General features: G+C 66.5%; 50 protein-coding genes, 3 tRNA genes and 1 pseudogene (2 of these 54 cut by a window edge). 3 read left to right on the top strand and 51 right to left on the bottom strand.

What is annotated here, in order from left to right:
• The 16 genes from lpxB to BOQ54_RS09265 form a co-directional block, all read right to left on the bottom strand.
• Positions 1 to 642, bottom strand: partial view of a lipid-A-disaccharide synthase gene (gene lpxB / locus BOQ54_RS09340; protein WP_071923765.1) — the 5' portion only. The gene continues 522 nt to the left of window position 1, outside the view; 642 of the gene's 1,164 nt are visible here — the first part of the coding sequence; the start codon lies at positions 640 to 642; its stop codon lies beyond the left edge, outside the window.
• Complete coding sequence (locus BOQ54_RS09335) at positions 642 to 1,499, bottom strand: LpxI family protein (protein WP_071923764.1); 858 nt, start codon at positions 1,497 to 1,499, stop codon at positions 642 to 644. Before BOQ54_RS09335 ends, lpxB begins: the two co-directional genes overlap by 1 nt.
• A 2-nt stretch (positions 1,500 to 1,501) precedes the next feature.
• On the bottom strand, positions 1,502 to 2,302 hold the full coding sequence (gene lpxA / locus BOQ54_RS09330; RefSeq protein ID WP_055458316.1) for an acyl-ACP--UDP-N-acetylglucosamine O-acyltransferase: 801 nt from the start codon (positions 2,300 to 2,302) through the stop codon (positions 1,502 to 1,504).
• A 4-nt stretch (positions 2,303 to 2,306) separates the two neighbouring features.
• Entirely contained in the window at positions 2,307 to 2,771 is a 465-nt protein-coding gene (gene fabZ, locus BOQ54_RS09325) for a 3-hydroxyacyl-ACP dehydratase FabZ (RefSeq protein WP_055458317.1), read from the bottom strand.
• Between the two features lie 51 nt (positions 2,772 to 2,822).
• Positions 2,823 to 3,875 carry a UDP-3-O-(3-hydroxymyristoyl)glucosamine N-acyltransferase gene (gene lpxD, locus BOQ54_RS09320; RefSeq protein ID WP_071923763.1) on the bottom strand — a complete coding sequence of 351 codons (1,053 nt, stop codon included), beginning with the start codon at positions 3,873 to 3,875 and terminating at the stop codon, positions 2,823 to 2,825.
• Positions 3,876 to 3,936: 61 nt separating this feature from the next.
• Positions 3,937 to 6,270 (bottom strand): outer membrane protein assembly factor BamA, encoded by a 2,334-nt coding sequence (bamA, locus tag BOQ54_RS09315; protein ID WP_055458319.1) that lies wholly within the window; start codon positions 6,268 to 6,270, stop codon positions 3,937 to 3,939.
• Between the two features lie 148 nt (positions 6,271 to 6,418).
• Entirely contained in the window at positions 6,419 to 7,582 is a 1,164-nt protein-coding gene (gene rseP, locus BOQ54_RS09310; RefSeq protein WP_071923762.1) for an RIP metalloprotease RseP, read from the bottom strand.
• Positions 7,583 to 7,615: 33 nt separating this feature from the next.
• Entirely contained in the window at positions 7,616 to 8,776 is a 1,161-nt protein-coding gene (dxr, locus tag BOQ54_RS09305; RefSeq protein WP_071923761.1) for a 1-deoxy-D-xylulose-5-phosphate reductoisomerase, read from the bottom strand.
• A 9-nt stretch (positions 8,777 to 8,785) separates the two neighbouring features.
• A complete protein-coding gene (locus BOQ54_RS09300; protein WP_071923760.1) occupies positions 8,786 to 9,661 on the bottom strand; it encodes a phosphatidate cytidylyltransferase in 876 nt (291 codons plus the stop codon).
• A gap of 5 nt (positions 9,662 to 9,666) precedes the next feature.
• The gene (locus tag BOQ54_RS09295; RefSeq protein ID WP_425349087.1) at positions 9,667 to 10,437 is read right to left on the bottom strand and encodes an isoprenyl transferase; all 771 of its coding nucleotides are present in this window, start codon (positions 10,435 to 10,437) and stop codon (positions 9,667 to 9,669) included.
• 64 nt (positions 10,438 to 10,501) lie between these two features.
• Positions 10,502 to 11,062 carry a ribosome recycling factor gene (gene frr / locus BOQ54_RS09290; protein WP_055458324.1) on the bottom strand — a complete coding sequence of 187 codons (561 nt, stop codon included), beginning with the start codon at positions 11,060 to 11,062 and terminating at the stop codon, positions 10,502 to 10,504.
• A gap of 103 nt (positions 11,063 to 11,165) precedes the next feature.
• Positions 11,166 to 11,879 carry a UMP kinase gene (gene pyrH / locus BOQ54_RS09285; protein WP_096335194.1) on the bottom strand — a complete coding sequence of 238 codons (714 nt, stop codon included), beginning with the start codon at positions 11,877 to 11,879 and terminating at the stop codon, positions 11,166 to 11,168.
• Between the two features lie 181 nt (positions 11,880 to 12,060).
• Entirely contained in the window at positions 12,061 to 12,978 is a 918-nt protein-coding gene (gene tsf / locus BOQ54_RS09280; protein ID WP_055458325.1) for a translation elongation factor Ts, read from the bottom strand.
• Between the two features lie 107 nt (positions 12,979 to 13,085).
• Positions 13,086 to 14,090 carry a 30S ribosomal protein S2 gene (locus BOQ54_RS09275; protein ID WP_055458326.1) on the bottom strand — a complete coding sequence of 335 codons (1,005 nt, stop codon included), beginning with the start codon at positions 14,088 to 14,090 and terminating at the stop codon, positions 13,086 to 13,088.
• Between the two features lie 467 nt (positions 14,091 to 14,557).
• A complete protein-coding gene (gene dnaE, locus BOQ54_RS09270; RefSeq protein ID WP_071923759.1) occupies positions 14,558 to 18,028 on the bottom strand; it encodes a DNA polymerase III subunit alpha in 3,471 nt (1,156 codons plus the stop codon).
• Between the two features lie 523 nt (positions 18,029 to 18,551).
• Positions 18,552 to 19,250: a CBS domain-containing protein gene (locus BOQ54_RS09265; protein ID WP_083585947.1), complete on the bottom strand. Its 699-nt coding sequence runs from the start codon at positions 19,248 to 19,250 to the stop codon at positions 18,552 to 18,554.
• A 250-nt stretch (positions 19,251 to 19,500) separates the two neighbouring features.
• Here BOQ54_RS09265 and BOQ54_RS09260 point away from each other — a divergent pair, with 250 nt between their 5' ends.
• On the top strand, positions 19,501 to 19,947 hold the full coding sequence (locus BOQ54_RS09260) for a host attachment protein (RefSeq protein WP_071923758.1): 447 nt from the start codon (positions 19,501 to 19,503) through the stop codon (positions 19,945 to 19,947).
• A 69-nt stretch (positions 19,948 to 20,016) separates the two neighbouring features.
• Here BOQ54_RS09260 and BOQ54_RS20235 read toward each other — a convergent pair whose 3' ends face one another.
• Both BOQ54_RS20235 and BOQ54_RS09255 read right to left on the bottom strand, forming a co-directional pair.
• The gene (locus tag BOQ54_RS20235; protein ID WP_245282570.1) at positions 20,017 to 20,205 is read right to left on the bottom strand and encodes a hypothetical protein; all 189 of its coding nucleotides are present in this window, start codon (positions 20,203 to 20,205) and stop codon (positions 20,017 to 20,019) included.
• Positions 20,206 to 20,274: 69 nt separating this feature from the next.
• Positions 20,275 to 21,591: pseudogene (locus BOQ54_RS09255) on the bottom strand (nicotinate phosphoribosyltransferase); the annotation flags it as partial.
• 181 nt (positions 21,592 to 21,772) lie between these two features.
• On the opposite strand from BOQ54_RS09255, the gene BOQ54_RS09250 reads away from it, so the two are divergent.
• Positions 21,773 to 22,882: a hypothetical protein gene (locus tag BOQ54_RS09250; protein WP_063186293.1), complete on the top strand. Its 1,110-nt coding sequence runs from the start codon at positions 21,773 to 21,775 to the stop codon at positions 22,880 to 22,882.
• On the opposite strand, the gene BOQ54_RS09245 is transcribed toward BOQ54_RS09250, so the two are convergent.
• From BOQ54_RS09245 to BOQ54_RS09085, 33 genes are all read right to left on the bottom strand, one after another.
• Positions 22,818 to 23,846, bottom strand: a complete 1,029-nt coding sequence (locus BOQ54_RS09245) for a ribose-phosphate diphosphokinase (protein WP_063186292.1) — start codon at positions 23,844 to 23,846, stop codon at positions 22,818 to 22,820. The genes BOQ54_RS09250 and BOQ54_RS09245 overlap by 65 nt on opposite strands.
• Before the next feature lie 10 nt (positions 23,847 to 23,856).
• Complete coding sequence (locus tag BOQ54_RS09240; RefSeq protein ID WP_063186291.1) at positions 23,857 to 24,072, bottom strand: ChaB family protein; 216 nt, start codon at positions 24,070 to 24,072, stop codon at positions 23,857 to 23,859.
• Positions 24,073 to 24,098: 26 nt separating this feature from the next.
• A complete protein-coding gene (locus BOQ54_RS09235) occupies positions 24,099 to 24,518 on the bottom strand; it encodes a DUF3775 domain-containing protein (protein WP_055458333.1) in 420 nt (139 codons plus the stop codon).
• A gap of 112 nt (positions 24,519 to 24,630) precedes the next feature.
• Positions 24,631 to 25,323, bottom strand: coding sequence for an ABC transporter ATP-binding protein (locus BOQ54_RS09230; protein ID WP_019403679.1), 693 nt, complete (start codon positions 25,321 to 25,323; stop codon positions 24,631 to 24,633).
• 6 nt (positions 25,324 to 25,329) lie between these two features.
• Entirely contained in the window at positions 25,330 to 26,610 is a 1,281-nt protein-coding gene (locus BOQ54_RS09225; RefSeq protein ID WP_071923757.1) for a lipoprotein-releasing ABC transporter permease subunit, read from the bottom strand.
• A gap of 25 nt (positions 26,611 to 26,635) precedes the next feature.
• On the bottom strand, positions 26,636 to 27,958 hold the full coding sequence (proS, locus tag BOQ54_RS09220; RefSeq protein ID WP_063186288.1) for a proline--tRNA ligase: 1,323 nt from the start codon (positions 27,956 to 27,958) through the stop codon (positions 26,636 to 26,638).
• Between the two features lie 428 nt (positions 27,959 to 28,386).
• Positions 28,387 to 28,617, bottom strand: a complete 231-nt coding sequence (locus BOQ54_RS09215) for a DUF1467 family protein (RefSeq protein ID WP_055458337.1) — start codon at positions 28,615 to 28,617, stop codon at positions 28,387 to 28,389.
• A gap of 94 nt (positions 28,618 to 28,711) precedes the next feature.
• Positions 28,712 to 29,116: a methylmalonyl-CoA epimerase gene (gene mce, locus BOQ54_RS09210; protein ID WP_063186286.1), complete on the bottom strand. Its 405-nt coding sequence runs from the start codon at positions 29,114 to 29,116 to the stop codon at positions 28,712 to 28,714.
• Positions 29,117 to 29,146: 30 nt separating this feature from the next.
• Positions 29,147 to 30,820 carry a ribonuclease J gene (locus BOQ54_RS09205; protein WP_063186284.1) on the bottom strand — a complete coding sequence of 558 codons (1,674 nt, stop codon included), beginning with the start codon at positions 30,818 to 30,820 and terminating at the stop codon, positions 29,147 to 29,149.
• A gap of 17 nt (positions 30,821 to 30,837) precedes the next feature.
• The gene (locus tag BOQ54_RS09200) at positions 30,838 to 31,635 is read right to left on the bottom strand and encodes a biotin--[acetyl-CoA-carboxylase] ligase (protein WP_245316178.1); all 798 of its coding nucleotides are present in this window, start codon (positions 31,633 to 31,635) and stop codon (positions 30,838 to 30,840) included.
• A 19-nt stretch (positions 31,636 to 31,654) separates the two neighbouring features.
• Entirely contained in the window at positions 31,655 to 33,100 is a 1,446-nt protein-coding gene (gene nuoN / locus BOQ54_RS09195) for an NADH-quinone oxidoreductase subunit NuoN (protein ID WP_071923756.1), read from the bottom strand.
• Positions 33,101 to 33,110: 10 nt separating this feature from the next.
• Positions 33,111 to 34,622 carry an NADH-quinone oxidoreductase subunit M gene (locus BOQ54_RS09190; protein ID WP_071923755.1) on the bottom strand — a complete coding sequence of 504 codons (1,512 nt, stop codon included), beginning with the start codon at positions 34,620 to 34,622 and terminating at the stop codon, positions 33,111 to 33,113.
• Positions 34,622 to 36,580, bottom strand: a complete 1,959-nt coding sequence (gene nuoL, locus BOQ54_RS09185; protein WP_055458342.1) for an NADH-quinone oxidoreductase subunit L — start codon at positions 36,578 to 36,580, stop codon at positions 34,622 to 34,624. Before nuoL ends, BOQ54_RS09190 begins: the two co-directional genes overlap by 1 nt.
• A 10-nt stretch (positions 36,581 to 36,590) precedes the next feature.
• Entirely contained in the window at positions 36,591 to 36,899 is a 309-nt protein-coding gene (gene nuoK / locus BOQ54_RS09180; RefSeq protein WP_055458343.1) for an NADH-quinone oxidoreductase subunit NuoK, read from the bottom strand.
• Positions 36,900 to 36,919: 20 nt separating this feature from the next.
• Positions 36,920 to 37,534: an NADH-quinone oxidoreductase subunit J gene (locus BOQ54_RS09175; RefSeq protein WP_055458344.1), complete on the bottom strand. Its 615-nt coding sequence runs from the start codon at positions 37,532 to 37,534 to the stop codon at positions 36,920 to 36,922.
• Between the two features lie 93 nt (positions 37,535 to 37,627).
• A complete protein-coding gene (nuoI, locus tag BOQ54_RS09170; protein ID WP_055458345.1) occupies positions 37,628 to 38,116 on the bottom strand; it encodes an NADH-quinone oxidoreductase subunit NuoI in 489 nt (162 codons plus the stop codon).
• Between the two features lie 31 nt (positions 38,117 to 38,147).
• The gene (nuoH, locus tag BOQ54_RS09165; protein ID WP_055458346.1) at positions 38,148 to 39,191 is read right to left on the bottom strand and encodes an NADH-quinone oxidoreductase subunit NuoH; all 1,044 of its coding nucleotides are present in this window, start codon (positions 39,189 to 39,191) and stop codon (positions 38,148 to 38,150) included.
• Positions 39,192 to 39,203: 12 nt separating this feature from the next.
• Positions 39,204 to 41,282 carry an NADH-quinone oxidoreductase subunit NuoG gene (gene nuoG, locus BOQ54_RS09160; RefSeq protein ID WP_063186277.1) on the bottom strand — a complete coding sequence of 693 codons (2,079 nt, stop codon included), beginning with the start codon at positions 41,280 to 41,282 and terminating at the stop codon, positions 39,204 to 39,206.
• A gap of 50 nt (positions 41,283 to 41,332) precedes the next feature.
• Positions 41,333 to 42,634, bottom strand: a complete 1,302-nt coding sequence (gene nuoF, locus BOQ54_RS09155) for an NADH-quinone oxidoreductase subunit NuoF (protein ID WP_055458348.1) — start codon at positions 42,632 to 42,634, stop codon at positions 41,333 to 41,335.
• Positions 42,635 to 42,640: 6 nt separating this feature from the next.
• Entirely contained in the window at positions 42,641 to 43,771 is a 1,131-nt protein-coding gene (nuoE, locus tag BOQ54_RS09150; RefSeq protein WP_071923754.1) for an NADH-quinone oxidoreductase subunit NuoE, read from the bottom strand.
• Positions 43,771 to 44,703: a hypothetical protein gene (locus BOQ54_RS09145; protein ID WP_245316177.1), complete on the bottom strand. Its 933-nt coding sequence runs from the start codon at positions 44,701 to 44,703 to the stop codon at positions 43,771 to 43,773. Before BOQ54_RS09145 ends, nuoE begins: the two co-directional genes overlap by 1 nt.
• A complete protein-coding gene (locus tag BOQ54_RS09140; protein WP_071923752.1) occupies positions 44,703 to 45,893 on the bottom strand; it encodes an NADH-quinone oxidoreductase subunit D in 1,191 nt (396 codons plus the stop codon). Before BOQ54_RS09140 ends, BOQ54_RS09145 begins: the two co-directional genes overlap by 1 nt.
• 15 nt (positions 45,894 to 45,908) lie before the next feature.
• Complete coding sequence (locus BOQ54_RS09135; protein WP_055458352.1) at positions 45,909 to 46,514, bottom strand: NADH-quinone oxidoreductase subunit C; 606 nt, start codon at positions 46,512 to 46,514, stop codon at positions 45,909 to 45,911.
• A gap of 12 nt (positions 46,515 to 46,526) precedes the next feature.
• Complete coding sequence (locus tag BOQ54_RS09130) at positions 46,527 to 47,111, bottom strand: NuoB/complex I 20 kDa subunit family protein (protein ID WP_055458353.1); 585 nt, start codon at positions 47,109 to 47,111, stop codon at positions 46,527 to 46,529.
• Positions 47,102 to 47,467 carry an NADH-quinone oxidoreductase subunit A gene (locus BOQ54_RS09125; RefSeq protein WP_055458354.1) on the bottom strand — a complete coding sequence of 122 codons (366 nt, stop codon included), beginning with the start codon at positions 47,465 to 47,467 and terminating at the stop codon, positions 47,102 to 47,104. Before BOQ54_RS09125 ends, BOQ54_RS09130 begins: the two co-directional genes overlap by 10 nt.
• 450 nt (positions 47,468 to 47,917) lie before the next feature.
• Positions 47,918 to 47,994 (bottom strand) — tRNA-Asp (locus tag BOQ54_RS09120).
• A gap of 839 nt (positions 47,995 to 48,833) precedes the next feature.
• A tRNA-Val gene (locus BOQ54_RS09115) sits at positions 48,834 to 48,909 on the bottom strand.
• Between the two features lie 108 nt (positions 48,910 to 49,017).
• Entirely contained in the window at positions 49,018 to 49,296 is a 279-nt protein-coding gene (locus BOQ54_RS09110) for an HU family DNA-binding protein (RefSeq protein WP_019403281.1), read from the bottom strand.
• A 302-nt stretch (positions 49,297 to 49,598) separates the two neighbouring features.
• The gene (gene lon, locus BOQ54_RS09105; RefSeq protein WP_055458355.1) at positions 49,599 to 52,028 is read right to left on the bottom strand and encodes an endopeptidase La; all 2,430 of its coding nucleotides are present in this window, start codon (positions 52,026 to 52,028) and stop codon (positions 49,599 to 49,601) included.
• Positions 52,029 to 52,276: 248 nt separating this feature from the next.
• Positions 52,277 to 53,542 (bottom strand): ATP-dependent Clp protease ATP-binding subunit ClpX, encoded by a 1,266-nt coding sequence (clpX, locus tag BOQ54_RS09100; RefSeq protein ID WP_055458356.1) that lies wholly within the window; start codon positions 53,540 to 53,542, stop codon positions 52,277 to 52,279.
• Positions 53,543 to 53,778: 236 nt separating this feature from the next.
• Positions 53,779 to 54,402: an ATP-dependent Clp protease proteolytic subunit gene (locus BOQ54_RS09095; RefSeq protein ID WP_019403284.1), complete on the bottom strand. Its 624-nt coding sequence runs from the start codon at positions 54,400 to 54,402 to the stop codon at positions 53,779 to 53,781.
• Between the two features lie 85 nt (positions 54,403 to 54,487).
• A complete protein-coding gene (gene tig, locus BOQ54_RS09090; protein WP_071923751.1) occupies positions 54,488 to 55,891 on the bottom strand; it encodes a trigger factor in 1,404 nt (467 codons plus the stop codon).
• Between the two features lie 74 nt (positions 55,892 to 55,965).
• Positions 55,966 to 56,051: transfer RNA gene (locus tag BOQ54_RS09085), tRNA-Leu, on the bottom strand.
• 212 nt (positions 56,052 to 56,263) lie between these two features.
• Between BOQ54_RS09085 and BOQ54_RS09075 the strand changes: the two genes are divergently transcribed.
• Positions 56,264 to 56,831, top strand: the 5' portion of a protein-coding gene (locus tag BOQ54_RS09075; protein WP_186437971.1) for a multicopper oxidase family protein. It continues 848 nt past the right edge of the window; only the first 568 of its 1,416 coding nucleotides appear in the window; the start codon lies at positions 56,264 to 56,266; the stop codon falls past the right edge of the window.

Here is a 56,831-nt window from a genome sequence, read left to right as displayed (position 1 = left end):
GAAGACCGGCATGAGCCGGGACACCTCGGAGCGGCGGCTGCCAGGCAGCACCAGAACCGTCGCGGGCGCCCCTTCGGCAAGGGCCGGCCGCTCCCCGCTTGCCGGGCGCAACTCGGCCAGCCGCTCGATGAGCGGATGGCCGACATAGCTGCATTGAGGGCCGCCGAGACGCGCGTGGGCCGCCGGCTCGAAGGGCAGCAGCGCCAATACGTGGTCGACATAGGCGCGCATCTTGCGGGCGCGGCCGGGGCGCCAGGCCCAGACGCTCGGGCTGACATAGTCGACCACCGGCAGGTCGGGCAGGCGCTTGCGCACCCTCTTCGCCACCGCATGGGTGAAATCGGGGCTGTCGATGATGACGAGGATATCCGGCCGGGCCGCCACGGCGGCATCGACCGTGCGATGCACCCGGTCGATGATCGTTCTGAGACGGCCGATGACGGCGGTGAAACCCATGACGGCGATGTCGTCGAGCGGGAAGAGACTCATCAGCCCTTCGCCGGTCATGGCGTGGCCTCCAACGCCCGAAAAACGGATGTCCGGATGCCGGGCCCGCAGCGAGCGCATGAGCTTGAAGCCAAGCTGGTCGCCCGATTCCTCCCCGGCGACGATGAAAACGTGCAATCCCGCCTGCTGCTGCATCAGCTCTTGATCCTGTCGTGCCGTCGCTCGATGCCGAGGAGGAAGAGGCCGCGCCGGTCCGCCTCGGCGATCGTGCCGGGCCCGTCGACGATCAGCGTTGCACCGGCGCCGATGGCGATGCCGGCAAGGCCGGCCCGCGCCGCGCAGGCGACGGTGCGCGGCCCGATGGTCGGCAGGTCGACGCGCAGGTCCTGTCCGACCTTCGCCATCTTGACCATCACCCCGCCGTGGACGGCGCGCAGGCGAGGGCTGCGCCGCAGGCGGCGCGCGCGCGCCAGCATCGCGTCGGTGCCCTCCGGTCCCTCGATGGCAACGACACGCCGCGCGGCAACGACCACCGCCTGTCCGACGTCGAACGGTGACAGTGCCTCGAGCACCCCCTGCCCGGCCGCCGCGGCCGCAAGGCTCGGCTCGTCGGGCATCACCGCGCCGAGAACGCCTGCGCCGGCAAGCAGCTCCGGCGCCAGCCGATCAATGCCGCCCACGGTAAGACCGCGTTCCTCGAGGAGACGGATAACGCCGGCGAGCAAGCCGTCATCCCCAGCCCCGAGGATCGCGGCGATCTCGTCGCGGTTCCGGAATGCCGCAAGCGCTCCAGCGAAGGCCGTGGGCTTCGGCCGATGCACTGTGCCGACGAGCACCACCTCGGCCGGCGCCCAAGCCTCGAGCTGTGCGAAGATACGCTTGTAATCAAGGATGTCGACGACAACGTCCGCTTCGCGGACAAGCCCGCGCTCGGCAAAGCCGCGCAGGGCAAGGACCCGAACGCTCCGATCGCGCCGCAACAGGGCTGCGCGAAGCAGGCCCGGCAGGGCCCCGCCGCCGGCAAGCAGGGCGACCGGTGCGCCAGCGGCCATGGTCAGTTCTCGTCGGAAGCCCGCGGAGTGCAGATGGAGCGCTTGCCGCCCTCGCGGATGAAATCGAGGATCTCATGCACGACGGCGTGGTTCTGGAACTCCGCCGCCACGTCCTCCACGCGCTCGCGCAGGCTGCCCTCGTCCGCGAAAAGCAGGCGGTAGGCGCGCCGGACAGTGTGGATATCATCGCGCGAGAAGCCGCGACGTTGCATCCCGACGATGTTGAGGCCCGACAGATAGGCACGGTTGCCCATCGCCATGCCATAGGGGATGAGGTCGTTCTCCAGGCCCGACATGCCGCCCACGAACGCATGCGCGCCAACACGCGCGAACTGGATGACCGCTGCCCCGCCGCCGATGATGACGTAGTTGCCAACGGTTACGTGGCCCGCCAGCATGACGTTGTTCGATAGGATGACATTGCTGCCGACGTGGCAGTCGTGCCCAACGTGCGAATTGGCAAGGAAGGCGCAGCGGTCGCCGATGACCGTCTTCATGCCCCCACCTTCGGTGCCGGGATTGAGCGTGACGCCCTCACGGATGATGCAGTCGCTGCCAATCTCGAGCGTCGAGGGTTCGCCGCGATACTTCAGGTCCTGCGGCTGATGGCCGATGGAGGCGAAGGGAAAGATCCGCGTGCGGGGCCCGATGCGGGTACGGCCCGCGACAACCGCGTGGCTGACGAGTTCGCAACCGTCTCCCAGCGACACCTGCGGGCCGACATGGCAATAGGGCCCGATGCGCACGCCCTCGCCGAGGCGCGCACCCTCCTCGACAATCGCCGTCGGATGAATCTGCGACATCAGCTCACTCTACGACCAGCATGGCGCTGACTTCAGCCTCGCAGACGAGCACGCCATTGACCTTCGCCTCACCACGATACCACCACATGTTGCGGCGATTGGCGAGCTTGGTCATGTGATACTCCACCGTGTCGCCGGGCACGACCGGCTTGCGGAACTTGGCCTTGTCGATGGTCATGAAATAGACCTCCTTCGGTCGCGCCTTCTGGGCGAGCTTGGAGGCCACGCACATGGCTCCGGCGGTCTGGGCCATGCCCTCGATCATGAACACTCCGGGGAACAGCGGACGGCTGGGGAAGTGCCCCATGAACTGCGGCTCGTTGTAGGTGACGTTCTTGATGCCGATGCAGCTCTCGTCGCCCTTCATCTCGATGATGCGATCGATGAGCAGGAAGGGATAACGGTGCGGCAGATAGCTCAGGATCTGCACGATATCGGCAGCCTCGAGGCCCGTGGTCGCATCGTTCATGTATCGTCGTCTCCCCGCACAACGCAGACGCCGGGCGCCCGCAGTGGTTCCTTATCCTTCACCGGCGTCGCCGCGCCGGGCTGCCAGGTTCTTCAAGGTCATCAGTTCCCGCAGCCAGACCCGCATGGGCTTGGCGGGCGAGCCGCCCCACCTGACGCCCGCAGGCACGTCGGTCGCGACATTGCTCGTCGCCGCGATCTGTGCGCCCATGCCGATGCGAACGTGGCCGACGACACCGACCTGACCGCCGAGGACGACGAAATCCTCCAAGGTGGCGCTGCCGGCGATACCGACCTGCGAGACGATGACGCAATGGCGGCCGATGACGACGTTATGACCAATCTGCACCAGGTTGTCGATCTTGGTCCCTTCGCCGATCACCGTGTCGCGGCTGGCGCCCCTGTCGACCGTGGTGTTGGCGCCGATCTCGACATCGTCCTGGATGATGACGCGCCCGATCTGCGGCACCTTGAGATGACCTTCGGCGCTCATGGCGAAGCCGAATCCGTCCTGCCCGATCTTGGCGCCCGCCTGCAGAATGACGCGGTTGCCTATCAGCGCGTGCTGCAGTACCACACCCGGCCCGATGGAGCTGTTGCGGCCGATGCGCACGCCGGGACCGACCACGGCATTCGACGCGATGACCGTTCCGGAGCCGATCTCGGCTCCCGGTCCCACGCTTGCCCCCGGATCAACGATGACGCCCGCCTCCAGCCGCGCCTGGGGATGCACATAGGCGCCGGGCGAGATGCCGTCGGCAGCGAACTGCGAGCCAGGCCGCACTGCCGCCGGATACATTGCCGTGAGCACCTTGGCGAAGGCACGGTAAGGCTCGGCGACCACGAGCGCGACGCAGCCGGCGGGCACCCGCGCGGCAAAACGCTTCGAGACGAAACAGGCACTTGCCTGCGTGACGTCGAGCGCAGCCGCATAGCGCGGATTGTCCATATAGGCGAGATCGCCCTGCGCCGCGCTTTCGAGCGGCGAAACTCCGCTCAACACCATCTGCGGGTCGGCGCCCGCAGGCAGCGTCACTCCGGTAAGAGACGCCACCTCGGCGAGCGTCGGGCGCACGGCCTGAACGAAGAACACCGGATCCGACATCGCCAGAAATGTCTTTCGCCTGAAACGGAAGCGGCCCTTGCGGGCCGCTTCGAGGAGAGCATCAGAAACTCGTGCCGCCCGAGAAGCGGAAGGCCTGGGTCTGATCCCCTGTCGCCTTCGACAGCACGAAGGCGTAATCGAAACGCAACGGGCCGAGCGGCGACTGCCAGAGCAGGCTCACGCCGACCGAGGAGCGGATCTTCTTGTCATCCCGGACGTTGAGGCATTCCGGCTCCTGGCTGAGCGGATTGGTGCCTGCCGCCGGGCAATAGATCGAGCCGTCGCCGTTGAGATCGAAGAACCTGTTGCCCTCGTAACCGAAGAGCGAACCTGCATCGGCGAAGACAGCGCCCCGCAGACCGAACTCGCGCGGCAGGCCGAAGATCGGGAACTGCACCTCGAGCGTGCCGCCGAAATAGGTCGTGCCGCCGAGCGCGTTGGCGCGGTAGTCACCGGTCATGTCGCGTGGCCCGATGCCGGACGGGGCGAAGCCGCGCACCAGCGAGGGGCCGAGGAAGAAGTTGTCGACAATGCGCAGGTCATTGCCGCCGAAGGCACGGATGTGACCGCCCTGCACCTTGATCATGCCGACAACGTCGTCGAACAGCTCGTGATAGTAGCGCGCCTCGGCCGTGGCGCGAATGAACCGCGAATCGCCACCAAGGCCAGCGATCTCCGGCTTCACCTCAGCATAGAAGCCGGAACGCGGATCGCGGATGTTGTCGAGCGTATTGTAGGACAAAGTGGCGCCGACCAGTGACGTCCAGGTTGTCCCGACCGCTTCCTTGACCGCGATCGACGCTTCGCCGTTCCACGTGCAATTCGGGTAGGTCGCCGTGCCGTTGGGATTGACCGGCGTCAGCCCCGGCAGCGGAATGGAGCAGTCGTTATACGGCTTCGAGTAGGTATTCGGGATCTTGAGCTCGGACTGATACAGGGAGTAGCGCAGCGTCAGCGTGACCTCTTCGGTGATCGGCAGGCCGAGACGCAGCTGCCCGCCGGTCACGCGGTTCTCGTAGCGCGAATAGTTGGTGTTGTCGGTGTACTTCGAGAACAGGTCGACGCCGAAGGCCATGCGCTGGCCGAGGAAGTAAGGCTCCGTGAAGGAGAACTCCACGCCCTGCGTGCGCTGACCCCAGGTGCCGGCGAGGCGGACATACTGACCACGCCCGAGGAAGTTCGACTCGGAAACCGCGACCTCGCCGATGAAGCCGTCGGAGGTCGAATAACCGCCCGACACCGAGAACTGGCCGGTGGACTGATCCTCGACATCCACATTGACCACCACGCGATCCGGCGTCGAGCCGGGCTCGTTGGTGATGCGGACAGTCTTGAAATAGCCGAGATTGTTGAGGCGCCGAACGGCACGGTCGATCAGCACCTGATTGTAGGCGTCACCTTCGCCAATGTCGAACTCGCGGCGGATGACATAATCGCGTGAGCGCGTGTTGCCGCGCACATTGATGCGCTCGATATAAACGCGCGGCCCCTCTTCCACCACGTAATCAAGGGCGATCGTGTGGGAGGCCGGATCGCGCGTGCCGCGCGGGCGCACAACCAGGAAGGGGTACCCCCGGCGACCGAGCTCAGCCGTCATGTTGGTGAGGGTCTTCTCGACGGCCTCAGCATTGTACACGTCGCCCGAGGACAGGCGCGTCAGCCGCTGCAGCTCCGCAGCCTGCACTTCCGGTACGGTTGAATCGACCGTGACACCGCTGACGCGATACTGCTGACCCTCGTCGACAGTGATGGTGACGATGTAGCCCTCGCGAGCCGCGTCGAACACCGCATCCGCCGAGACAACGCGGAAATCGGCATATCCGTTCTTCAGGTAATAGCGACGGATCAGCTCGAGGTCGGCAGAAATGCGATCAGGATCGTAGACGTCGGTATTTTTGAGGAACGACAGGAAATTCATTTCCGTCGTCGTCATCAGGTTGCGCAGCCTCGACGACGAGAAGGCATTGTTGCCGACGAAGTTGATTTCCTTGACGCCGGTCTTGTCGCCCTCGTCGATGGTGAAGACGACATCGACCCGATCGTTCGACAGCGGCACCACGCGGGCATCGACCTTGGCGAGGCTGCGGCCGCCGCGGCGATAGATCTCGCGGATGCGCTCAATATCACCGTCGACCACCGACTGGCTGAGGGGCGTGCGCGCCTGGGTCTGCATCTCGGGGCCGAGCTGCTCGGACTTCAGCTTCTTGTTGCCCTGAAACACGACGCGATTGATGAGCGGAGCGCCGACAGTCGCCGTCTGCGCACCCGCACGCGCGCCACGTGCCGACTGGGCGGTGGCAACCTGGGCGCTCGCAACGATGGCCACGCTGGCAAGGAGCACGCCCGTCAGGCGGCGCGCCACTCTGGCCCGGCGGTTGTTCACATTCCGCGTCATCAGGTGCCTACCCTCTTTATTCTTTCCCGAACGAACCGTCTCGATTGCCCGGAGTATGGGTCGAAGACGCTTCTACAGAGTTTACGCCGGTCTGCAAACGGGCCGAAGGCGCCATGCGCGCATTTTTCGAGCAAGCGTTGCCCGTCGGTCACGTCGCTCCGAGACCGAAAGCGGCGCCCAGATGCTGCAGATCGTTCCACGTCACGAAGAGCATGAGCATGAGCACCAAGGCAAGCCCGATTCTGAAGCCGATCTCCTGCGCCTGCTCGCTGAGCGGGCGTCCGCGCACGGCCTCGATGGCGTAGAATAGCAGATGGCCACCATCGAGCATCGGTACCGGAACGAGATTTATCAAGCCAATAGAGACAGATAGGATCGCCGCCAGATTGATGAGGCCGGCAAGCCCGCCCATCGAGGCGACCTCCCCGGAAACCTGTGCGATGCGGATCGGGCCCGAGAGCTGATCGGTCGATTCCCGGCCCGTCAGGAGCTTTCCGACATAATCGCCGGTGCGCTCCACGATGTACCAAGTATCCGTTAACCCTATCCGCAGAGAATCGACGATGCCGTATTGCTTCACGGTCCAGTCGCCGGGGTCGCGGGAGGCGCGCAGGCCGAGCAGGCCGATGCGCTGCTTGCCGAATGGTGTCGTTATCTCGCGCAGGTCCGGTGTCGCCGTGAGCATCACCTCGCTGCCATCCCGTTCGACGGTGACGGCCAGCGCCTCGCCCGGGCGGGCGCTGATGATGCGCTGCATGTCGGCGAAGCTTTCCACGGGGCGCCCGTCGATGGAAAGCACGAGATCGCCCGGACGGATGCCGGCGCGCTCGGCGGCGCTGCCCGCCTCCACGGCGTCGACCCGCGGCAGGAGAATGGCCCGGCCGCCCAAATAGACACTCGCGGTGAAGATGGCGATGGCGAGCAGGAAGTTGGCGATGGGACCGGCGGCCACAATCGCCGCGCGGGCGCCGACACCCTTGTGGTAGAAGCTACCGCGCCGTTCGGCCTCGGACATGGTGTCGAGCGCGTCGCGGTCCGGCATGCTGGCGCTGTTGGCATCGCCGGCGAATCTCACATAGCCGCCGAGCGGGATCGCCGAGATGCGCCAGCGCGTTCCCTGGCGATCCGTCCAGCCGACAAGTTCCCGGCCGAAGCCGATGGAGAAGGCCTGGACGGCGACGCCACAGCGGCGGGCGACCCAGAAGTGGCCGAGTTCGTGGAAGAAGACCACGACCGTCAGCACGAACAGGAAGGGAACCACATAGCTCAGGAGCCCCCACCCCGCGCCGATCACCGTGCCCGCTATGTCCATCGTCCACTCCTCGCCGGGCTCACTTGCGCCCGTTCAGCATGATTGCTGCAGAAGCGCGCGGGCTCGCTCCCGCGCGGCAAAGTCCACCGCGAGCGCTTCCTCGATCCCTGCCGGCGCGGCGCTCGCGCCCTCGCGCGTGCATACCGCCTCGACCAAGCGGGCGATATCCCCGAACCTGATGCGTCCTGCAAGGAACGCTTCCACCGCGACCTCGTTGGCCGCGTTGAGCACCGTCGGCGCGGCCCCACCCTGCTCCAGGGCTTCACGCGCCAGCCGCAGCGCGGGAAAGCGTGCGGTGTCGGGTTCGGCGAAAGTAAGGCAGCCCATTGCGGCAAGATCGAGCCGCGGGATCTGTGTTTCAACGCGCTCGGGCCAGCTGAGGCAATGCGCCACCGGCACCCGCATGTCGGGTACCGCAAGACCGGCCGAGAGCGACCCGTCCCGGAAATGCACGATGCCATGGACGATCGACTGCGGATGCACCAGCGCTCTCAGCCGCGCGGCAGGCAGGCCGAAGAGATGATGGGCCTCGATCAGCTCGAGGCCCTTGTTCATGAGCCCGGCGGAATCGACGGTGATCTTCGCCCCCATCGACCAGTTGGGGTGCTTCAAGGCCTCCTGCGGAGTCGCCTCGGCAATGGCCTTCGCCGGCCAGTCACGAAAGGGTCCGCCGGAGGCCGTCAAGGTCATCGCCTCGACACTCTCGATGGGAGCCTCGCCCAGAGCCTGGAAGAGCGCGTTGTGTTCGGAATCGAGCGGCAGGATCGTCGCACCGGCCGCGGCGGCATCGCGCATGAAGGCGGCGCCCGCGCTGACGAGACATTCCTTGTTGGCGAGCGCGATGCGGCGGCCGGGGCGAAGCGCACGATGGGTCGGGCGCAGCCCGGCCGTGCCGGCGATCGCGGCGACGACGAGGTCACAGTCCCGATCCACGGCCTCGAGCACCGCCGCCTCGCCCGCCCCGTTCGCGATGCCACTGCCGGACAGGGTCTCCGCCAGGGCCGCCCCGCCCTCGCCGTCCGCCAGCACGGCACAGCGCGCGCGCAGCCGCAACGCCACGTCGGCGAGAGCCCGCGCATCGCGGCCGGCGACGACGGCCTCGACTTCGAAGCGCCCGGGATGGGCGGCGACCACATCGGCCACTGCCCGGCCGACGGAGCCGCTGGCACCGAGGATGGTGAGACGTGTCGCCATCGCTGCCCCTCACAGCGCCGGAGCCCGGACGGTGGAGCTGACGACGAGCCCCAAGCCGACGAGAACCGCCACGGCCCAGAAGGCATCGAGCCGATCCATCACGCCCCCGTGGCCCGGAATGATGTGTCCGGAATCCTTCACCCCGGCCCGGCGTTTCAGCGCGGATTCGGCGAGATCGCCGAGCTGGCCGAGCGCCGAGGCGATGGCCGAACAGCAGCCGACCAGCCACATCGGGACAGCCTGCGCGACGCCGTTATCCTGCGCGACAGCGACGACAGCCATGCCGGCGAGGCTGCCCGCCAAAAGTCCGCCAAAGAAGCCTGACCATGTCTTCTTCGGGCTGATGCTCGGCCACAGCTTCGGCCCGCCGAGACTGCGGCCGGTGAAATAGGCGGCGATATCCGTCATCCAGACGACAGCGAACATCCAAAGGATGACGACGAGGCCGACCTCCGGCAGGGCGCGGGCAGCAACGGGAACGAGCCCGATGACCGCCGCATAGAGAAGACCTGCCAGCGCCCACAGGCGCGAGGTGCGATCACGCCCGAGGGCGGCAAGGCCGGCGGCCCCCACCGCAAGCGCGGTCAAGGCCGACGGCAGGTGGCCGCTCACCGACAGAACCACACTGGCGACGGCCACGGCCGCGGCGCCGCCAAGGGCCAGGACCGGCTGGTCGCGCGCCGGCGATAGCGCCACCCATTCGCGGCAGACGAGCGCGCCCGCCAGGGCCCAGAGGATGTCGAAGGCAAGTCCGCCCCACCAGGCTGTGCCGAGCGCCACGGCGACGAGGGCGATGCCGGACAAAATGCGCCGGCCGAGCTCGGATGAGAGGAAGGAACCGGTGCTGCGGGGCGTGGCCGGCGGTCGCGGCTCTGGAGAAGCCATGACGCTCAGGCGCTCGCCGTCAGGCCGCCATAACGCCGCTCGCGCCGGGCGAATTCAGCAAGCGCCTCGTCGAAGGCGGCCTCGTCGAAATCGGGCCACAGCACCGGCAGGAAGACGAGTTCGGCATAGGCCGCCTGCCAGAGCAGGAAGTTCGACAGACGCTGCTCGCCCGAGGTGCGGATGATGAGGTCTGGATCGGGAACGCCGGCTAGGTCGAGCCGGGCAGCGACGGCATCGGCGTCGATGGTGTCAGGAGCGAGGCGGCCGGCGGCAACCTCCTCGGCGAGGCGCCGGGCGGCACGAACGATCTCCTGCCGCGAGCCGTAGTTGAAGGCGACGACGAGGGTCAGGCCGGTGTTGTCGCGCGTGACGCTTTCGGCCTCCTCGAGCAGGGCCGTGATGTCGGGCTTGAGATTGGCCCGCTCCCCGAGGATGCGGACACGGACATTCGCCCGGTGCAGCTCGGCAAGGTCGCGGCGCACGAAGAGCTTCAGGAGGTTCATGAGGTCGGCGATCTCGGTTGCCGGCCTGCGCCAGTTCTCTGACGAGAAGCTGTAGATGGTGAGATAGCGGATGCCTCGCGCCGCGGCGGCACGCACGGCACGGCGCAACGCCTCGACGCCCCGCCGGTGGCCCTCGGCCCGCGGCAGGTGGCGCTTCTGCGCCCAGCGGCCGTTACCATCCATGATGATGGCGACATGCGCCGGCACGCCGGCCTCGCCTGCCGCCGCCCGCACATCTTCCGCTGCCGTTGCCGGCTCGGTCATTACCGTCATCGACCCGTCCTCACGGCGCCATCGGCCCCGACGTCGCACCGCGCCGCCGCCCCCGTCATGCAGATCAGACCTGCATGATCTCCTTTTCCTTGGCCGCGAGAAGCTGATCGATCTCGGCAATCGCCTGGTCGGTCGCCTTCTGGACGAGATCGGCCTCGCGGGCGTGGTCGTCCTGGCTCATGTCGCCGTCCTTCTCGAGCTTCTTCAGCGTGTCGAGGCCGTCGCGGCGGACGTGGCGCACCGCGATGCGCGACTCCTCCGCATATTTGTGCGCGACCTTGACCATCTCCTTGCGGCGCTGCTCATTCATCTCGGGAATGCGCAGGCGGATCACCTGCCCCTCCGTCTGCGGGTTGAGGCCCAGATCGGAATCGCGAATGGCCTTCTCGACGGCCGAGACCATGCCGCGGTCCCACACCTGCACGCTGAGGAGGCGCGGCTCCGGCACGCTGATGGTCGCGACCTGGTTGATGGGCATCAGGCTGCCGTAAGCGTCAACCTGGATGGGCTCGACAAGGCTGGCCGAGGCGCGGCCGGTGCGCAGTCCGCCAAGGTCGTGCTTCAGGGCCTGAACGGCGCCCTGCATGCGACGCTTGATGTCGGCGAGGTCGTATGTCTGGCTCATTGTTTTTGCTCGCTCCCTGCAAGATATCGCGGCGACGTTGAGCGCGCCCGAGCCTCCGGGTCAAGACCTTCGTCTCGAATCGGTGAACACGGGCGCGTGCGCCTCACGTCGCGGGAGCAACGATGGTGGCCCGCCCCCCACCCTCGAGCACGGCCCCGATGGAGCCCGGCTCCGCAAGGGAGAAGACGACGATGGTGAGCCCCGCCTCGCGCGCAAGAGCGAACGCGGCCGTGTCCATCACTTTGAGATTGCGGGCGATGGCTTCGTCGTGAGTTAGGCGCTCGAAGCGGGTGGCAGTCGGGTCCTTCTTCGGATCTGCCGTATAGACGCCGTCGACGTTCGTCGCCTTCATGAGCAGCGCGCACGACAGTTCGGCCGCACGCAGCGCCGCGCCGGTGTCGGTCGTGAAATAGGGATTGCTGGTGCCGCCGCCGAGGATCACGACCTTGCCATGGGCCATGTGGTCGAGGGCGCGCTTGCGCGCGTAGCTCTCGCACAGGGAGGGCATCGGCACGGCCGACATGGCGCGCGCGGGCACCCCGGCCGATTCGATGGCGTGCTCCAGAGCCAGGGCGTTCATGACCGTGCCAAGCATCCCGATGGAATCGGCGGTGGGCCGGTCGAGGCCCTTGGCGAGGCCCTGCACCCCACGGAAGAAATTGCCGCCACCGACGACGACGGCGATCTCGTGGCCGACACCGGCGGCCGTGGCGATGTCGTTGGCGAGCGCAGTCAGGGTTTCGCCATGGATGCCGGCTCCGCCCGGCCCCGCCAGTGCCTCACCCGACAGTTTGATCAGCGCCCGTTTGCCAGCCATCGTCCCTTCTGCCTCCGCCAGGGCCTGCAGCGATCCGACTGGATCTCGACAGGCGTTGCAACCGTCATGACAGGGCATTTCGCCGACGCGATCCGCAATACCGCCGGCAGAAATGCCTCCAACCGCTTCATCCTACAAAAACGGCGGCGCTTGGCGCCGCCGTCTTCTGGACATTCCGGTCTCAGCCGCCGACCGCCGCCGCCACCTCGGCGGCAAAGTCGGTTTCCTCTTTCTCGATGCCCTCGCCGAGGCTGTAGCGCACGAAACCCGTCAGCGAAACGGGCGCGCCGACCCTGCCTTCGGCCTCCTTGAGAGCCTGGGCGACCGTCTTGGATGGATCGTGGATGAAGGCCTGGTCGAGAAGGCAGACCTCCTTGTAATACGTCTTGAGGCCGCTCTCGACGATCTTCTCGATCACGTTGGCCGGTTTGCCGGCATGCTTCTCGCCGAGGATTGCCTTCTCGCGCTCCACCGTCGCCGGATCGAGGCCCGCCGGGTCGAGCGCCAAGGGGCTCGCCGCAGCGATATGCATGGCGATCTGGCGGCCGAGCGCCGCGAGCTCATCGGTCTTGCCGGCCGAGTTGAGGCCGACGAGCACACCGATGCGGCCGAGGCCCTCGCCCGAGGCGTTGTGGATGTAGGAGGCGACGACACCCTGCGGCACCGAGATGGAGGCGGCGCGGCGCAGCGTCATGTTCTCGCCGATGGTGGCGATAGCGTTGGCGATGGCGTCGGCGACCGTGCCCCCGCCCGGATAGGCCGCGGCCTTGATGGCCTCGACATCGTCGCCGACCGTAAGGCCGACACGGGCGATATTGGCGGCGAGCGCCTGGAACTGGTCGTTGCGCGCAACGAAGTCCGTCTCGGCATTCACCTCGACGACCACACCCTTGGCGCCGTCGATGGCGAGCGCGACAAGGCCCTCGGCCGCGACGCGGCCCGACTTCTTGGCGGCCTTGGCGAGACCCTTCTTGCGCAGCCAGTCGACCGCCGCCTCGACGTCACCGTTGGTCTCCGCGAGCGCCGTCTTGCAGTCCATCATGCCCGCGCCGGTCTTGTCGCGGAGCTCCTTGACCATCGCTGCGGTGATATTAGCCATTTCGTCCTCATAATCGTCGATGCGGCGCGGCCCGGCACCGAAGCGCCAGGCCGCACCATGCCCCGGACATCATCGTGCCGCTCAAGCGGCACGGAATTGCGAAGCGGTCAAACAGACTCGCTCAGGGTGCGGGCAAGCGCCACCCAGCCGTCGCGTTCGATGCGGCCGTTGAGCTTGAGCTCCGCGTCGAGCTTGGCGACATCGGCCTCGCCCATGGCGGCGATCTGCCAGTAATGGAAGATGCCGGCCTCGTTCAGGGTCTTCTCGAGCTGCGGACCAACGCCCGCGATCTTGGTGAGATCGTCGGGCGCACCGCGCGGGGCATCGAGCAGTTCGAAGGCCTCGCCCGCCTGCTCGATCTCCGCCGGCAAATCCTCGACCAGTGGAGCTTCGGAGGCGCCGATGTCGATGCCAAAATCGCCCTGGCTGCGCGAAATGCCGTCGATCGCCGCGCGGGCCACGAGATCGCAGTAGAGCGCGATGGCCCGACCCGCGTCATCGTTGGCCGGCACGGGATAGGTGATCCCGTCAGGATCGCAGTTCGTATCAACGATCGCGGCCACCGGGATGCCGAGGCGCTGCGCCTCCTTGATGGCGAGTTGCTCCTTGTTCGTGTCGATCACGAAGAGCAGGTTCGGCGTGCCGCCCATGTCCTTGATGCCGCCCAGGGCACGTTCGAGCTTGTCGCGCTCGCGCGACAGCATCAGACGCTCCTTCTTGGTCAGGCCCTGCGCGCCGCCGGCCAGCATCTCCTCGACCTTGCGCAGGCGCTGGATGGACGCCGAGATCGTCTTCCAGTTGGTCAGCATGCCGCCGAGCCAGCGGGAGTTGACATAGTACTGGGCCGAGCGCTTGGCCGCATCGGCGACGGCATCGGCCGCCTGGCGCTTGGTGCCGACCATCAGCACGCGACCGCCGGCCGCCACCGTGTCGGAGATCGCCTGCAGCGCACGGTAGAGCGCCGGCACCGTCTGGGCGAGGTCGATGATGTGGATGCCGTTGCGGGCGCCGAAGATGTAGGATTCCATCTTCGGGTTCCAACGGTGGGACTGGTGTCCGAAATGCGCGCCAGCCTCAAGCAGCTGACGCATCGAGAATTCAGGAAGCGCCATTACGATTTCTCCGGTTCAAGCCTCCGCGGAGTTGCGACCGACGCTGGCGTCGGCCACCGGATGCTCTTCGAGCGTTCTCCGCGTGTGGGATGGCGGCGCTTATACGGGCGCCGCGGCCGCGACGCAAGCCTCCGGGCGCTTCACGCGTGGCAATTTTCGCGGGACCTCGTACCAAAGCGCGATGGCGGCAGGCATCAGCATTCCACCCTCGAGGGCGGATGCGTGGGAATGCGGGGATCGGGAGAGCAGGCGGCTCGGGATCAAGCGCCGGGCCCCGGCTCGCATTCCGTTCCGCCGCGTTTCCCTGCATCCGTCCGCGATCACGGTTCTCCCGGTCAGGCCCTCGTTTCCCGGCCCGCGTGCGCGCAGCGCGGGCGAGCGCCGGGAACCAGCGCATGGCCCGATACCCATCAGGTTATCATCGCATGGCGGCATGACCCAGCACGTCCGGCCGCACTGCGCAGCGGCTATTGCAGCTCGACGTGCACCACGCCCGGCACGGCGCGCAGGGCGCCGGCGATCTGCGGGGTGGCGAGATAGCGCCCGGGCAGGCGCAGTTCCACCTCCTGCGCATTGTCGAGGATGAGCACCATCGACACTTCACCCTCGCCGCGCTGCTTCAGGCGCTCGCTGACGCTGGCGAGCGGGGCTTCGTCGCGTACATAGATGCGCATGCCTTTCTGATGCTGCGCGATCGCCTCATCGAGCGGCTCGACGGACTGGATGCGGGCGCGCACGTCCTCACCCTCGACGGAGGCCTGCACCACGAGCACCACCGCCCGCCCCGGCTCCAGGAGATCGCGGAAGCGCTGCAGCCCTTCGGAGAAGACGATGGCCTCGAAATGCCCGGTCTGGTCCGAGAGCGTGACGATGCCCATCTTGCTGCCGCTCTTGGTGCGCCGCTCAGTCCGGTCGAGCACCGTTGCCGCGAGCCGGCCCATGGTCGCACCGGCCTTGACCGCCTTGGCGAAATCCACCCAGCGCTGAACGCGCAGCCGCTCGAGCATCTCCTCGTAGCCGTCGAGCGGGTGGCCGGACAGGAAGAAGCCGACAGCGTCGTATTCCTTCTGCAGCCGCACGGCCGGAACCCACGGCTCGTAGGGTGGGATGCGCAGCGGCTCGGAGCCGGCGGCTAGGCCGCCGAAAATGTCCGCCTGACCGTCGGTGGCCGCCGCCGCCATGCGCGATGCGAGCGCCATCATGGCATCGATCGCCGCCGTCGCGCGCGCCCGATCGGGCTCCAGCTCATCGAAAGCGCCCGCCGCGATCAGCGCTTCCAGGGTGCGCTTGTTGACGAGACGCGGATTGATGCGCGACGCAAAATCAGAAAGACTTGTGAAAGGCTTGTTGCCGCGTGCTGCAATGATGCTTTCCACCGCCTGACGTCCGACGCCCTTTGTCGCTGCAAGTGCGTAGCGGATGATTCCCGGGCCCACGCCGTCGTGGTCGACCTCGAAGGAGACGCCCGAGCGGTTGATGGACGGCGGCTCGACGCGAATGCCGAGGCGCTCGGCCTCGCGGCGGAATTCCGACAGCTTGTCCGTGTTGTCCATGTCGAGCGCCATGGAGGCGGCCAGGAACTCGACGGTGTAGTTGGCCTTGAGATAGCCCGTCTGGTAGGCGACGAGCGCATAGGCCGCCGCGTGGCTCTTGTTGAAGCCGTAGTCGGCGAACTTCGCGAGAAGGTCGAAGATTTCGTTGGCAAGGTCTTTCGTGAGGCCGTTTTTCAGCGCCCCCTCGACGAAGCGCACGCGCTGGGCGTCCATCTCGGCCTTGATCTTCTTGCCCATGGCTCGGCGCAAGAGATCGGCCTCGCCGAGCGAGTAGCCGGACAACGCCTGGGCCACCTGCATCACCTGCTCCTGGTAGATGATGATGCCGAAAGTCTCCTTGAGGATCGGCTCCAGCTTCGGGTGCAGGTACCATTTCTCGGAGGCTTCGCCGCGCCCGTGTTTGCGGTCGCAATAGACCGGGATGTTGGCCATCGGGCCGGGCCGGTAGAGCGCGACGAGGGCGATGAGGTCCTCCAGCCGGTCGGCACGCATGTCGACGAGCGCCTTGCGCATGCCCGCACTTTCCACCTGGAACACGCCGACCGTCTCGCCGCGGCCGAGGAGTTCGAAGGTGGTGCGGTCGTCGAGCGGGATGCGCGACAGGTCGAGGTCGATGCCGCGCTGGCGCACGAAATTGACCGCCGTCGTCAGCACCGTCAGCGTCTTGAGGCCGAGGAAATCGAATTTCACGAGCCCGGCCTGCTCTACCCACTTCATGTTGAACTGGGTGACGCGCATGCCCGAGCGCGGATCGCGATAGAGTGGCACCAGTTCCTCGAGCGGCCGATCGCCGATGACGATGCCTGCGGCATGGGTCGAGGCGTGACGGTGCAGGCCTTCCAGCTTCTCGGCGATGGCGAGCATGCGGCCGACGACAGGCTCCTCCTCGGCGGCAGCCTGCAGGCGCGGCTCGTCCTCGATGGCCTTCTTGAGCGTCACCGGATTGGCCGGGTTCTGCGGCACGAGCTTGGTGAGCTTGTCGACCTGGCCATAGGGCATCTCCAGCACGCGGCCGACGTCGCGCATCACGCCGCGGGCGAGCAAGGTGCCGAAGGTGATGATCTGCGCGACCTTGTCCTCGCCGTAGCGCTTCTGGACGTAGCCGATCACCTCCTCGCGCCGGTCCTGGCAGAAGTCGATGTCGAAGTCCGGCATCGACACGCGCTCGGGGTTGAGGAAGCGCTCGAACAGCAGGCCGAAGCGCAGCGGATCGAGGTCGGTAATGGTAAGGGCATAGGCGACGAGCGAGCCCGCGCCCGAGCCGCGTCCCGGCCCGACGGGGATTTCGTGAGCCTTCGCCCATTTGATGAAGTCCGACACGATGAGGAAGTAGCCGGGATACTTCATGCGCTCGATGACCGATAGCTCGAAGTCCAGCCGCTCCTCGTAATCCGCCACCGTCAGGCCGGGCGCCGGGCCGTGCGCATCGAGGCGGCGCTTCAGACCCTCCACCGCCTGCCGGCGCAGCTCCGCACCCTCGTCGCTCTCGGCGCCCTCGGTGCCGGCGTCGAAGCGCGGCAGGATCGGCTTGCGCGTGCGGATGCGGTAGGCACAGCGCATGGCAATCTCGACGCTCGAAGACAGTGCTTCCGGCAAATCCGAAAATAGATCAGCCATTTGCGCGCGTGTCTTGAAGTCGTGCTGCGGCGTGACGCGCCGCCGGTTCTCGTCTGACAGGAGCCGCCCTGCTGCGATTGCCAGCAGCGCGTCATGGGCCTCGTAATCGTCCGGCTTGGCGAAGAAGGGCTCGTTGGTGGCGACGATCGGCAGACCGAGGTCATAGGCGAGCCGCAGCAGCTCAGGCTCGGCGGCAGCCTGCTCGGGCAGGCCGTGACGCTGCAATTCCACATAGAGCCGCCCGTCGAAGGCGCCGCGCAAGGCCTTGAGCCGCTTCTCGGCACTTTCGGACCGCCCCTCGCGGAGAGCTTGGTCGAGCGGCCCTCCGAAGCCGCCGGTCAGCGCGATGAGGCCCCGGCTGTTGGCGAGGACACGGTCGAGCGGCACATGCGGCTTCTCGTTGGGATCGGTTTCGAGATAGGCCCAGCTCGTGAGCCGCATCAGGTTGCCGTATCCCACCTCGTCCTGGGCCAGCAGGACGAGGTGGGGATAGTCGCGGGCGTGGACGCTGCGCTGGGCCGGATCCTGTTCCTCGAAGGCAACCGACAGCTGCACACCGGCGATGGGCTGGATGCCAAGGCCCTTCAGCTTTTCCGAGAACTCCAATCCGCCGAAGAGGTTGTTGGTGTCGGTGAGGGCAAGCGCCGGCATCTTGTCGGCGGCGGCGAGCTTGCCGAGGGTCGTGACGGTCAGGGCGCTCTCGAGCAGCGAATAGGACGAGTGCACGTGAAGATGCACGAAGCCGACGCTGCTCAGGATGCTGCCCATCGTTCGTTCCGTCCTCGTCCCTTCGGCCCCGGCGACTCGCTGCTGATCCATCCGATCGGTCGGAAGCGCCGCAGTATCGCCTTGACCGGTCGGCGCCGTCGAGGGTCGGCGTCCCACCGGCTGTGGACGGTCTTTCGATCAGACGGGAGGCCCGCTGGCAACCGTGGCCCAGACGCCGATCATGGTGACGAAGACGCCGAGCGATGCGATCTCGACAAGTGAGGTGACAACGGTCTTGAACATGTCTCGCTCCTATTGTTCGTCGTATGTTCACAGTTATTCACTATTTGTTCAAGTCCCGGCGCCTGTTTGAGTCAATAAATCATTACCGTCGCCGGCGCTCCGTGCGGCGTGCCTTCAGGGATGGCGGCGCGAAGCAGCCGGAGCGCGGGCGCTCGCCTGCGCACGCGGTAGCAATCGGTTCGTGGTGACTGTCACCGAGGCACCCGACGCCTCGGCCACTCTCAAGACCGGCGGATCGCTGCCCCCCGGAACCGATAGCGCGATGTCGCGGGAACCGCCGTCAGATCGGCCATTGCGTCATCGGGCGCTGGACGCGCAGACGGTCCACCACCTCGCTGACGCCTGGCTCGTTCTCCGCCAGCACGCGCAGGGCATCACGCACGCGCTCGTCATCGACCGTGCCGTCGAGTTCGACCTTGCCGGCGTTGACCACGACGTCGAGGGAGGCGTTCGACACCCAGCCCTCGCGATCGACCTCTTCGAGGATGCGCCGGCGGATGTCCATGTCCTCGGCGGTCGCCTGCGCCGCGTCCTCCAGCCGGCGCGCAAGAACGCGCAGGAAATTGGCCCGGCTCACGATGCCGACAACCTTGCCGTCACGCACCACGGGCAGGCGCTTGAAGCCGCGTCGCTCCATCAGATCCACCGCATCGGTGAGCGGCGCGTCGGGGGCAACGCTCTGGGGGTCCTGCGTCATGACGTCCGACACCTTGCGGCCGTGGCTGCGCACGTAGTCCTCGGCTCGCGCAGCCGGATCCATGAGAAAGCTGAGCCAGCGCGGACGCCGGTGCTCGGTGCCGGTCTCAGCGCGCCGCAGCAGGTCGCGCTCGGTCACCATGCCGACGAGCCGCCCCTCCTTGTCGACGACGGGCACGCCGCTGATGCCATGATGAAGCATCAGTTGCGCCGCCTCGAGGACGGACGTGTCCGGATGTACCGTCGCCGCGCCCATGGTCATGATGTCGCCAACGTTCATCATCCTGCCTCCTCATGCTCACTGCCATGACGCTCCGCCAATAGCGGGCGTTCGTGAGACGCTCCGCCCTTCGCCCGGCTCGCTTGCCGTCTGTCCGGCAGCCTTGCTGTGGCACAGACGGGCCCGAAAAGCCTTGCGTTACATCAACGGCCGAACGGCTGCGCGGTTTCGACGCCAGGTTGCGGTCGATCAATGAACGTCCCCGCGCAGGCGCGACTATCGGCACCATCACCGTTCGCCTTTGGAGATTCTCATGCAGCTTTCCCTCCCCCACGATGCCCTCGTCGTCGTGTGCGATGCCCGCAGGGCCCTCTTCCTGCGGAACGAGGGCGACGAGCTCTTCCCCAATCTTCAGGTCGAACGGCATGCCGAGGCTCCCGAGAACGGCGTCGATGCGGCTGCCGGCACGGACCGGCCCGGCCGCCGGCAGAATGCCGTTGGTCCGGCGAGTGCAGTCGAGAGTGCGGACCGGCACCGCGAGGCCAAGGTGCAGTTCGCAGAGGAGACGATGCGGACGCTTGAATCCCTTCACAAGGCGATGCAGCCGCCCGGCCTTGTGCTCGTGGCGCCGCCGCGCATGCTGGCGGCCATGCGCGAATGTCTCGCCGATGACATGCGCGCGACGCTGCTGGCCGAGGTCGGCAAGGACCTGACCAAGCATCCGGTCTACGAGATCGAGCGGCTCCTGACGAACGCATGACCGATGGTGCCGGCCGCCCCGGGGACAGCCGAAGACCGCCCCTGTCGCTGCGACGCTCGCCCCCGTCCGTTAGCGACCGTTATTGCCCGGCCGCGTTGGCGCGGGCTCCGTCACGGAAACCGGGTCGGAGGCCGGGAAGGTTTCCTTAAGCCCCTCTTCGAGCTGTTCTTCGAGCCGCCGGCGCCTTTCGGCTTCGGGGGAGGCCGGCTTCTCCGGCGGCCTTCCCTTCGGTGTCTCGGCATTCGATGATTCTTTCATCGACAACTCCCCTTGCTGGTTATTTGCACGCCCGCCGTTCGCTCCAAGCGAAGCGGCGAGCCACCGGTCGACAGTCTCGGCGAGCGCAACAAGCTTCGGCGCGACCGTCACCGGATAGGCGGGCGCCGGATCGAGCCCGCGCAGATCGTCCGGCAGGTGGGACAGGGCCTCGGCCGCATAAGCCCGTATCGCGGCCAGGGACGGTTGCGGCGCGATGCGCCTGCCATGGCGCATGACGGGCACGAGCAGCGGTGTGCCGGGCTGGTCATCGTCCAGCACGGAGAGGATGTCGCCGGCAGGCCGCCCGTCCGCGCCATGGCTGCGCCAGACCTGCTTGCGGCCGGGCCAGGTAGCCTTACCGGCCGACAGCTTGCGCCGGGCGACGCCGGCGTATTCCTGCAGCTTGTAGGCGCAGTCGAGCGCCGGTGCATCGGCGGAGGTCGTCAGGCTGGTGCCGATGCCAAAACCGTCGATGGGAGCGCCGGCCGCCAGCATGGCTGCGATCCCCTCCTCGTCGAGGCCGCCGCTGGCGAAGATGGTCACGTCCGGCAGGCCGCCGTCGTCGAGGATCTGCCGCACGGCGCGCGACAGGGCGACGAGGTTGCCGCTGTCGAGGCGCACACCCCTGACCGCGATGCCTTCTGCCTTCAGCCGCGGCGCGAGTTCCACCACCTTCCGCGCGGCCGCCTCGGTGTCGTAGGTGTCGATCAGCAGCACGAGACCCTCGGGCCGCGAGCGTGCGAAAGCCTCGAAGGCGGCCACCTCGTCCTCATGCGCCTGCACGAAGGAATGGGCCATGGTGCCGAACGAGGGAATGCCGAACAGACGGCTGGCGAGGAGCGTCGCGGTGCCGGCAAAGCCGGCGAGATAGCTCGCCCGTGCGGCAAGAAGCCCCGCCTCCATCCCGTGCGCCCGCCGCAGGCCGAAATCGACGAGGAGCTTGCCTGGCGCCGCGAGCACCATGCGCGCCGCCTTCGATGCGATGAGGCTCTGAAAGTGCAGGAGATTGAGGAGGCGGGTTTCGACGAGTTGGGCCTCGGGCAACGGAGCCACCACGCGCAGGATCGGCTCGTTCGGGAAGAAGACAGTGCCTTCCGGCACCGCATCGACATCGCCGGTGAAGTGCAGCGCGCGCAACTGCCTGAGAAACGCCGACGAGAAACGCCCGCTTTCACCGAGCCATGCGATCTCGTCATCCGTGAATCGCAGGTTCTCGAGATAGTCGAGCGCCTGCTCGAGCCCCGCTGCGACAAGGAAATTGCGCCGCGGCGGCAGCTTGCGGACGAAAAACTCGAACACCGCCGTCCGCGTTCGGCCATGCTCCAGATAGGCCTGGATCATGTTCAACTGGTAGAGGTCTGTGAGCAGGGCACCCGCAGCGTCCATCCGCACACCTCGGACAGGCTTCTCACGGACGACCCGCCTTGCGGCAACCGGTGCGATGCCCGCTGGCGGCCCGCCGCACCGGCCCCGAAGGTGCCCATGACTGGCGACGATGACGCCGAGCACGCCATCTCGCCTTGATCGACGTCAACGCCGCCGGCGAGGCGGTCTATAACCTTACCGCATGTTCGCGCCTTCGACACCGCGTCTCACGGCCGAGACCGCGCCGGATGTTCCGTTTGCGGACAAGGTGCGTTTCCTCAGTCAGCCGGAGTGTCTTGCTCTGCCCGCCAGCACCGTCGAGGCGCGCGAGACGCACATGTCCTGGCTGTTCCTGACCGAGCGGCACGTCTACAAGCTCAAGAAGCCCGTGCGGTCCGCCTGTCTCGATTTTTCGACTACCGACCGGCGGGCTGCGGCCTGCCGCACCGAGTTGGCGCTGAACCGCCGCCTTGCGCCCGACGTCTATCTGGATGTCATGCCGCTCAGGCGGACGCCGGACGGCCTGTCCTTCGGCGCGGTCGGAACGATCGTCGACTGGCTCGTCCTCATGCGCCGTCTCGACGAGCGCCATACCCTCGAGACCCACGCCCGCGAGCAGCACCTGACGCGGGCGGACGCAGAGCGCCTCGCCGCTCGGCTCGCGACATTCTACCGGCGGGTTCGCCGCCTTCCCGTCGCCCCCGCCGTGCATCTGGCGCGCTGGCGGCGAGCCTTGCTCGAGAACGAGCAGCTCCTGCGCGATCCGCGCTTTCACCTCCCGGAAGGCACGATCGCGCGCATCTGCCGCGCGCAGCGCGCCTTCCTTGCCCGACGACCGGGCATTCTTGTCCGGCGGGCGCGCCGGGTCGTGGAGGCGCATGGGGATCTCAGACCCGAGCACATTTGGCTGACCGATCCCGTTATCGTCATCGACTGCCTCGAGTTTTCGGAACCGCTGCGTGCGCTCGACCCGCTCGACGAAATCGCCTTCCTCCATCTCGAATGCGAGCGGCTTGGCGTTGGCTGGGCAGGAGAAGCGCTGCGGCACCGCCTCGCGCGTCTGCTCGGCGACCGCCGTGGCAACGGCCTCTTCCTGTTCTATCGCAGCTACCGGGCCCTGCTGCGGGCGCGCCTCGCCATCACCCACCTTCTCGATGCCGAGCCCCGCACGCCGGAGAAATGGCCACGCCTCGCGCGCACCTACATCGATCTTGCCCTTGCCGATGCAGGACGGCTCGAGCGCATTCTCAATAGACGAACAGATCGGCGAGTGCCTGGCCGGTGTGCAGCCGCGCGATCGCCTCGGCGATGAGCGGCGCAACGGGCACGACGTCGAGCTTGTCGCGTACAGGCCCTTGCGGCAGCCGGAACGGCGGCACGCTGTCGCTCGACACGACACGATCGATGGCGGGATCTGCGAGCGCCGTCTCGGCGCCCGGCATGAACAGGCCGTGCGTCACGCAGGCGATGACGCTCCGTGCGCCGCCCGCCCGGGCTGCCTTCGCGGCACGCGCCAATGTGCCGCCCGTGCTGACGAGGTCGTCCACGATGATGCAGGTCGCGCCCGCGACCTCGCCGACGAAGAGATCCCCAGAGACGATGCCGCCGCTGCGCCGCTTCTCGGCGAAAGCCTTGCCCGCCGCGCGGCCCGTCACCGCTTCCAGCACCTCGCGGAACAGATCAGCCCGCTTGCCGCCGCCGAGATCGGGCGAGACAACGCACAGCGGCTCCGTTGCAAGGCCCGCGGCGAGGTGGCGGACGAGCAGCGGGGCCGCCGAAAGCGCCACCGTCGGCAGACGGAAGGCGTTCTCGAAGGCGGTTTCGTTGTGCACGTCGAGCGCGACGACCGCATCGGTCCCCATGGCCTCGAAAAGGCCGGCGACATAGCGCGTGATGACGGGATCGAGCGCCTTGGTGCGCCTGTCCTTGCGCGCATAGCAGAGATAGGGCGTGACGGCCGTGACGCGCGCTGCGCCTGCATCCTTGAGGGCGCCGATGAAGAAGAGGAGCCTGCACAGCTTGTCGTTGGCGCTTCCATCCGGGCCGCCATGCAGCGAGTGGATAACATAGACATCGGCACCGGCAACGGGCTCGAGCGGCCGCGCCTTGTGCTCGCCGTCCTCGAAATCCCGCTCCTCGTGCCGGGCCAGCTCCTGCCCGATAAGGCGCGCGACCGCGTGCCCGAGATCCTGCGAGCCGACAAGCGCAAAGATCTTCAGCCGGTCGGCTGCAATGGACCGTACATCGGCGGGTGACCAAATCGTGGCTGGCGGCATCGCGAGCCTCCTATCGACCATCGCGGGCAACCCAGAGTTCACCCCGCTTGACATAGGAGCGCTTGACGGCCGCCCATGCAATGCGATGGGCGATTTCCTCCCGCCGGGGGTCATCTGAATGATCGGCGAAGGCACTGTTGAAGGCCGTCCGATAGATGTCCTGTGCATGCGCCGGCAGATGCGCGCGCACGGCCGGTGGCAGGTCGCTGTTGTCGCGGTACGGCATGGCAACCTCGCGCGATGCCGCAAGGATCAGAGGTGCTCGCTCTCCATGTCACTGCAAGACAGGCCGAACTGCGACAGCCCCTCCTCCAGATAGTCGGCAAGCAGCGGGATTCCCATGAGGTAGCGGGCCGTGCGGGTGTTATGCGCGCGCTCGGCTTCGGCCCGCAGGTCCACCCAGCCGTCGAGGCCGGCATCGCCGCGCCCCAGCCAGGCCAGTGCCACGAGATCGATCTGCTCATCCTCGTTGAGCGCGGCAATGGCAGCGGCGAGCTCGGCCGCCACGGGATCGTCGCGATGGTCCTCCAGCACCGAGCGCATGCCGTCATCACTGGCGTTCGAGGCAGGGTGCGGCTCGGTGACGTCGTCCTTCACGTCGAACTGGCGCGCCTTGATGATGATGAAGCAGACCTTGTCCAGTGCAATGGAGAGATTCGGCGGCCTCGGCATGGTGTGGCTCCCCGATTCCGCAGACGACGGTGCCTGCAGGTCCCCACCAGCATGTGTCCTATCTTGCAGCCAGCCATTGCGCAGAATCAATGGCGCAATGTGTGCCGTCCCCTCAGTCGAGGCTGACCACGAGGCCGTCGCGGATGGTGACGCGGCGGTCCATGCGTGCGGCAAGGTCGAGATTATGGGTCGCGATGACCGCCGCGAGGCGCGAGGCACGCACCAGCGCGACCAGCATCGAAAAGACGTAGTCCGACGTCTTCGGATCGAGATTGCCGGTCGGCTCGTCGGCGAGGAGCACCCGCGGCGCATTGGCCACGGCGCGGGCGATGGCGACGCGCTGCTGCTCGCCACCGGAGAGCTCCGCCGGCCGGTGGACGAGGCGCTCGCCGAGGCCGAGGAAGCTCAGCACCTCGGCGGCGCGGGCCTCCGCCTCCCGGCGCGCCAAGCCGCGGATGAGCTGTGGCAGGGCGACATTCTCGAGCGCCGAGAACTCCGGCAGCAGGTGGTGGAACTGGTAGACGAAACCGATATCGAGGCGCCTCAGGCGCGTGCGTCCGGCATCGTCGAGCCCCGTCGTCGGCTCGCCGCCGACGTAGACCTCGCCGCTATCGGGATGCTCCAGGAGGCCGGCGATGTGCAACAGCGTCGACTTGCCTGTGCCGGACGGCGCAACCAGCGCGACGATCTCGCCTGGCCACACGGCGAGGTCCGCGCCGCGCAGGATGTCGAGCATCGTCTCGCCCTGGGGGTAACGGCGTTCGATCTTGGAGAGGAACAGGGCCGGCGTCTGGGGCGTCGTCATGCCGTCTCACCCGTAGCGAAGGGCTTCGACGGGGTCGAGGCGCGCCGCCCGCCAGCTCGGGTAGAGCGTTGCCACGAGCGACAGGACGATCGCCATGAGCACCACGGTCGTCACCTCACCGGGGTCGATCTCAGCCGGCAGGCGGCTGAGGAAATAGAGCTCTGCCGGGAAGAGGTTGGAACTCGTCAGCTGCGACAGGAAACTGCGGATCGCCTCCACGTTCCATGCGAGGGTGAGGCCGAGCAGGAAGCCGGCGAGCGTTCCCACAATGCCGATGGAGGCGCCTGTGATGAGGAAGACTCGCATCACGGCGCCGCGCGTCGCCCCCATCGTGCGCAGGATGGCAATGTCCTCGCTCTTGTCCTTCACCAGCATGATGAGGCCGGAAACGATGTTGAGGGCCGCCACCAGCACGATCAGCGTCAGGATGAGGAACATCACGTTGCGCTCGACCTCGAGCGCACCGAAGAAGGTGCGGTTCCGCTGGCGCCAGTCGGTGATCATGATCGGCCGGCCCGCGGCTTCTTCGATGCGCGGGCGCATGGCGCCGACATCATCGGCATTGTTCAGGAAGACCTCGATGACGCTGACGTCGCCGTCCCGGTTGAAATAGGCCTGCGCCTCGCCGAGCGGCATGTAGACGAAGGTGTTGTCGAACTCGGACATGCCGATCTCGAACACCGCGACGATGGGGTAGGCCTTGATCCGCGGCGCGGTGCCGAAGGCCGTCGCGGCGCCGCGCGGCGAGACGATGGTGAGTGAATCGCCGACACGAAGGCCGAGATATTCGGCCATGCGCCGGCCGATAGCGACGCCGCCCTTCTCGTCGAAATCGCGCAGCGTGCCCTGCCGGATGGTATCGGCGATGAAGGGAATGCTGGCGATGTCGGCCTCGCGCACCCCGCGCACCAGCGCGCCGCCGGAGGCCGCGGTGGAGGAGACGAGCGCCTGGCCCTCCACCATCGGCACGACGAGCTTCACCCCCGAGAGGTCGGCGAGCCGCTTCGACACGGCGTCGAAATCGGTCAGCGGGGAATCGATCGGCTGGATGAACATGTGGCCGTTCACGCCGACGATCTTGTCGAGCAGCTCCTTGCGAAAGCCGTTCATCACCGACATCACGACGATCAGCGTCGCGACCCCGAGCATGATGCCGAGGAAGGAGAAGCCGGCGATGACGGAGATGAAGCCTTCGCGCCGGCGCGCCCGCAGATAGCGGGCCGCCAGCAGCCACTCGAAGAGCGCGAAGGGTCTCGTCGAACCGCTCTCGGCCGCGCGTCCGCTCATGCCGCTCCCCGCCCCTGCCTCGCCGTCAGCCCGCGATCCGCGTCACGGCATCCTCGATCGACAGAAGCTCGCGCTCGCCCGTGGCGCGGCGCTTCACCTCCACCTTGCCGTCGGCAAGCCCCTTGGGGCCGACGAGGATCTGCCACGGCATGCCGACGAGGTCGGCCGTCGCGAACTTGGCTCCGGGACGCTCGTCCCGGTCGTCGTACAGCACGTCGAGGCCGCGCAGGGCGAGCGCCCGATGGAGATGCGCGCAGGCCTCGTCCGTCGCTGTGTCACCGACCTTGATGTTGATGAGCGAGACGTCGAAAGGCGCGATCGGATCCGGCCAGACGATGCCGGCCTCGTCGTGGCTGGCCTCGATGATGGCGGCGACGAGCCGCGACGGGCCGATGCCGTAGGAGCCCATGTGCACGGGATGCTCCTTGCCGTCCGGCCCGGTCACCGTCGCCTTCATCGGCAGGGAGTATTTCGTGCCGAAATAGAAGATGTGGCCGACCTCGATGCCACGCGCCGACACCTTCCGGTCATTCGGAATAGCAGCGAAGGCGGCCTCGTCGTGCTTCTCGGAGGTCGCGGCGTAGAGCGACGTCCACTTGTCGACGATCGACTGAAGGCCGGCAACGTCGTCGAAATCCGTGTCCGCGGCTGGGATCGGAAAGTCGAGGAAGTCGCGGTGGCAGAACACCTCGCTCTCGCCCGTCGAGGCAAGGATGATGAACTCGTGGCTGAGGTCACCGCCGATCGGGCCCGTATCCGCCTGCATGGGGATGGCCTTGAGGCCGAGGCGGGCGAAGGTGCGCAGGTAGGCGACGAACATCCTGTTGTAGGAATGGCGCGCGCCGGCCTGGTCGATGTCGAAGGAATAGGCATCCTTCATCAGAAATTCGCGCGAGCGCATGGTGCCGAAGCGCGGCCGGATCTCGTCCCGGAACTTCCACTGGATGTGATAGAGATTGAGCGGCAGGTCCTTGTAGGAGCGCACGTAGGACCGGAAGATGTCCGTGATCATCTCCTCGTTCGTCGGCCCGTAGAGCATCTCGCGCTCGTGCCGGTCGGTGATGCGCAGCATCTCCTTGCCGTAGGCGTCGTAGCGCCCCGATTCACGCCACAGATCGGCCGACTGGATGGTCGGCATCAGGAGTTCGACGGCGCCGGAACGGTTCTGTTCCTCCCGTACGATTGCCGCAATCTTGTTCAGGACCTTGAGGCCGATCGGCAGCCAGGAATAGATCCCCGCCGATTGCTGCCGGATGAGTCCTGCCCGCAGCATCAGGCGATGGGAAACGATCTCCGCCTCTTTGGGATCTTCGCGGAGCGTGGGCAGGAAATAGCGGCTGAGACGCATGAGAAACCGGCAACGGGCTTGTGTGGAAAGGGAAGCGAGTCGTCCGCTGAGACAACACCGCCGCACGGCAAAAGACAAGGCTGGCTTTGCGACTCACCGACCAACGCACCGCCATTCGACCCATGTGTGACAACACCATGCAAAAAATGCGGGCAGCCCCTGCACAAATGGGTGACAAGTGGTGAACGATCGACTATGCATTGTTACCCGATCGAAAGTCCCCGCCGCCATTCACAGAGCGGGGAACTGCGGTCCAGGTCTCGGGAGGAAGCCCAGGCGACGTCGAGAGGTGCGAGAGCACCCCGTTGTTCCGAATGAACAGGCGTTACGGGTTCGAGAAGAAACTCCAACAGCAAGGCGTCAGCCTTGCTTTTTTGTTGGAAGACACGGTTTCACGCGCAACCAACCGCGTTTCCTACCCCCTTATGTCACAGTTCGATGAGCGCCAGCGCGACCTTCACGAGCGCGAGGACGATGGCCGAGACGACGGTGGTCGCCAGCACCTTCTTGAGGAGTCGGGGCTTCGCCGGCGCGCCGGGCTCCGTGCCGCTCGTCACCTCGCCCGATTCCAACTGGCTGCGCACGCCAAAGGGCAGGACAGCGAACAGAACCGTCCACCAGATGATGAAATAGAGGGCCAGCCAGGTCGCAATGGTCATCGGGTCTACCCGCTCCGCTTAGGTTCTCGGCAATGGAGACGGATCCACCAATCAGGTTGAAGCAACCCGACGGGTCCGGATCTAGGACGGTCGCTCAGGCCTGTTCCAGCTCGACGAGCGTACCGCAGAAGTCCTTGGGGTGGAGGAAGAGCACAGGCTTGCCGTGCGCGCCGATCTTCGGTTCGCCGCTGCCGAGCACGCGCGCGCCCTTCTCCACCAGCCGGTCGCGCGCGGCGATGATGTCGTCTACCTCGTAGCAGATGTGGTGGATGCCACCATCGGCATTGCGCTCGAGGAAGCGGGCAATCGGGGAATCGGCGCCCAGAGGCTCCAGCAGCTCGATCTTGGTGTTCGGCAGTTCGATGAATACCGTGGTGACGCCATGCTCCGGCTGCGGAACGGCCGGCGACAGGCGTGCTCCGAGGGTGTCCCGGTAGACGGCGCAGGCGCTTTCGAGATTGCGGACAGCGATGGCGACGTGGTTGAGGCGGCCGATCATGAGGCTCTCCCGGCTGACGGAACCCTCACCTCATACGACGATCACGTGCACGTGGCACGTTGGCTTTTTGCCCCAGGCATGGCGCACTTCCGCCCGCACCGCGCGCTCGACGGCATTCGCGACCGCATCGGGGTCGCGCCGGCGCGCCTTGGGTAGCCCGTCCAGCACGTCGGCCACAGCATCGGCGACGAGCTCGAACATCGGCTCGCCCTCGCGCGTCGCGGGCGGCAGGCCGCTGACCTCCACCTGCGCCTCGCCGACGATCTCGCCCTTGGCGTCGAGGGCGATGGCGACGGAGACGACGCCGGCGAAGGCGAGCTTGCGCCGCTCGCCGATGGTGGCCTCGCCGGCGCTGACGACGATCATCCCGTCCTTGTAGAGGCGGCCGACGGGCACATCGTCCACGACGGCCGGCTTGCCGGGCGCGAGCAGAACCATCTCGCCGTTCATGGCCCGCACCACGCTGCCGATGCCCTCGGCGCGGGCGAATTTTGCCTGTTCGGTGAGGTGCAGGGCCTCGCCGTGCGCCGGCACGAGCACCTTCGGCCGCACCCAGCGATACATGGCGGCGAGCTCGCCGCGGCGCGGGTGGCCGGAGACGTGGACGAGCGCGTCCCGATCGGTGATCACCTCGATGCCGCGCGTGACGAGATTGTTGATGATGCGACCGACCGCCTTCTCGTTGCCCGGAATGGTGCGAGAGGAGAAGATCACGCGATCGCCGGCGGAGAGTGCGATGTCGGGATGCTCGTCATTCGCGACGCGGGCGAGCGCGGCCCGCGGCTCGCCCTGGCTACCCGTGAGCAATGCGACCACCTTGTTGCGCGGCAGGTAGCCGAAGGTCTCAGCCGAGCGGAACGGCGGCAGGCCGGCGAGATAGCCGCGCTCGGTCGCGACGTCGATGACGCGGTCCATCGCCCGGCCGAAGACGACGACCTCGCGGTCGCAGGCCGCGGCCGCCTCGGCCACAGCGCGCAGGCGCGCGACGTTGGAGGCGAAGGTCGTCACGGCCACGCGCTCCGGCGCCTCGCGGATGACCTCCATCAGGGTCTTGGCGACGTCCGCCTCGCTGGGACTGACGCCATCCCGCAAGACGTTGGTCGAATCGCAGATGAGCGCGATCACGCCCTCGTCGCCAATTTCCGTGAGCCGCTTCTCGTCCGTCGGCCGGCCGACGCCCGGATGCGGGTCGAGCTTCCAGTCGCCGGTGTGGACGACGGTACCAAGCGGCGTGCGGATGGCGAGCGCATTCGATTCAGGGATCGAATGACCGACGGCGACGAATTCGATGTCGAAGGGGCCGAGGGTGACGCGACCGCCCTGCTCCACCACGTTCAGCGGGATCTTGGGCGCGCCGGGCTCGCCGAGGCGGCGGACCTCCAGGAGCCCCGCCGCGAAGGGCGTGCACACCACGGGCGCGCCAAGGCGCGGCCACAGCTCGGCGAGGCCGCCGATATGGTCCTCGTGCGCATGGGTTATGACGATGCCGACGAGGTTGTCCCTCTCCTCCTCGAGGAAGCGGATGTCGGGGAAGATGAGATCGACGCCCGGCACATCCTCGCCAGCGAAGGCGATGCCGCAGTCGACGAGCAGCCATTTGCGCCGGCGCGCCGGCCCGAAGCCGTAGAGACCGGCGTTCATGCCGATCTCGCCGAGACCACCGAGCGCTACGAATACGAGGCCGTCGTCATCGCGTGAGGCCATGCCCTCTCAATCCTCCTTCAGTCGCATCCTTGAGATGCCATGTCGGCGAGACCGAGATAAAGATCTCCCGCATCGATCGTCCGGCGCCCGTCCGGGGTATCGAGCAGCAGCCGGCCGGCGCTGTCGAGCCCGGCAAAGGTGCCGCTGAGATCGCCGCCCGGCAGGCGCACCCGCGCCGGCCCGCCGATGCCGGCGGCGCGGGCGAGCCAGGCTTCGCGCGTCAGGGCGAAGCCGAGCCCCCGGTCCCACTGCCTCAGCCTATAGGCGAAACTCGCCGACAATGCGCGGAAAACGTCGCTCACGTCCACCGTTCCGACGGCCTCGGCGAGGCATCGCGCCGGATAAGGTGTATCGGCCGGCTTGTGGGCAACGTTGAGGCCCGTGCCGATGATAACGGCAAAATGCCTGTCCGGCCCGAGCCTGTGCCCCTCGAGAATGAGGCCGGACAGCTTGCCGCCATCCATCAGCAGGTCGTTCGGCCATTTGAGCACCAGCCGTGGCGCCGCGAGCCCGGTGACGCCCGCGACCGCATCGTGCAAAGCGAGGCCCGCGACGAAGCCGAGCTGCGGCGCCTTCGGCGGATCGCACGGTTCGCTCAGGACAAGGCTGGCGTAGAGATTTCCGGGCGGCGAGGCCCATTGCCGGCCATGGCGGCCGCGGCCGCTCGTCTGCTCGCGCGCCACGACCCAGAGGCGGTCCGCCCCTTGCGACGAGGCCCGCTCAAGAGCCTCGTCGTTGGTCGAGGTGGTCGTCGCCAGCATCACGGCATCGAAGCCGGCGTCGCGCGCCTCCTGCGAGATGCTCCCGCGTTCCACGTCCGTGTCGCCGGCCCCGTCAGAACAGCGAGCGAGCGGCGGCGAGCGCGGCGCTGTTCAGCGGCCCCGGCGCGCCGGGCAGCATCAGGACGACGATGAGGATGCTGGCAAGCGCGAAGATCACCTTCTGGCCGGCCGCCATCGGGGTGAAGGCCGCGCCCGCCGGCTCGTCGAAGTGCATAATCTTGACGATGCGGATGTAGTAGTAGGCGCCGACGACGCTGGCGAGCACGCCGATGACGGCAAGCGAATAGAGCTGCGCCTCGACGGCGGCCGCGAAGACGTACCACTTGGCGAGGAAGCCGGCGAGCGGCGGAATGCCCGCGAGCGAGAAGAACAGGATCGTCAGGCCATAAGCAGCATAGGGCTGCGTGCGGGCAAGGCCGGCGAGATCGTAGATCCCCTCGACGGGCCCCTCCTCCCGCCGCATGGACAGGATGAAGGCGAAGGTGCCGAGCGTCATGACGAGATAGATCGCCATGTAGACGAGCACGCTCTGCACGCCCTCCGCCGTGCCGGCGGCAAGGCCGACGAGCGCGTAGCCCATGTGGCCGATGGACGAATAGGCCATGAGGCGCTTGATGTTGCGCTGGCCGATGGCAGCGAAGGCGCCGAGCGCCATGGAGGCGATGGCGACGAAGACGATGATCTGCCGCCACTGATCGACGATGCCGGGGAAGGCCGTAATGAAGACGCGCACCAGGAGCGCCATCGCCGCCATCTTGGGCGCCGCCGCGAAGAAGGCGGCGACCGGCGTCGGCGCGCCCTCGTAGACGTCCGGCGTCCACATGTGGAAGGGCACGGCCGAGATCTTGAAGGCGAGGCCGGCAGCGATGAAGACAAGGCCGAAGATCGCGCCGGTGTGCCCCTCGCCCTGCAGGGCCTGGGCGATGCCGGTGAAGGAGACCGTGCCGGTGAAGCCATAGATCAGCGACGCGCCGTAGAGCAGCATGCCCGAGGACAGGGCGCCGAGCACGAAATACTTGAGGCCCGCCTCGCTCGAACGGGCATTGTCGCGGTCGATGGCTGCGACGACGTAGAGCGAGAGGCTCTGCAGCTCGAGGCCGAGATAGAGTGCGATGAGGTCGTTGGCCGAGATCATCATCATCATGCCGGTCGTCGCCAGCAGGATGAGGATGGGATATTCGAAGCGGTTGATGCCCGCCCGGCGCAGGTAGTCGCCCGACATCAGCAAGGCCGCGGCCGAGCCGACCAGCGTCAGCACCTTGGCGAAGCGCGCGAAGCCGTCGACGACGAAGGAGCCGCCGAAGGTCTCCACCCGCTCGCCGCCCTGCGTCACCACGAAGAAGCCGGCGGCGAGAATGGCGACGAGTGTGAGCGCCTCGATCAGGCCGGCAGCACGCTCGCCCCTCAGCGCGCCGATGAGCACGAGAAGGAGCGCGGAGGCGGCCAGGATGATCTCCGGCAGGGCCGGAGCGAGCGCGAACATCGGGACGGCGGCCATCGGCTGAACCTCAGTGAAGCGTCAGGGCCACGGACTTGGCGGTTGCCAGCGCGGCCTCGGTGGACTTGAGCAGTTCCGCCGTCGGAGCGGCGAAGACATCGAGAATGGCGCCGGGCTGCAGGCCGTACCAGATGACCAGCACGAGCAGCGGCACGAGAACGACCATCTCACGGGTGTTGAGATCGGTGATCGTCTTCAGGTTGTCCTTCTCGATCACGCCGAAGACGACGCGGCGGTAGAGCCACAGGGCATAGGCAGCCGAGAGGATGACGCCCGAGGTGGCGAGCACCGCGACCCAGGGATTGGCCTTGAAGGCGCCCGCGAGCGACAGGAACTCGCCGATGAAGCCCGAGGTGCCCGGCAGGCCGACATTGGCCATGGTGAAGACCATGAACACAACCGCATAGCGCGGCATGCGCTGCACGAGGCCGCCATAGGCCGCGATCTCGCGTGTATGCATGCGGTCGTAGATCACGCCGACGCACAGGAAGAGCGCGCCCGAGACGAGGCCATGGCTGACCATCTGGAACATGGCGCCCTGGATGCCCTGGGTGGTCATCGTGAAGATGCCCATGGTCACGAAGCCCATGTGGGCGACCGACGAATAAGCGATGAGCTTCTTGATGTCCTCCTGCATCAGCGCGACGAGTGAGGTGTAGATGATCGCGATGACGGACAGGGCGAAGACGAGCGGCGCGAAATCGGCCGAGGCCTCCGGAAACATCGGGATGGAGAAGCGGATGAAACCGTAGCCGCCCATCTTGAGGAGGATGCCGGCGAGGATGACGGACCCTGCTGTCGGCGCCTCGACGTGCGCGTCCGGCAGCCAGGTGTGGACCGGCCACATGGGCATCTTCACCGCGAAGGAGGCGAAGAAGGCGAGCCACAGCCACGTCTGCATCGCCGGGGCGAAGGGGTGCTTGAGCAGCGCCGCGATGTCGGTCGTGCCGGCGTCCCAATACATCGCCATGATGGCGATGAGCATCAGCACCGAGCCGAGCAGCGTGTAGAGGAAGAACTTGAAGCTGGCGTAGATGCGCCGCTTGCCACCCCAGATGCCGATGATGAGGAACATCGGGATAAGGCCGGCCTCGAAGAACAGGTAGAACAGGACAAGATCCTGCGCCACGAAGACGCCGATCATCGTCGTCTCGAGCACGAGGAAGGCGACCATGTATTCCTTCACCCGCTTCTCGATCGAGGTCCACGACGCCAGGATGCAGAAGGGCATCAGGAAGGTCGTCAGCAGGACGAACGGCATCGAGAAGCCGTCGACGCCGAGGCGGAAGCGGATGGCCTCCGTCAGCCAGGCATGGTCCTCGGTGAGCTGGAAGGCGGCGCTCGCCGTGTCGAACCGTCCCCAGGCGACGAGCGAGAGGACGAAGGTCGCGAGCGTCGTCACCAGCGCCGCGGAGCGGGCGTTGGAGCGCACCGCCTCCTCGCTGCCGCGCACCATGAGGATGAAGGCGGCACCGACGAGCGGCAGGATGAGGAGACCAGAAAGGAGACCGAGGCCGAACATCAGTGCGTGCCCCCGATGAGGTACCAGGTGACGAGAGCCGCGACACCGACGAGCATCGCGAAGGCGTAGTGGTAGACGTAGCCGGTCTGCAGGCGCACGACGCGGTTGGTGACGTCGACGACACGGGCGGAGACGCCGTCCGGCCCGAAACCGTCGATGAGCCAGCCGTCACCCTTCTTCCAGAGGAAGCGGCCGAGCCACATCGCCGGACGCACGAACAGGACGTCGTAGATCTCGTCGAAGTACCACTTGTTGAGCAGGAACCGGTAGAGGAGCGGCTGCTGCCCCGCGACGATCGCCGGCATGCGCGGGTTGATGATGTAGAACCACAGCGCGATGAGGAAGCCGAGCATCATCATCACGAAGGGCGAGGCGACAACCCAGCCGGGCACCTCGTGCATTTCGTGCAGGATGTGGTTGTCGGCACCAGTGAAGAGCGCGCCCTTCCAGAAGTGGTCGTAGTCGTGGCCGATGAAGGCTTCCTTGAAGGCGAAGCCGGCAACGACCGCGCCGATCGCCAGGACAGCGAGCGGGATGAGCATCACAAGCGGGCTCTCGTGCGGCGTGTGGTCACCGTGGCCATGGCCATGGTCGTCATGGCCGTGTTCGGCCCAGCGCGCCTTGCCCTCGAAGGTCATGAAGTACAGGCGCCAGGAATAGAAGGACGTGAACAACGCAGCGATGACCGTAGCGAGGAAGGCGAAGTTGGCCCCCGGCGTGTGGGAGGCATAGGCCGCTTCGATGATGGCATCCTTCGAGAAGTAGCCCGCCGTGAACGGGAAACCCGTCAGCGCCAGCGTGCCGATCGTCATCATGGCCGCCGTGAAGGGAATGTGCTTCCGAAGGCCGCCCATGTGGCGCATGTCCTGCTCGTGGTGCATCGCGTGGATGACCGAGCCGGCGCCGAGGAACAGCAGCGCCTTGAAGAAGGCGTGCGTGAAGAGGTGAAAGATGCCCGCCCCGTAGGCGCCGACGCCGAGAGCGACGAACATGTAGCCGAGCTGCGAGCAGGTCGAATAGGCGATGACGCGCTTGATGTCGTTCTGCACGAGGCCGACGGTCGCGGCGAAGAAGGCGGTGATGCCGCCGACCACCGTGACGACCGACAGCGCCGTCGGGGCATATTCGAACACCGGCGACATGCGCGCGACCATGAACACGCCGGCCGTCACCATCGTCGCCGCATGGATGAGGGCGGAGACCGGGGTCGGGCCTTCCATGGCGTCCGGCAGCCAGGTGTGCAGCAGGAACTGCGCCGACTTGCCCATGGCGCCCATGAAGAGCAGGAGGCTCGCCAGCGTCAGCGCGTGCCACTCGTAGCCGAGGAAGCGGAAGGTCGCCTCGTTGAATTCCGCCACGCGGGGGAAGATGCCGTCGAAGGTGACCGCGCCGAACAGCACGAAAACGAGGAAGATGCCGAGCAGGAAGCCGAAGTCGCCGACGCGGTTGACGACGAAGGCCTTGATCGCGGCGGCATTGGCCGACGGCTTCTCGTACCAGAAGCCGATGAGCAGGTAGCTCGCGAGGCCGACGCCCTCCCAGCCGAAGAACATCTGCACGAGATTGTCGGCCGTCACCAGCATCAGCATGGCGAAGGTGAACAGCGAGAGATAGGCGAAGAAGCGCGGCCTCGCCGGATCCTCGTGCATGTAGCCGATGGAATAGAGATGGACGAGCGAGGAGACCGTCGTCACGACGATCAGCATCACGGCCGTGAGCGTGTCGATGCGGAAGGCCCAGTCGACCACGAGGTCGCCGGAGACCATCCAGCTCGCCACCGCGACGCGCGTCGCCCCCTCGCCGAAGCCGACGTCGAAGAAGGCGATCCACGACAGGAGGCAGGAGACGAACAGGCCCGAGGTCGTGACGACCTCGCTTGCCCGCGCGCCGATGAACCGGCCGGCAAGGCCAGCGATCAGGAAGCCGGCAAGCGGCAGGAAGACGATCGCGTGATACATGATCGCGGCCTCAGCCCTTCATCATGTTGATGTCCTCAACCGCGATGGTGCCGCGGTTGCGGAAGTAGACGACGAGGATGGCAAGCCCGATGGCCGCCTCGGCGGCCGCCACGGTCAGCACGAGCAGGGCGAAGACCTGCCCGACGATGTCGCCCATGAAGCTCGAGAAGGCGACGAGATTGATGTTGACCGCAAGCAGGATGAGCTCGACCGACATCAGAATGACGATGACGTTCTTGCGGTTGATGAAGATGCCGAGCACGCCGAGCGTGAACAGCACGGCGGCGACGGTGAGATAATGCGCGAGCCCGATGGTCATGTCTGTCTCTCCGGCCTCACTCACACGCCCTCGCGGAAGGGCACCTTCCGCACTTCGATGGCGGTGTCGCGCGTGCGCGCCACCTGCTGGGCAACATCCTGGCGCTTGACGCCCGGCTTGTGGCGCAGCGTGAGCACGATGGCGCCGATCATGGCGACGAGCAGCACGAGGCCCGACGCCTGGAAGAAGTAGAGGTAGCGCGTGTAGAGCACCTGGCCGAGCGCCGCGGTGTTCGTCATCTCGCTGACGGGGGGGATGGCCGCGACCGGCGTCTTCACGAGCTCGGGATCGATCGCCATCGAACCGACGACGAGCACGAGCTCGATGAGGAAGATCACGCCGATGAGGGCGCCCACCGGCAGATATTGCAGGAAGCCCTGGCGCAGCTCGGCGAAATCGACGTCGAGCATCATGACGACGAAGAGGAAGAGCACCGCGACCGCGCCGACATAGACGACGACGAGGATCATCGCCAGGAACTCGGCGCCCATCAGGATGAACAGGCCCGCCGCGTTGACGAAGGCCAGGATCAGGAAGAGCACCGAATGCACGGGGTTGCGCGAGGCGATGACCATGAAGGCCGACGCCACGCACACGCACGAAAAGAGATAGAAGAAGGCCGCTGCGACCGTCATGCCCCGTATCCCGTCCTGTCGCCCACGGGCCCCAAGCCCCCGGGCATGGCGTCTATAGACACCGAATCCCTCACGAACAACCTCACCGCGACGTCACCTGTAGGGTGCGTCCATCGCGATGTTGCGGGCGATCTCCCGCTCCCAGCGGGCGCCGTTGTCGAGGAGCTTGTCCTTGTCGTAGTAGAGCTCCTCGCGGGTCTCCACCGCGAATTCGAAGTTCGGTCCCTCGACGATGGCATCGACCGGGCAGGCCTCCTGGCAGAATCCGCAGTAGATGCACTTCACCATGTCGATGTCGTAACGCGTCGTGCGGCGCGTGCCGTCGTTGCGGCGCGGCCCGGCCTCGATCGTGATGGCCTGAGCCGGGCAGATGGCCTCGCACAGCTTGCAGGCGATGCAGCGCTCCTCACCGTTGGGATAACGGCGTAACGCGTGCTCGCCGCGGAAGCGCGGGCTCAGGACTCCCTTCTCGAAGGGATAGTTGAGCGTCGCCTTCGGCTTGAAGAAATAGCGCATCGACAAGAAGAACGCCGATACGAACTCCTTCAAGAAGAGCGACTTTGCGGCCTGATCGAGCCTCATGATCCGGCTCCGTCCCTTTCTCTTGCCGGCCTCACGAGGCCGGCGCCCATCCCGTGATCTGCAGCACGGCCGCGACGATGATGACGGCAGCGAGCGACAGGGGCAGGAACACCTTCCAGCCCAACCGCATCAGCTGGTCGTAGCGATAGCGCGGCACCATCGCCTTCACCATGGCGAACATGAAAAAGACGAAGCAGACCTTGACCACGAACCATACGACGCCCGGGATCCACGTGAACGGCGGCAGCGCCACCGGCGCGGTCCAGCCGCCGAGGAAGAGGATCGTCGTCAGCGAGCACATGGTCATGATGGCCACGTACTCGCCGAGCATGAACAGGAGGTACGGCGTCGAGGCGTATTCCACCATGAAGCCGGCCACCAGTTCCGATTCTGCCTCGGGCAGGTCGAAGGGCGGGCGGTTCGTCTCGGCGAGCGCCGAGATAAAGAAGATGACGAACATCGGGAACAGCGGCAGCCAGTACCAGTTGAGCACTGTCAGCCACGGCACGCCGAGCATCGTCGCGAGCCCCCTCGCCTCCTGAGCGCGCACGATCTCGGTGAGATTGAGCGAGCCGACGCAGAGCAGCACGGTGATGATGACGAAGCCGATCGAGACCTCGTAGGACACCATCTGCGCGGCGGAACGCAGCGCGCCGAGAAAGGGGTACTTCGAGTTCGACGCCCAGCCGCCCATCAGGATGCCGTAGACGCCGAGCGAGGAGATGGCGAAGATGTAGAGGATGCCGACGTTGATGTCGGCGATCGCCCATCCGTCCGCCACCGGGATGACCGCCCAGGCGGCCAGCGCCAGCACACAGGTGACGAGCGGCGCCAGCAAGAAAAGCCCCTTGTTGGCGCCTGCAGGGATCACCGGCTCCTTGAGCACGAACTTCAGCAGGTCGGCGAAGGACTGCAGCAGCCCCCACGGCCCCACGACGTTGGGCCCGCGGCGCAGCTGCACCGCCGCCCAGACCTTGCGATCGGCATAGAGGATGTAGGCGATGAAGACGAGCAGCGCGACCAGCAGGAGCAGGCTCTTGCCGAGAATGATCGCAACCGTGGTCAGCCATTCCATCGGGCGTGGTCCTTACTCTGCAGCCTGCTTCAGCGCCCCGCCGGCCAGAGCCGAGCACTCGGCCATGACGGCGGAAGCGCGCGCGATGGGGTTGGTGAGATAGAAGTCGGCGATCGGCGAAGTCAGCGGCGCATCGGCGAGCACGCCGCCCTTGCCGGCGAGCGTCTCGATGCCGGCCGTGTCCGCCGGCGCGATCTCGCCGATAGCGGCAAGATGCGGATGCGCGGCGAAAAGCTGCTCGCGCAGCGCCGCAAGCGAGTCGAACGGCAGGCGCTTGCCGAGCACATCGGACAGCGCGCGCAGGATCGCCCAATCCTCGCGGGCGTCCCCCGGCGGGAACACAGCGCGGTTGGCGAACTGGGGGCGCCCCTCGGTGTTGACATAGATGCCGGTCTTCTCCGTATAGGCCGCCCCCGGCAGGATGACATCGGCCCGGTGGGCACCGCGGTCACCGTGCGTGCCCTGGTAGACGACGAAGGCGCCTTCCGGCACGTCGACCTCGTCAGCACCGAGAAGGAAGAGGACGTCGAGCGCGCCAGGAGCCAGCATGCCGGCAACGTCGAGACCGTCCGCCTTCGGCACGAAGCCGAGGTCGAGCGCGCCAGCCCGCGCCGCGGCGGTGTGCAGCACCGAAAAGCCGTTCCACGCCTCGCCAAGGGCGCCGACGGCCTTGGCGAGCTTCGCCGCCGCCGCGAGCACGGCCATGCCGTCCTCCCGCGCCAGGGCCCCCTGCCCCACGATGATGAGCGGCCGCTCGGCCTTGCTCAGCACCTCGAGAAATGCGCCGTTGCCGGCCGCGAGATCGGCCAGCGTCTGCGCGCCGGCGCCGAGATAGGAATAGTCGTAGGTGAGATCGACATTCTCGCCGATCACGCCGATGGGTGTACGCAGCAGGCGCCAACGTTTGCGGATGCGGGCATTGAGCACCGGCGCTTCCTTGCGCGGATTGGTGCCGATGAGCAGCACCGCATCGGCATCCTCGATGCCGGCGATGGTGGTATTGAAGAGATAGGTCGCGCGCCCGAGCGCCGGGTCGAGCTGCGCGCCATCCTGACGGCAGTCGATGTTGGGGACGCCGAGCTTCTCCATGAGGAGCTTGAGGGCGTAAGTTTCCTCGACGGCGGCAAGGTCGCCGACGATGGCACCGATGCGCTCGCTCTTCGCCGCATTGACCTTTTCGGCGATGAGAGCGAAGGCCTCGTTCCAGCTCGCCGGACGCAGCCGTCCGTTCTCCCGCACATAGGGGCGGTCGAGGCGCTGGGTCCTGAGGCCGTCCCAGACGAAGCGCGTCTTGTCCGAGATCCATTCCTCGTTGATGAACTCGTTGACGCGCGGCAGGAAACGCATGACCTCGCGCCCGCGGGCATCGACACGGATAGCCGAGCCGACCGCATCCATCACGTCGACGGATTCAGTCTTCGACAATTCCCAGGGCCGCGCCTTGAAGGCATAGGGCTTCGAGGTCAGCGCGCCTACCGGGCACAAATCGATCACGTTGCCCTGCAGCTCCGAGCCCATGGCGTGTTCGAGATAGGTCGTGATCTCCATGTCCTCGCCGCGGCCGATGGCACCGAGATCCGGCACGCCGGCGACCTCGGTGGTGAAGCGGATGCAGCGGGTGCAGTGAATGCACCGGTTCATCGAGGTCTTGACCAGCGGGCCGATGTACTTGTCCTCCACGGCGCGCTTGTTCTCGGCGAAGCGCGAGGAATCGACGCCGTAGGCCATGGCCTGGTCTTGCAGGTCGCATTCCCCGCCCTGGTCGCAGATCGGGCAGTCCAGCGGGTGGTTGATGAGCAGAAACTCCATCACCCCCTCCCGCGCCTTCTTGACGAGCGGCGTGCGGGTGTTGACGACCGGCGGCTCGCCGTTGGGGCCGGGCCGCAGGTCGCGCACCGACATGGCGCAGGAGGCGACGGGCTTCGGCGAGCCCTTCACCTCGACAAGGCACATGCGGCAGTTGCCGGCGATCGACAGCCGCTCGTGGAAGCAGAAGCGCGGCACTTCGGCGCCCGCCTCCTCGCAGGCCTGCAGGATGGTGAACTCCGCAGGCACCTCGATCTCATTGCCGTCGACGATGAGCTTGGCCATCGCTACTTCGTCCTTTCCCGTCCGGCGGCGAGCCGCCCGGACGTGATCAATCACTCAGCTGCCTGCAGAACCGCATCCGAATGCGGGTTGGCCGCATAATCGTCGATGCGCTTCTCGATCTCGTGGCGGAAATGGCGGATGAGGCCCTGCACGGGCCAGGCCGCGGCATCGCCGAGCGCGCAGATCGTGTGGCCCTCGACCTGGTAGGTCACGTCGAGGAGCATGTCGATCTCGCGCTTCTGCGCCCGGCCCTCGGCCATGCGCGTCAGCACGCGCCACATCCAGCCCGTGCCCTCGCGGCAGGGCGTGCACTGGCCACAGCTCTCGTGCTTGTAGAAGTAGCTGAGTCGCGCGATCGCCCGGACGATGTCGGTGGACCTGTCCATGACGATGACGGCGGCCGTGCCAAGGCCGGACTTCAGATTCCTGAGGGAATCGAAGTCCATCGGGCAGTCGATGATCTGCTCGGCCGGCACGCAGGGCACCGAGGAGCCGCCGGGGATGACGGCGAGAAGGTTGTCCCAGCCGCCGCGGATGCCGCCGCAATGCCGGTCGATGAGTTCACGGAAGGTGATGCCCATCTCCTCTTCCACGTTGCACGGCTTGTTGACGTGGCCGGAGACGCAGAAGAGCTTCGTGCCGACGTTGTTCGGCCGGCCGAGGCTCGCGAACCAGGAGGCGCCGCGGCGCAGGATGGTGCCGGCGACGGCGATCGACTCGACGTTGTTCACCGTCGTCGGGCAACCGTAGAGACCCATGTTGGCCGGGAACGGCGGCTTCAGCCGCGGCATGCCCTTCTTGCCCTCGAGGCTCTCGAGCAGCGCCGTCTCCTCGCCGCAGATATAGGCGCCGGCGCCGTGGTGCACGTAGAGGTCGAAGGGATAACCGTGGACGTTGTCCTTGCCGATGAGGCGCGCCTCGTAGGCCTCGTCCACCGCCCGCTGCAGCGCCTCGCGTTCGGCGATGTACTCGCCGCGGATGTAGATGTAGGCCGCGTGGGCCCCCATGGCGAAGGAGGCGATGAGGCATCCCTCGACCAGGAGGTGCGGATCATGGCGCATGATCTCGCGGTCCTTGCAGGTGCCCGGCTCCGACTCGTCGGCATTGACAACGAGGTAGTGCGGGCGCCCGTCGGACTGCTTGGGCATGAACGACCACTTGAGGCCGGTGGGAAAGCCCGCGCCACCACGCCCGCGCAGGCCCGACTTCTTCATCTCCTCGATGATCCAATCGCGCCCCTGCTGCAGCAGGAACTTGGTGCCGTCCCAAGCGCCGCGCATCTTCGCGGCCTCGAGGCCAGGGCTGTGAAGCCCGTAGAGATTGGTGAAAATGCGGTCCTTGTCAGACAGCATGGCCGCTCACTCCTCCGGCTTCTCGCCGACGTCGCTCGCCGGGCGCCAGCCCGTAGCGAGCTTCCTGGCCTGCTCGATCCACTTGTCGCGCACCGCGCGCCCGCGGAAGGCGCCAAGATGCTGGTCGACCCAGGCGAGGTTCATCTCGTTCCAGGCGGCAATCTGATCGAAGTGATAGACGCCGAGTTCGTTCAGCATGGTCGCGAGCTTCGGCCCGACACCGTAGATGAGCTTGAGGTCGTCCGGGCCGTCGCCACGCGCCTTGGCGAGGAGGACGGGCTTGTGCTCGTCCGCAACGCCCTCGGCCGCATCCGCCTTGGCGGCCGGCGCGATCGGCGCCTTGCCTTCGGCGACGCGCACCTCGGGACGGTCGGCGGCCTTCTCCTCGGCTCGCGTCTCCTTCGGCTTGGCGGGCTCGGGTGTCTTCGCCGCCTCCGGCGCTGCGGCGGCAGCCTCCGCCTCTGCGCGCGCCTTTTCGGCTGCCTCGGCCTCGAAGCGCTGGCGCCAGGCGCCGATCTGCGAGCCGTCGAACAGCGAAGGATCGCTCAAGGTGGTGATGGCGCCCTCCGGCTCGGAGGCGCGTCGGCCGTTCTGCGGGCCGGGCCTAACCGGCTTGCCGGCGGCGAGATCGTCGAGCAGCTTCTCGAGGCTTTCGGGTGTCAGGTCCTCGTAGTAGTCATTGTTGATCTGCACCATCGGCGCGTTGCAGCAGGCGCCGAGGCACTCGACCTCCATCCACGAGAACTTGCCGTCGGCGCTGACGTGCCTTTCGTCGCCAACCCGGCGCTTCAGGACGTCCTTGAGCTGTTCGGCACCGCGCAGCATGCAGGGTGTCGTGCCGCACAGCTGCACGAAATGCCGGCCGACTGGCTCGAGATTGAACATGGTGTAGAAGGTCGCGACCTCGAGCACCCTGATGTAGGGCATCTTGAGAAGGTCGGCGACGGTGCGGATCGCCGGCTCGGGCAACCAGCCGCCGGCCTGCTCCTGCGCCTTCCACAACAGCGCGATCACCGCCGATGCCTGTCGGCCTTCGGGATATTTCGCAATCTGCTGCCCTGCCCAGATCGCATTCTCCGCCGTGAAGGCGAAGCTGTCCGGCTGGAATTCCTTGGGGGCGAGACGACGAACAGCCATCAGATCCGCCTGTCCTTGAGCTTCACATAGGTCAGGCGCGCCGGCGAATAGCCGGTCACGCCATGGAGATCATCGAAATTGCGCACCGTCTCGACCCGCTCGCGGACGGCTTCGATGACGGAGACGTCGGCCTCGTAGACGAACTCGCGCCCGTTGCGCAGCCAGCGTACCGGCTCCGTCGGCAGGTCATCGGCGAGCACCATGTCGACGGTCGGAAAGGCCGGGCCGCCATGGGCGTGGATACGATGTGCGGCGGTGTTGTCATCGAAGACGAGCTGGCTGAGCCCGCGCTCCCCCGCCTCGATGATGCGCCGTGCTTGGTCGATGTGATCGTCGAAGAAGGCGAGCGCGCGCGACAGGTCGAGCCCGTCGAAATCGTAGCCCGACCAGTCCGCCTCGTGATAGGTGGCCGCCGGATCACGGTGCTGCAGATTGGCGAAGACCGCGTCGAAGCAGAAGATCCGCGCCTCGGGGCAGGCCTTGCGCAGCACCCAGGTCGTCAGGCCGCGGAAGACACCCGATTCGATGATGACGTCCGGAGCGAGCGCCCGCGCGATGACGAAGAGCTCGAGCGCGCCGTTGAAGCCGTTGCCGCCGTGCTTCTGGCGGACCGGGCACTGGCAGATGTCTTCATAGAAGGCGCGCACCAGGCCTTCCATGTCCTCCGGCACCGCGATGCCGGCCGCGTCCAGATCGACGGCGATATGGTGGGCGGCTCCGCGCACGAGCCGATCGACCTCGCGGCGCGACAGGGGCCGGTGTTCCCATTCCGGCACGGCCGGCAGGAGGTCGTAGCCGAGACGGGTGAAGAGCGGCCCAAGGACACGCCGGCGCAGCGGCTCGAGCACCTTACGGCGCGTCCGCTCCGACGGCGTCCAGCCGGATGCGCAGCCCACGAGCCCCGTCCCTTCTATGGCCGGTGCCGAAGCCATCAGCGGTCGACCTCGCCGAACACGATGTCGAGCGAGCCGAGCACCGCCGAGACGTCGGCCAGCATGTGGCCGCGGCACATGAAATCCATGGCCTGCAGATGGGCGAAGCCCGGCGCCTTGATCTTGCAGCGATAGGGTTTGTTGGTGCCGTCCGACACCAGGTAGACACCGAACTCGCCCTTGGGCGCCTCGACGGCGGCGTAAACCTCACCCGCGGGGACGTGGTAGCCTTCCGTATAGAGCTTGAAGTGGTGGATGAGCGCTTCCATCGAACGCTTCATCTCGCCGCGCTTGGGCGGCACGATCTTGTGGTCGCTCGTCGAGACCGGGCCCTGCCCTTCGGGCAAGCGCAGCTTCTCGAGGCACTGCTTCATGATGCGGATGGACTGCCGCATCTCTTCCATGCGGATGCAGTAACGGTCGTAGCAGTCGCCGTTCTTGCCGACCGGAATGTCGAAATCGAGCTCTTCGTAGCACTCGTAGGGCTGCGCCTTGCGCAGGTCCCACGCTGCGCCCGAGCCGCGCACCATGACGCCGGAGAAGCCCCAGGCCCAGCAGTCGTCGAGCGAGACCACGCCGATGTCGACGTTGCGCTGCTTGAAGATGCGGTTGTCCGTCAGAAGCCCTTCGAGGTCGTCGCAGACCTTGAGGAAGGGATCGCAGAAATCCCAGATGTCGTCGATGAGCTTGCTCGGCAGGTCCTGGTGCACGCCGCCGGGCCGCACATAGGCCGCGTGCATGCGCGCGCCCGAGGCCCGCTCATAGAAGATCATCAGCTTCTCGCGCTCCTCGAAGCCCCAGAGCGGCGGCGTCAGCGCGCCGACGTCCATGGCCTGGGTGGTCACGTTGAGGAGGTGCGAGAGGAGACGCCCGATCTCCGAATAGAGCACACGGATGAGCTGGCCGCGCTTCGGCACCGTGATACCGAGCAGCCGCTCGACCGCAAGCGCAAAAGCGTGTTCCTGGTTCATCGGCGCGACATAGTCGAGCCGGTCGAAATAGGGCACCGCCTGCAGGTAGGTCTTGGCCTCGATCAGCTTCTCCGTGCCCCGGTGCAGAAGGCCGATGTGCGGGTCGACGCGCTCCACCACCTCGCCGTCGAGCTCGAGCACGAGGCGCAGCACGCCGTGCGCCGCCGGATGCTGTGGGCCGAAGTTGATCGAGAAATTGCGGATCTGATGCTCGCCCAAGGCGCCCTCTCCCGCTCAGTTGGCCTTGGCCTTCTCGTCGCCGGGCAGCACGTAGTCGGTGCCCTCCCACGGCGAGAGAAAGTCGAAGTTGCGGAATTCCTGGTTGAGCCGCACCGGCTCGTAGACCACCCGCTTCTCCTCGTCGTCGTAGCGCACCTCGACGAAGCCGGTGAGCGGAAAGTCCTTGCGCAGCGGATGGCCCTCGAAGCCGTAGTCGGTGAGGATGCGGCGCAGGTCCGGATGGCCGGAGAACAGGATGCCGTAGAGGTCGTAAGCCTCGCGCTCGAACCAGTTGGCAGCCGGGAAGACGCCGACGGCCGAGGGCACGGGCGTCACCTCGTCGGTCTCCACCTTCACGCGGATGCGCGTGTTATGCTGCGGCGACAGGAGGTGATAGACGACGTCGAAGCGCTTCTCGCGCACCGGATAGTCGACGCCGCACAGATCCGTGAAGTTGACGAAGCGGCAGCGCGCGTCGTCGCGCAGGAAGGTCAGGACACGCACGATCTCGTGCGCGTCGGCATAGATCGTGAGCTCGCCGAAGCCGACGCCCGCCGCCTTCGCCGCGCCCGGCAGCGATGCGAGGATATGCTCTCCGAGCTCGGTCAGATTGACGCTCATTCGCCTCGTTCCTCAGCGCTCGATGGTGCCGGTGCGGCGGATCTTCTTCTGCAGAAGAAGGACGCCGTAGAGCAGCGCCTCGGCGGTCGGCGGGCAGCCCGGGACATAGATGTCGACCGGCACCACCCGGTCGCAGCCACGCACGACCGAATAGGAATAATGGTAGTAGCCGCCACCGTTGGCGCACGAGCCCATCGAGATGACGTAGCGCGGCTCGGGCATCTGGTCGTAGACCTTGCGCAGGGCCGGCGCCATCTTGTTGGTCAGCGTCCCGGCGACGATCATCACGTCCGACTGGCGCGGGCTGGCGCGCGGAGCGAAGCCGAAGCGCTCGACGTCGTAGCGCGGCATCGACAGCTGCATCATCTCCACGGCGCAGCAGGCAAGGCCGAAGGTCATCCACATCAGCGAGCCGGTGCGGGCCCACTGGATGAGCTCGTCCGTCGAGGTGACGAGGAAGCCCTTGTCCGCCAGTTCGTCATTGAGGCCGAGGAAGAAGGAATCATCCGAGCCCACGGGCTTGCCGGTCCGCGGGTCGATGACGCCCCTGGCCGCCGGCGCGACGGCCGGGCCGCTCGCTTCGCCGATCAATCCCATTCGAGGGCTCCCTTTCTCCACTCGTAGATAAAGCCGACGGTCAGGACGCCGAGAAACAGCATCATGGACCAGAAGCCGAACCAGCCGAGGTCGCCGAAGGCCACGGCCCACGGGAAGAGAAAGGCGACCTCGAGGTCGAAAATGATGAAGAGGATGGCGACGAGATAGAAGCGCACGTCGAACTTCATGCGCGCATCGTCGAAGGCGTTGAAGCCGCATTCGTAGGCCGACAGCTTCTCGGCGTCAGGCCGCGAATATGCCACGATGAAGGGCGAGACAAGCAGCGCCATCCCGATCACCAGCGACACACCGATGAAGATGACGAGCGGCAGATAGTCGGCAAGAAGGCTCTGCATCCGGCACCCGCGGTATCGTGGCCCGTCGCCGAGGACGGCGGGCTCTTGGACGGATTTCTCGCTCAGCACGAAGCCGGCCCGAGCGCGGCGAAGCGACGGAAAACGCCGGCAATCCGCTACCTTGGACCGTTTCGCATTTGCGGGCGAGGCTTATCGCAGCCGATCCGCGGGCGCAAGTGCTGCGGTGCCGCATAGCTGCCATGTTCCCGGCTTTCGGCACCGCGGCGCAAGGCCCGCGCAACCGCCACCCCGCGATCCGCCTCATCCTCGCTCGACCAAACATCCGCATGGGACATTTCGGCACGGCACCCGTCCGGCATACCCGACGGGTGCCGTGCCCGAAGGACAACCGGCTCGGACATAGACCACGGTCCGGACAGTCGACGTCACGTTCCCGTCGCCGCAGGATCGTGTCTGGAACTTCGAGGCTCTGATTTTCGAGGAAGAAAGTGGCGGGAGTGACGGGGCTCGAACCCGCGGCCTCCGGCGTGACAGGCCGGCGCTCTAACCAACTGAGCTACACCCCCGCGGCGAACGTCTCGTTCGCTGTGGTGGCGCTGACTTAAGACCCGTCTCCGGCCCTGTCAAGCACCTTGACTGCATCCCTGTGAAAACCCTTCCGAACACCCCTTCCCGCCTGTGGACAGCGGCTGCCGCCGCTCGCAATGGCCGTTCTTCGCAAGGCCGAGCGCGAGCATCCGATTCACCCTGGACGACCTGCAGGGCACGTCTCGCGGGGCGAAGCGTTGCCTCTTTCCGCTCCTCCGAATCCGCTGCCGCAATGGGCCCGCGCAACGAGACAAGGCCACCGCCTCACCAAGGCGGACCGGCCCCTCCCCGCTTCATCGCGGCCGCGCATCGATGGCAGCCACGGCCGGATGACGCAGGACATCGGCCCCCGCGGACAGCAACCGGATCTGACTTCGAGAGACAAGCATATGACCGAACCAGCCCACGGCGGGCTTGCGCGCCACGCCGACATAGCGAAGCCCCGACCGCATTCCTTGGGGGGCATGGATGCGATCAGGGCTCGCCGCGGAGGTCACAGAACACCGCTTGGAGAATATGGGGTTCACCGCCCCATATTCAACGTCCCAGATCGCCAGGAGAAATCGCAATCGATGCCCGTGCCGCGGCCGGGACGGGGCCGTGCCGGCGGAAAATCGGCACATGTTCTGCCGGGTTCGGCAAGCGGCCGCCCGTCCCCCGCTGCACGGGACCGACCGGCGGGCGGCGCGGAAGGAGCCCAAAGACAGGCCGGCGCCTCATCTCAGGACTGGCCTGCGCACGCCATGTCCGGCGCTATCCCCCGCCACTGCAAGATCGCGGAACAAACGTTCAAGGCTGATATTTCAAGGACTTCAGGTGGTGGGCGGTGACGGACTCGAACCGCCGACCCTCTCGGTGTAAACGAGATGCTCTACCGACTGAGCTAACCGCCCATTGTCCCAGTGTTTAGGGGCGAGCCGGGCCCTCCGCAAGGGCTCTGGCCGCATCCCGCGTGAGCGAACGGCCGAATAGCCTCATGCGATCGGCTCGCCCCTGTAACGTCACTTGCCGTTGACGGCGTCCTTGAGAGCGGCACCCGCCTTGAACTTGGGCGCCTTGGACGCCGGCACGGGGATCGTCTCGCCCGTACGCGGATTGCGCGCCGTACCGGCCGCTCGGTCGGCGACCGCAAAGGTGCCGAACCCGACCAGCTTCACTTCGTCACCCTTCTTCAGAGCGCCCGTGATCGCGTCAATCGCCGCGTCGATCGCCTCGGTGGCCTGGGTCTTCGTGAGGCCCGCCTTCTCGGCGACGGCCGAGACGAGTTCACCTTTGTTCATGTTGTCCTCCTTGCATTCGCGCCGTCACAGCTGCGAACCGAATGCGCCACATGGCGCGGACACGTCCGCCCGCAACAGCGGCGGCACGCTCAACCCCGATGCCGCAGAATCCCAAGAAATGCAACGGTTACAGGCTGCAAAACCACAAAAAAGCACCCGTGTCGCGCACTAACGACGCCCAAATTCGGCCCCGAAGGTGCGATGCCGGCTTGTCCTTGGCTGACAAGCGAATCGCGGCTCTTCAGCGAAGGAGGCGGGGTCCGTGGATCCCGCCTCCTGCGATTCCGTCCTAGCATCCCGGCTCAGTGAGCGACGAGACCCGTGCCATCCTCATCGCTGGATGCGACCGCGCCCTTCCGGGAGGCCGCCTCCTCGTCCCAGACGATCGCCTCGGGCTGACGCACCAGAGCATGGGCAAGCACCTGCTCCATGCGCGACACGGGGACGATCTCGAGGCCGTTCTTCACCGAAGCCGGGATGTCCGCCAGATCCTTGGCGTTGTCCTCGGGGATCAGCACCTTCTTGATGCCACCGCGCAAAGCGGCGAGGAGCTTTTCCTTGAGGCCGCCGATCGGCAGAACCCGTCCGCGCAGCGTGACCTCGCCGGTCATCGCGACGTCGCGGCGCACCGGAATGCCCGTGAGCGTCGAGACGATGGCAGTCGCCATGGCAATGCCGGCCGACGGGCCGTCCTTCGGGGTCGCGCCTTCCGGAACGTGCACGTGGATGTCACGCCGCTCGAACAGCGGGGGCTCGATGCCGAAGTCGACCGCGCGCGAGCGGACATAGGACGCCGCTGCAGAGATCGATTCCTTCATCACGTCCCGCAGGTTGCCGGTGACGGTCATCTTGCCCTTGCCGGGCATCATGATGCCTTCGATCGTCAGGAGCTCGCCGCCGACCTCGGTCCAGGCGAGACCGGTGACGGTGCCCACCTGATCCTCAGCCTCGATCTCGCCATAGCGGAACTTCGGCGCGCCGAGATAGTCGGAGATGTTGTCAGCCGTAACGCTGATCCTCTTCTTCTTGGTGAGGATGATCTCCTTCACCGCCTTGCGGATGAGATTGGCAATCTCGCGCTCGAGATTGCGCACGCCCGCCTCTCGCGTGTAGCGGCGGATGAGGATGAGCAGTCCGGCATCGTCGATCTCCCATTCCTTCGGCTGCAGGCCGTGCTTGGCCAGCGCGTTGGGAATGAGATGCCGCCGGGCAATCTCGGCCTTCTCCTCTTCCGTGTAGCCGGCGATACGGATCACTTCCATGCGGTCAAGCAGGGCCGGCGGGATGTTGAGCGTGTTCGCCGTCGTCACGAACATCACGTTCGACAGGTCGTAGTCGACCTCGAGATAATGGTCGTTGAACGACGAGTTCTGCTCAGGATCCAGCACCTCGAGCAGGGCCGAGGCCGGATCGCCGCGGAAGTCCATGCCCAGCTTGTCGATCTCGTCGAGCAGGATGAGCGGATTGGACGTCTTGGCCTTGCGCATCGACTGGATGATCTTGCCGGGCAGCGAGCCGATATAGGTGCGCCGGTGGCCGCGGATCTCGGCCTCGTCCCGCACGCCGCCGAGCGACATGCGCACGAACTCGCGCCCCGTCGCCTTGGCGATGGACTTGCCGAGCGAGGTCTTGCCGACGCCCGGAGGTCCGACGAGGCACAGGATCGGGCCCGTCAGCTTGTTGGCGCGCTGCTGCACGGCAAGATATTCGACGATGCGCTCCTTTACCTTGTCGAGGCCGAAGTGGTCGGTGTCCAGCACCTCCTGGGCGAGGTTCAGGTCCTTCTTGACGCGCGAGCGCTTGCCCCACGGGATACCGAGCAGCCAGTCGAGATAGTTGCGCACCACCGTCGCCTCGGCCGACATGGGAGACATCTGGCGCAGCTTCTTCAGCTCGCCCTGCGCCTTCTCGCGCGCCTCCTTGGTCAGCTTGGTCTTCTCGATGCGCTCTTCCAGCTCGGCGAGCTCATCGCGACCGTCCTCGTCGCCAAGCTCCTTCTGGATCGCCTTCATCTGCTCGTTGAGGTAGTACTCGCGCTGGGTCTTCTCCATCTGGCGCTTGACGCGCGTGCGGATGCGCTTCTCCACCTGCAGGACGGAGATCTCGCTTTCCATCAGGCCGAGAGCCTTCTCGAGCCGCTCTGCGACCGACGTCGTCTCGAGGATCGCCTGCTTGTCGGCGATCTTGACGGCGAGATGCGAGGCGACCGTGTCAGCGAGCTTCGAGGGATCGTCGATCTGCGTCACCGCGGAGACGACCTCGGGTGAAACCTTCTTGTTCAGCTTGACGTAGTTCTCGAATTCCGAGACCACGGAGCGGGCGAGCGCCTCCGTCTCCACCGCATTGCCGGCCGATTCGGCGAGCACCTCGGCCTCGGCCTCGTAATAGTCGTCGCTGCGGGTGTACTGGCGCACCTTGGCGCGGCCGGCACCCTCGACAAGGACCTTCACGGTGCCGTCGGGCAGCTTGAGGAGCTGCAGCACGCTCGCCACGGTGCCGACCTGGTAGATCGCGTCCGTCGCCGGATCATCGTCAGAGGCGTTGATTTGCGTCGCGAGCAGAATGTGCCCGTCGCTCTTGACCACTTCCTCGAGCGCGCGGATCGACTTCTCGCGGCCGACAAAGAGCGGCACGATCATGTGCGGGAATACGACGATATCGCGCAGGGGCAAGACCGGATAGACGGCAACAGTGCCCGGGATGGCCGGCTGGCGGGGCTTGGAATTGGTCATAGCCCTCAGTTCCTTTCCTTTGCGCCCGCCCCCGCCCCGATGGGCCGACAACGGACGGATTGTCGGGCGCGCTCACCGCGGCTGCGGCTGCCCCGACACACCTTGCCGGCACCTCTTCTAAGAGCATGCCGGCACCGGGTGTTGGGCGTTAGGTGGCGTCCCGTGCCGTATGTTTCAAGAAAGGACGCAGGGCCAGCTCGCAAAACGGTGATCGGCCCTGCTCCGTGCAACCGGCGAGCGAGCGCCCGTCAGGCGCTGGCGCTCGTTTCCGCCTGTCGATCCGCATAGATGAACAAGGGCTTGGCCTTGCCCTCGACCACCTCGGGGCTGATGACGATCTGCTCCACACCCTCGAGACCCGGCAGGTCATACATCGTGTCGAGCAGGATGCCCTCCATGATGGACCTGAGGCCGCGAGCACCCGTCTTGCGCTCGATCGCCTTGCGGGCAATGAGCAGAAGCGCCTCGTCAGAAAAGGTGAGTTCGACGTTCTCCATGTCGAAGAGCCGCTGGTACTGCTTGACCAGCGCGTTCTTCGGCTCCCTGAGAATCTTCGTCAAAGCGTCCTCGTCGAGATCCTCGAGCGTCGCGATGACCGGCAGGCGGCCGACGAATTCGGGGATGAGGCCGAACTTCAAGAGATCCTCCGGCTCGACCTCGCGGAAGATTTCGCCCGTGCGCCGGTCATCCGGAGCCTGCACATTGGCACCGAAGCCGATCGAAGTGCCCTTGCCGCGTGCACTGATGATGCGCTCGAGCCCGGCGAAGGCACCGCCGCAGATGAACAGGATATTGGTGGTGTCGACCTGCAGGAACTCCTGCTGCGGGTGCTTGCGCCCGCCCTGCGGCGGCACCGAAGCCACCGTGCCCTCCATGATCTTCAGGAGCGCCTGCTGCACGCCCTCGCCCGACACGTCGCGGGTGATCGAAGGATTGTCGGACTTGCGCGAGATCTTGTCGATCTCGTCGATGTAGACGATGCCGCGCTGGGCCCGCTCGACGTTGTAGTCGGAGGCCTGCAGGAGCTTGAGGATGATGTTCTCGACATCCTCGCCGACATAGCCGGCCTCCGTCAGGGTGGTGGCATCCGCCATCGTGAACGGCACATCGAGGATACGCGCCAGCGTCTGGGCGAGCAGCGTCTTGCCCGAACCTGTCGGGCCGACGAGCAGGATGTTCGACTTCGCAAGTTCGACGTCATTGTGCTTCGTCGCATGCGCGAGGCGCTTGTAGTGGTTGTGCACCGCGACGGAGAGCACCTTCTTGGCATGGTCCTGGCCGATCACGTAATCGTCGAGAACCTTGCTGATCTCCTTCGGCGTCGGCACGCCATCGCGGGATTTCACCAGCGAGGACTTGGATTCCTCGCGGATGATGTCCATGCACAGTTCCACACACTCGTCGCAGATGAACACGGTCGGTCCAGCGATGAGCTTGCGGACCTCGTGCTGGCTCTTGCCGCAAAATGAGCAGTAGAGCGTGCTCTTGGCGTCGCCACCGCTGGTCTTGCTCATGGTCCGTCTCCGCTCGATCCGCCCGTGCCGCACCACGCGGTACGAGCGTCATCACATCTTCATATAGGCGTCGATCTAAGAAAGGGTAATTCCGCGATCTTCGCCCGGCGCCAGCGCGCCGATTCATTCGATGACGGCTACCATGCAAACATGGTGCCGCATGCCGATCAACAGAAATGGGACGGCACGCCGGAGCCGGCGCCCGTCCCCTGACCCGTCCTTGGGGACAACCGCGATCAGGCCGCCACCTCCGGGCGCGTCGCCAGGACCTGGTCGATGAGGCCGAAGTCGCGAGCCGCATCCGCGGTCATGAAGAAATCGCGCTCCAGAGCCTGCTCGATGGAGACGAGATCCTTGCCCGTGTGTTTCACGTAGATCTCGTTGAGGCGGCGCTTCAGCGCCTCGATTTCGCGCGCGTGGATGAGAATGTCCGTCGCCTGGCCCTGGAAGCCGCCCGAAGGCTGATGCACCATGATGCGCGCATTCGGCAGCGCGAAACGCTGTCCGGCCTCGCCCGCGGCAAGAAGCAGCGAGCCCATGGAGGCCGCCTGGCCGATGCACAGCGTCGAAACGGGACAGCGGATGAACTGCATCGTGTCGTAGATGGACAGCCCCGACGTCACCACACCACCGGGGGAATTGATGTAGAAGGAGATTTCCTTCTTCGGGTTCTCGGCCTCGAGGAACAGCAGCTGCGCCACGATGAGCGAGGCCGAATAATCCTCCACCGGGCCGGTGAGGAAGATGATTCGCTCGCGCAGCAGGCGGGAATAGATATCGAACGCACGCTCGCCGCGGTTGGACTGCTCCACCACCATCGGCACGAGCGTGTTGTTATAGACCTCTAACGGATCCCTCATCGTCTTCCTCGTCGGTTCCGAATGCCCGCGGCCGTGAACCGACCCTGCGGGCGATCCTGCAGCGAATCGCCCGCAGGATAGCCTGTTACGCCTTCTTCTTGGACTTGGAGGCCTTCTTGGCCTTCTTGCCCTCGTCCGCGCCAGCCTCGCCGTCCTCGTCGTCCGAGAACAGAGCCTCGCGCGACACTGTCTTTTCCGTCACCTTGACCTGGCCGAGGACGTGGTCGACCACCTTCTCCTCGAAGATCGGGGCGCGGATCTCGGCAAGCGCCTGCGGGTTCTTGCGATAATAGTCCCACACGGCCTTCTCCTGGCCGGGGAACTGGCGGGCGCGCTCGATGACGGCCTGCGTCACCTCGTCGTCCGTGATCTTTACATCGGCCTTCTCGCCGATTTCCGCAAGGACCAGCCCCAGTCGCACGCGCCGCTCGGCGATGCGGCGGTATTCGGCGCGCGCCTCTTCCTCCGTCGTGTCCTCGTCGGCGAAGGTCTTGCCGGACTGCTTCATCTCGGCTTCGACCTGGTTCCACACGCCGGCGAATTCCTGCTCGACGAGGCTCGGCGGCAGGTCGAAGGTATACTGCTCGTCGAGGGCGTCGAGCAGGATGCGCTTGAGCTTGCGGCGGGATTGGGCGGCGAAGTCGCGCCCGATCGCCTCGCGCACGGCGTCCTTGAGCTTGTCGAGCGACTCCATGCCGAAGCCCTTGGCGAGCTCGTCGTCGATCTTGAGCGCGTCCGGGGCCTCGACCGCCTTGACCTTCACGGCAAAGGTCGCAGCCTTGCCGGCGAGGTTTGGCGCCAGGTAATTCTCAGGGAAGGAGACGTTGACCGTGCGGTCTTCGCCAGCCCTGGCGCCGACCAGTTGCTCCTCAAAGCCGGGGATGAAGGAGTTCGAGCCGATCTCGACCTTGATGTCCTCGGCCGAGCCGCCTTCGAAGGCCTCGCCGTCGATGTTGCCGACGAAGTCGACCGTCAGGCGGTCGCCGTTTTCGGCCGCATCGTCCTTTGGCGAGAAGCTGCGGTTCTGCTTGGCCATGCGCTCCAGCGCCTCGTCGACCTCGGCGTCACCGATCTCGGCGACCTCCTTGGTCAGCTCGATGCCGGAGAAGTCCTTGATCTCGATCTGCGGCAGCACCTCGAGCGCGACGGTGAAGGCAAGATCCGCCTTCGCCTCCATCACGGCCTCGATCTCGTCCTTGTTCTCGGGGAATGTGACCTGAGGCTCCTGGGCGAGCTTGAGCGAATGCTCCGCGACGATCTGGCGGTTGGCGTCGTTGACGGCGTTCTGCACCACGTCCGCCATCACGGCGCGGCCATAGAGCCGGCGCAGGTGCGTCAGCGGCACCTTGCCCGGGCGGAAGCCGTTGATGCGGACACGATCTTTCAGTCCGGCCAGCTCGCCCGTGAGCTTCGTTTCCAGATCGGCGGCCGGCACGACCACCTTGAACTCGCGTTTGAGCCCCTCGGACAGGGTTTGCGTCGCCTGCATCTTTACAGCTCTATTCCGTTCGCTCTGAATGATCATTCACAAGGGTCGGCCGCGCCGAACCTCACCAAGGCGCATGGTGCGGGCGGAGGGCCTCGAACCCCCACGACTTGTCGTCACTGGAACCTAAATCCAGCGCGTCTACCAATTCCGCCACGCCCGCAACCGGAGTCTCGCCCTGCGGCCAAGACCCCTTCCGGGACGGGGCTCTATATCATGACAGAAGGGTGATGCAGCAAAAAAATGACGCGCGCCGCCTTTTGTGCCCGGCGCCCCCCGCGCAGCAGCATGGCGAGGGCGGAAAATGCTGCCGCGCCCTCGTGCCGGACGGCGCTTCGCGTTAGATCTGGGCCTTCCGACAAAGCGATGGTCTCCATGGCGCCATTCGAGGCAACGACGATTTCCTCTCGCTCCCATACCACCGCCATGGCCCGTCGCACATTCGTGAAGGCACTCGGCGGGCTTGCGCTGTTCACGGGCACAACGCGCAGAGCCTGCGCTCAGCCGGCTGCCGGAGGCGGCGCCCGCCTTGTCGCGGCGCCCGCGACGGTACCGCTCAATCCGTCCGCCGCAGGCCCCGCGGACCTATGGAGCTTCACAGGCGATGCCGCGGGGGCACGGCTGCGCGCGCCACTTGGCGAAGCCCTCGCGCTGCACCTCACCAACGAGCTGCCGCAGCCCGTCTCCATGCATGTCCTCGGCCTGCGGACCGAGAATGCGCTTGACGGAGCGGCGCCGCTTGCGGGGGATGCCGTGCCGCCCGGCGGGGAGCGCTCGCTTACCCTCACGCCGGTCCGGCCGGGTACGTTCCTTCTCCGCCCGGCCGTCCTCGCCCATGCCGCCGAGCAATCTGCCCGCGGGCTCTATGGCACGCTCATCGTCCCCGAGCCGGAATCGATCGCGGTGGACGAGGACGTGATCGTCGTCCTGTCCGACTGGGCGC

The sequence above is a fragment of the Chelatococcus daeguensis genome (genome assembly GCF_001887265.1).
GTDB lineage: Bacteria > Pseudomonadota > Alphaproteobacteria > Rhizobiales > Beijerinckiaceae > Chelatococcus_A > Chelatococcus_A sambhunathii.
The sequence above is the reverse complement of the archived record's forward strand: the minus strand, read 5'-3'. Positions and strand labels throughout refer to the sequence as shown.

Bases quoted from the DNA above. Each gene is read 5' to 3' on its own strand.
- BOQ54_RS09335 (WP_071923764.1), bottom strand. From the start codon at position 1,499: ATGGCCGCTGGCGCACCGGTCGCCCTGCTTGCCGGCGGCGGGGCCCTG.
- lpxA (WP_055458316.1), bottom strand. From the start codon at position 2,302: ATGTCGCAGATTCATCCGACGGCGATTGTCGAGGAGGGTGCGCGCCTC.
- fabZ (WP_055458317.1), bottom strand. From the start codon at position 2,771: ATGAACGATGCGACCACGGGCCTCGAGGCTGCCGATATCGTGCAGATC.
- lpxD (WP_071923763.1), bottom strand. From the start codon at position 3,875: ATGTCGGATCCGGTGTTCTTCGTTCAGGCCGTGCGCCCGACGCTCGCC.
- bamA (WP_055458319.1), bottom strand. From the start codon at position 6,270: ATGACGCGGAATGTGAACAACCGCCGGGCCAGAGTGGCGCGCCGCCTG.
- rseP (WP_071923762.1), bottom strand. From the start codon at position 7,582: ATGGACATAGCGGGCACGGTGATCGGCGCGGGGTGGGGGCTCCTGAGC.
- dxr (WP_071923761.1), bottom strand. From the start codon at position 8,776: ATGGCGACACGTCTCACCATCCTCGGTGCCAGCGGCTCCGTCGGCCGG.
- BOQ54_RS09300 (WP_071923760.1), bottom strand. From the start codon at position 9,661: ATGGCTTCTCCAGAGCCGCGACCGCCGGCCACGCCCCGCAGCACCGGT.
- BOQ54_RS09295 (WP_425349087.1), bottom strand. From the start codon at position 10,437: ATGACGGTAATGACCGAGCCGGCAACGGCAGCGGAAGATGTGCGGGCG.
- frr (WP_055458324.1), bottom strand. From the start codon at position 11,062: ATGAGCCAGACATACGACCTCGCCGACATCAAGCGTCGCATGCAGGGC.
- pyrH (WP_096335194.1), bottom strand. From the start codon at position 11,879: ATGGCTGGCAAACGGGCGCTGATCAAACTGTCGGGTGAGGCACTGGCG.
- tsf (WP_055458325.1), bottom strand. From the start codon at position 12,978: ATGGCTAATATCACCGCAGCGATGGTCAAGGAGCTCCGCGACAAGACC.
- BOQ54_RS09275 (WP_055458326.1), bottom strand. From the start codon at position 14,090: ATGGCGCTTCCTGAATTCTCGATGCGTCAGCTGCTTGAGGCTGGCGCG.
- dnaE (WP_071923759.1), bottom strand. From the start codon at position 18,028: ATGGGCAGCATCCTGAGCAGCGTCGGCTTCGTGCATCTTCACGTGCAC.
- BOQ54_RS09265 (WP_083585947.1), bottom strand. From the start codon at position 19,250: ATGATGAACGTTGGCGACATCATGACCATGGGCGCGGCGACGGTACAT.
- BOQ54_RS09260 (WP_071923758.1), top strand. From the start codon at position 19,501: ATGCAGCTTTCCCTCCCCCACGATGCCCTCGTCGTCGTGTGCGATGCC.
- BOQ54_RS20235 (WP_245282570.1), bottom strand. From the start codon at position 20,205: ATGAAAGAATCATCGAATGCCGAGACACCGAAGGGAAGGCCGCCGGAG.
- BOQ54_RS09250 (WP_063186293.1), top strand. From the start codon at position 21,773: ATGTTCGCGCCTTCGACACCGCGTCTCACGGCCGAGACCGCGCCGGAT.
- BOQ54_RS09245 (WP_063186292.1), bottom strand. From the start codon at position 23,846: ATGCCGCCAGCCACGATTTGGTCACCCGCCGATGTACGGTCCATTGCA.
- BOQ54_RS09240 (WP_063186291.1), bottom strand. From the start codon at position 24,072: ATGCCGTACCGCGACAACAGCGACCTGCCACCGGCCGTGCGCGCGCAT.
- BOQ54_RS09235 (WP_055458333.1), bottom strand. From the start codon at position 24,518: ATGCCGAGGCCGCCGAATCTCTCCATTGCACTGGACAAGGTCTGCTTC.
- BOQ54_RS09230 (WP_019403679.1), bottom strand. From the start codon at position 25,323: ATGACGACGCCCCAGACGCCGGCCCTGTTCCTCTCCAAGATCGAACGC.
- BOQ54_RS09225 (WP_071923757.1), bottom strand. From the start codon at position 26,610: ATGAGCGGACGCGCGGCCGAGAGCGGTTCGACGAGACCCTTCGCGCTC.
- proS (WP_063186288.1), bottom strand. From the start codon at position 27,958: ATGCGTCTCAGCCGCTATTTCCTGCCCACGCTCCGCGAAGATCCCAAA.
- BOQ54_RS09215 (WP_055458337.1), bottom strand. From the start codon at position 28,617: ATGACCATTGCGACCTGGCTGGCCCTCTATTTCATCATCTGGTGGACG.
- mce (WP_063186286.1), bottom strand. From the start codon at position 29,116: ATGATCGGCCGCCTCAACCACGTCGCCATCGCTGTCCGCAATCTCGAA.
- BOQ54_RS09205 (WP_063186284.1), bottom strand. From the start codon at position 30,820: ATGGCCTCACGCGATGACGACGGCCTCGTATTCGTAGCGCTCGGTGGT.
- nuoN (WP_071923756.1), bottom strand. From the start codon at position 33,100: ATGGCCGCCGTCCCGATGTTCGCGCTCGCTCCGGCCCTGCCGGAGATC.
- BOQ54_RS09190 (WP_071923755.1), bottom strand. From the start codon at position 34,622: ATGTTCGGCCTCGGTCTCCTTTCTGGTCTCCTCATCCTGCCGCTCGTC.
- nuoL (WP_055458342.1), bottom strand. From the start codon at position 36,580: ATGTATCACGCGATCGTCTTCCTGCCGCTTGCCGGCTTCCTGATCGCT.
- nuoK (WP_055458343.1), bottom strand. From the start codon at position 36,899: ATGACCATCGGGCTCGCGCATTATCTCACCGTCGCCGCCGTGCTGTTC.
- BOQ54_RS09175 (WP_055458344.1), bottom strand. From the start codon at position 37,534: ATGACGGTCGCAGCGGCCTTCTTCTATCTCTTTTCGTGCGTGTGCGTG.
- nuoI (WP_055458345.1), bottom strand. From the start codon at position 38,116: ATGAGGCTCGATCAGGCCGCAAAGTCGCTCTTCTTGAAGGAGTTCGTA.
- nuoH (WP_055458346.1), bottom strand. From the start codon at position 39,191: ATGGAATGGCTGACCACGGTTGCGATCATTCTCGGCAAGAGCCTGCTC.
- nuoG (WP_063186277.1), bottom strand. From the start codon at position 41,282: ATGGCCAAGCTCATCGTCGACGGCAATGAGATCGAGGTGCCTGCGGAG.
- nuoF (WP_055458348.1), bottom strand. From the start codon at position 42,634: ATGCTGTCTGACAAGGACCGCATTTTCACCAATCTCTACGGGCTTCAC.
- nuoE (WP_071923754.1), bottom strand. From the start codon at position 43,771: ATGGCTGTTCGTCGTCTCGCCCCCAAGGAATTCCAGCCGGACAGCTTC.
- BOQ54_RS09145 (WP_245316177.1), bottom strand. From the start codon at position 44,703: ATGGCTTCGGCACCGGCCATAGAAGGGACGGGGCTCGTGGGCTGCGCA.
- BOQ54_RS09135 (WP_055458352.1), bottom strand. From the start codon at position 46,514: ATGAGCGTCAATCTGACCGAGCTCGGAGAGCATATCCTCGCATCGCTG.
- BOQ54_RS09130 (WP_055458353.1), bottom strand. From the start codon at position 47,111: ATGGGATTGATCGGCGAAGCGAGCGGCCCGGCCGTCGCGCCGGCGGCC.
- BOQ54_RS09125 (WP_055458354.1), bottom strand. From the start codon at position 47,467: ATGCAGAGCCTTCTTGCCGACTATCTGCCGCTCGTCATCTTCATCGGT.
- BOQ54_RS09110 (WP_019403281.1), bottom strand. From the start codon at position 49,296: ATGAACAAAGGTGAACTCGTCTCGGCCGTCGCCGAGAAGGCGGGCCTC.
- lon (WP_055458355.1), bottom strand. From the start codon at position 52,028: ATGACCAATTCCAAGCCCCGCCAGCCGGCCATCCCGGGCACTGTTGCC.
- clpX (WP_055458356.1), bottom strand. From the start codon at position 53,542: ATGAGCAAGACCAGCGGTGGCGACGCCAAGAGCACGCTCTACTGCTCA.
- BOQ54_RS09095 (WP_019403284.1), bottom strand. From the start codon at position 54,402: ATGAGGGATCCGTTAGAGGTCTATAACAACACGCTCGTGCCGATGGTG.
- tig (WP_071923751.1), bottom strand. From the start codon at position 55,891: ATGCAGGCGACGCAAACCCTGTCCGAGGGGCTCAAACGCGAGTTCAAG.